The following is a 56,599-nucleotide window of genomic DNA, read 5'->3' on the forward strand; positions in this document are numbered from 1 at the left end:
AGGGCGCCTCGGGCCGTACGAAGACGCCGATCCCGTTCGGTACGGCCCGCTGGGCGCCGCCGCTCGGATGGTTGAGCACGCTGACCTTCGCCGCCCCCGCCTTCCGGGCCACCAGCGTGGACGACCCGCCGCCGTCCAGGTTGACGGCGTCCGTCGCGCCCAGGTCCCGCATCGCGTCCGCCACCTCGACGACCGTCAGCCCGGTGCGGAAGCCGGCCGAACCGTCCAGCGCCAGCAGCAGCAGCCGCTGTCCGGCGTCGCGGATCCCCGCCGCCGTGCGCACCGCCGGGGTCACCCGGTCCATGCCGCTCAGCGGCTCCCCGCCGCGCAGCACCGGATAGCCCCCCACCGCGAAGCGGAACGCGCCGCCCTCCGCCGCCCGCTCGGCCGCGACCAGCGCGTACGTGACGTTCACCCGGTCGCCGACCGCCATCCGCCGCAGCTCCCGCGCCCCCGCCTCCCGGCCGACCAGCACCTCCGTACCCGGGGCGATCGCCCCGCGGCCGGGCCTCTCCGCCACCGCCACGACCTGCCCGCCGCGCACCGTCACCTCGTAGGTCTCGTCGCTGCACGGCGCGTCCCGCCGGGTGTCGGTGCCGCAGGTGGCGCGCACCCGGGAGGCGGCGCCCCAGTCCTTGGTGAACACCCCCACCGAGTCCACCGGCAGCGCGTACTGGTTGAGCCCGCCCAGCGGCAGCACCCCCTGCTGCGACGACACCGTCCCGTCCAGCGCCAGTTCACCGATCCGCGCCCGGCCGTCCTCGCCGACGCCCAGCACCTGACGGGTGTTCGTACCGGGCGGCAGGGCGGGGCCGAACCGCTGCCCCGCGGGAACGGCGGCCTTCAGGGCCCGCCCCTCCGCCACCGCCGGGCCGACCGGGGCGCCGGTCGCCTCGACACCCGGGTGCTGGGTCTCCGACAGGTGGAAGAAGTCACCGTTGACACCGCCCACCGCTCCGGCGCCGTCGGCGAGCGCGGACAGCGACGAACGTGCCGCCACCACCCCGGGGTACAGCAGGCCCGTCGACACGCGCGCGTTGCCCAGGTCCACCGACAGCAGATGGGCGCGGGCGGTGCCGCGCGAGGAGGTGATGTCGAAATACCGGTACTCCACCCCCGGCGCCACCCGCTGCCACGCGGGTGCCGGGGCGGCGGACGGAGCCCCCGCCAGGGAGGCGCCCAGCAGGGACACCAGAAGCAGCATCAGAAACGCACGGCCGCGCGACACGGTCACGGTCCCCCCACGGTATAGGGCAACTCCCACAGGTCTCGGAAGAGTTGCCCGCCCCGGCCCCGCTACGAACCGGCCGGTCGCGAACGGATGAGGAAACGTACGCCATTCGGGGGCTCCGGGGAGAACCCGCCGCCCCGGCCGCCTCCCCGCGCGGGTACTGCTCTCTCGTCACCGTCCCCACAGGAACCACACCGCGCACTGCCACGGGGTCCTGCGCCCGGCCGCGTCACCGGTTCCGCGCGAACCACAGCCGGGCGAAGTCCACCGCCTCGGCGACCTCCACGAGCCGGCACCACGCCGACCCCACCGCACCGGTCCGCACGGCACCGCCCCCGTACCGCTCCAGGTCGGCGCCCAGCGCGGGGAAGTCCCGGTCGTCCAGGGCGACGTCCTCGTACCGCCACCACCGGCGCACCCCGCCGTCCCGCACCACACAGCGGTACGTCCGGCGCGGCGGCCGCGCCACCCGGTACTCGCCGAGGTGGAACGCGGTGCACGTGCCGAATCCCGTGCCCAGCATCAGGATCCGCGCCCGCAGGTCGTACAGCCGCGCCAGTGGCGAGTCCTCGCCCAGGTGACAGTCGGGGCGGTGCCCCGAGACCACCTTCTCGGCGTACGGCCCCAGGGCGGCGAACGACGTCTGCGGGTGCGCGCTGCGCAGCGCGCCCGGACTCCCGCGGACGAGCTCCGGCAGGACGCCGAGCCCGGCGTCGCACGGCATCGTCTCCGCGTCGTACGGCGGCATCGCCGCACGCACGCACGCCCGCCCGGCCTCACCGAGCCCGCGCACCCGCTCCCGATAGGCGGACGAGGTGTCCGAATTGCGCGCCGTGAACGCCGGAACCACGACCGTGCCGTCCGGCCCGAGCGCTCCCCGCACCGCGCGCAGCACCGCCTCCCCGCCGCCCGCCACCGGCCCCACCGCCCGTAACGACGCGTGCACCAGCAGGATCCCGCCCGGCTCCACCCCCAGCGCGGTGAGCGCCGCGCCGAGCTGACGCTCCGTATGAACCCCGGTCCCGGTCAAAGCCACTCATTCCGTCCGCCGATGGCCATGGGCGCCCATCGTAGGGCCTTCGACGCACCCCGTCGGCCCTCATAAGCAGCCAGACCGCACATCGTCAGGACGGCGTCAAAGGCCGGTGCCGGCCCGTCAGCACGCCGTCAACGACGGGTCAACGGCCCGGGCGGCCGGGCATACCGTCCAGGCACGCCCCGGCGGCCTCCCCGCGCCGGGGTCCGCTCGCTCCTCGCTCCGGGGACCCTCCAGGAGGAAGCCATGGCGAAGCTCCCGCGCGGCGACGACGATCCGGAGCCTCCCCGGCCCGCCCCGGCCGGAGCCCTGTACGTCCCCGTCCGGCCGGGGCCCCACGGCTGCGTCGTACACCTGTTCCGCACCCCGCCCGGCGGTCGCACCGCCGTCGGCTTCACCACCGGCCGGCGGCTCAGGGCCGCGCTCGGACCGCACCAGCCGTGGATCCGCCTCGCGGGCCCCGCCCTGCGGACGCTCACCGAACCGCTGGGCGTCACCACCGTCACCGTGGACCCCCGGTTCACCGCTCCTGCGGCGACCTCCGCACCCCCCGCCCCATCACCCTCGGCACCTCCGGCCCGCCCCGTCCGCCCGGCACCGGCGCCGGCCCTGCCGACCGGCTGAAAGGACCACTCATGACCACCCTCGACACGCCCCCGACGACCACGGCGACGCCCGACGGGAGCGACCTTCCCCTGTGGCCCGCCTCGACGTGGCAGCTTCCCGACGGCGACCTGTCCGTGGGCGGCGTGCCGCTCACCGGGATCGCCGACCGGTTCGACACCCCCGTCTACCTCCTGGACGAGGACGAGGTACGCGCGCGGTGCCGGGCCTACCGGCGGGCGTTCCCCGACGCCGGCGTGTATTACGCGGCCAAGGCGTTCCTGTCCCGCGCCATGGTGCACTGGGCCGACGACGAGGGCCTCGGCCTCGACGTGTGCTCGGCGGGCGAACTCCAGCTCGCCGTCACCGCCGGCTTCCCGCCGGAGAACATGGTCCTGCACGGCAATGCCAAGTCCCCGCACGACCTGGACACCGCGTTACGTCTCGGGGTCGGCCGCGTCGTCATCGACAGCGCCTCCGAGATCGCCCGGCTCGCCGCCGCCCTGGGGCCGGAGGGCCGCCAGAAGGTGATGGTCCGGGTGGCGCCCGGCATCAGCGCGGGCGGCCACGACAAGATCCGCACCGGCACCGAGGACCAGAAGTTCGGCCTGGCGATCAGCGACGGGTCGGCCCAGCACGCCATCGCCCGCGTCCTGGACCGGCCGGAGCTCGAGCTGACCGGACTGCACTGCCACCTCGGCTCGCAGATCGCCTCGGTCAAGCCGTACGCCACGGCCGTGCGCCGCATGGTCGGCCTGATGGCCCGCGTCCGCGACGCGCACGGCGTCGTCCTGCCCGAGCTGGACCTCGGCGGCGGTCACGCCGTCGCGTACCGCCCCGGTGAACCGGCCCTGGACGTCGCCCGGCTGGCCCGTACCGTGCTCGCCGCCCTGGCGGACAGCTGTGCCGCCGCCCGGCTGCCCGTGCCCCGGCTGCTGATCGAGCCGGGCCGCGCCGTCGTGGGCCCCGCCGGCGTGGCGCTCTACCGGGTACTGGCGGTCGAGCACACGGGCGAGCGGGTGTTCGTGGCGGTGGACGGCGGCATGAGCGACAACCCCGGACCCGCCCTGTACGGCGTGCGCTGCACGCCCCGCCTCGTCGGCCGGCTGACGAAAGCCGCCCCGCGCCCGGTCACCGTCGTGGGACGGCGCTGCGAGGCGGGTGACGTCCTGGCGGCGGACGTCGAGCTGCCCGGCGACGTCCACCCCGGCGATCTGCTCGCCGTCCCGGTGTCCGGCGCCTACCACCTGTCCATGGCGTCCGGCTACAACCTCGTGGGCCGCCCACCGGTCGTCGCCGTCGCCGAGGGCCGTGCCCGGCTGCTCGTCCGCCGGGAGTCACCGGCCGACTTCCGCAGCAGGGACGTCGGACTCTGAACGCCCCGCGGCCTCAGACGCGCGCCGTCCGCACCCTGGAGATGACCGTGTCCAGGAGCGCGAGGAGCACCTCGCGGACGTCGGCGCGGGCCCGGGCGTCCAGCATCAGGACGGGCGTGCGGGGGTCGCGCAGGTGCAGGGCGGCCCGGATCTCCGCCTCGGTGTACGGCTGTTCGCCGTGGAAGCAGTTGGCGCCGACCACGAACGGCAGCCCTCGGCTCTCGAAGAAGTCGACCGCCGCGAAACTCCGGTCCAGGCGGCGGGTGTCGACCAGCACGACCGCCCCGAGCGCCCCGTTCAGCAGCTCGTCCCACATGAACCAGAAGCGTTCCTGACCCGGCGTGCCGAACAGGTAGAGGACGACCCCGGCGTCGTCGAGGGTGATGCGGCCGAAGTCCATCGCCACGGTGGTGGCCGACTTCGACTCGATCCCGTCGAGGTCGTCGACGCCGACCCCGGCGGCCGTCAGCCGCTCCTCCGTACGCAGGGGTTCGATTTCGGAGACCGTCCCCACCAGGGTCGTCTTGCCGACGCCGAACCCCCCGGCGATCAGGATCTTGACGGGGGCCGCTTCCTGGGCAGGGGTGTCATATCCGGGCAAGGTTGTCCCTGATTCTCATGAGCAGGTGGACGTTGGTCGTCGCGGCCGCCTCCAGGGGCGGCCGGTGGTGGATCAGCCCGCGGTCCGCGAGCTCACCGAGGACGAGCGTCATCGGGGTGAGTCGCATCCCCATCCGCGCCGCGATCTCGGCGACCGCCCGCCCCTCCGGTGCCGGGCACAGGGACAGGACGGCCTGCCATTCGGTCGGCAGGCCGTCATGGGCGTCCTCGGCGACGGCCGCGGTGATGGTGGTGTCCATCGTGAGGACGGTGTGAGCCGCGGCTGTACGGCCATCGGTCATGGCGTACAGCCGCGTCCTGCGACGGCTTCGACGCTGCGGCTCGTCGGACATTACGACGTGGCAGTCTGCGTGCGCTCAGGTGTGCCCAGCCACTCGCCCAGCGCCTGCGCGGTCCGGACGGCCTCGCCGCCCAGCTCCCCGAGGCGGGCCTTGCGGGACGTCACGACGATCAGCGTGCTGCCCTCGCCGCAGCCGACGATGCACAGGTAGCGGTCGTCCATCTCGACCAGCTGACGGATCACCCGGCCGCCGTCGATCTCGCGGGAGATCGCCTTCATGGTCGACGCGATGCCCGAGGACGCCGCGGCGATGCGCTCCGCCTGCGGACGGTCCAGCATGTACGCGCTCAGCTTGATCCCGTCGTTGGACAGGAGGACGGCTCCCTGGATGCCGGCGATGCGGCTCAGGTTGTTGTCCAGAACGCTGAAGATCATGTCGTTCGATGTCGTCGTCATGGCTGATCCTGTCGGAGTTCGTTTTCCACTGTGCGGGTGCCCTGTTCGTAGTCGTCCCAGGCGTCGGCCACCTCCTGGGGCGTCGCCTCGTCCGGCGCGACCGCCGTGTCCGTCGCGCGCGTCTCGCGGAGCTGCTCGGCCATATGGGTCTGCGGCACCCGCTCGGGCAGGGCCGGGCGCGCGGCGCCCGCGTCCGGCCGGTCCGGGGAGGGCCGGCCCGCCACGGGCGGTTCCGGTGCCGGGCGGGCCGGGTTCCGGCGGAACGGCAGCGGGCCCGCCGCGCGCGGGACGGGACCCGGCCGGTCCTCCGGGGCCGGGCGCGGCGCGGGCGGGGCCGGCGCGGCGGGGGCGGGAGCCGCCCCGGGCTCGGGCTCCCGCTCCGTCGGAACCAGCAGGTCCCGGGGGACGATCACCACGGCCGACGTACCGCCGTACACCGAGCGGCGCAGGGTGACGGTGGCCCCCAGCTGGTCGGCGAGGTGGCCGACCACGAAGAGGCCCAGCCGGTGCGCGTTCTCGGCCAGGACGGAGTACGGCGGAGCCGAGCGCAGACGCCCGTTCATCTCCGCGTACGTGGCGGGCGTCACGCGCGGGCCGCGGTCCTCGACCTCGATGGACAGGCCGTCGGCCACCACCTCCGCCCGGATGACCACCTTCGAGCGCGGCGGGGAGAACCGGGTGGCGTTGTCCAGCAGTTCCGCCAGGAGGTGGCTGATCTGGCTGATCACCCGGGGTTCCACGCTGATCTCGTCCAGGGCCTGCCGGTCGATCCGCCGGAAGTCCTCGACCTCCGCCGCCGCCTCCCGCAGCAGGTCGGCGACGCGCATGGGCTCGGTGTGCGGGTCGGGGATCTCGCCGCCCGCCAGGATGAGCAGGTTCTCGATCTGCCGCCGCATGCCCACCGTCAGCTGGTCGGCCCGCATCAGCTGGGCCAGCAGCGCCGCGTCGGCCCCGAAGGTGTCCTGGAGTTCCTCGGTGAGGGCCAGCTGGCGGCTGACCAGGTTGCCGGTACGGGAGGCGATGCCGGCGGCGAACATGCCGAAGCCCTGCCGCTCGGCCGCCAGCCGCCGGTGCCCGTCCACGGACACGGCCACGACCCGGGCGAACGCGTCCCCGACCCGGCCCACCTCGTCCTGTTCGCCGCGGACCGGGGGCAGCGCCCCGTCGTCGACGGGCCGTCCCCTCTGGAGCCGGGCCACCACGCCGGGCAGCGTCTCCTCGGCCACGGTCACCGTACGTTCGTGCAGCACGCGCAGGCGGCGCAGTACCGAGCGGGTGGTGAACACCACGACGAGCGTGACGATCAGCAGCGCGCCGCCGCTGACCGTGATCAGCCACGTGACCTGCGCTTCGAGCTCCGAGGCCTTGGCATCGCCGTGTGCGAGCAGCGCCCGGGTACGGTCCGTGTTGAGCGCTTCCAGCTGGGCCGACCACTGCCGCTGCGCGGCCGCCCAGCCGGTGATCTCACGGGGCAGTCGCACGCCGGAGCCGGTGTCCTTGTGGTCGGACAGGACGTGGTTCTCGATACGGGTCTTGGTCTGCCACGCCTCCGACCCGGCGATCGCCGTGAAGCGGTCGACCTCCTCGGTGGGCAGGAACGGCACGATCCACCGGTCGTACAGATGGCGGTGGGCCCCCACCGCGCTGACGAAGTCGGCGAACCGGCGGGTGCTCAGCTCCCTGGACGGCCCGGCCAGCGCGACGTACGTGTCCTCCTGGGCCACCGTCTCGGCGGCGGAGAAGAGGGTCATGACGACCCGGCTCTCCTGGGTGAGACCGGCGTCCTCGGTGTGGCTGAACCCGTCCTGGAAGTAGCGGATCATCTGACTGATCAGGTCACCGTAGAAGACGATCACGCTGTCGGCGCTGCCGATGCGGGCGTCCGCGCGCTCGCGGTAGGCGTCCAGGTCGGCGAGGCCCTTCATGATCTCCAGGAGGCGGCGGTCCGACTTCTCGGTGCCGGCGCCCGCGGTGGCGGTCGCCCGGCGGAAGGCGTCCGCGGCGGCGTCCGTGGCGGCGCGCCGGGTGCGTACCGCCTCCTCGGAGACGGCGGTTCCCGCCCAGCGCGCGGCCGTCGTCGTCCGCTCGGTCTGCATCGCGACCACGAGCGTGTGCAGCGGGGGGCCGATCCGCTCGCCCGCCGCCACGTCGGCGCGCAGGTGCCCGGACTGCGCCAGCAGCCGGTCGGCGGTGACGGCGACCTGGGCGGCCATCGCGGCGGTGGGGACCAGGGCCAGCAGGACGAGCAGGGTGCGCAGGCGCACCGTGCGCCGCCGGCGAGGTGCCGGCGGAACGGGTGGACCTTCGGGAGCTATGGAAGACATCGGCCCTCGGGAGCGGGGAGCGGGGGAAGGGGACGGGCGGGCGGCCGGGACCGGCACCGCCCTGGGGGAGGGCGTGGGGGACGGCCGGGCCGGCTGCGGTGACACATGCGGGTGCCGATCATAACCAGCCAAGTCGGGTAACGGAGAGGTTGCTTCCCCATGAACCGCGTGGTAAATGCACCGATCGCATCGCGGGCGAAAGGTCGCACGGGGAATCAACCGCCGTTACCGGCCATGAAGTTATCGAGAGGGGCAGAGGGGATCAATCGGGCAATCCCGTGTGCTCGGCAAGGATTCGGCCGGTGGCTCACGGGGAACCACCGGCCGGAAACGCGTCCGGGGGGACGAGGAACTCAGGCGTTCAGGGCCGCCGACACCACCGAACGGGCCTCCTCCTGCACACGCGTCAGGTGCTCCGGGCCCAGGAACGATTCCGCGTACACCTTGTAGACGTCCTCGGTGCCCGAGGGACGGGCCGCGAACCAGGCGTTGTCGGTGGTCACCTTGATGCCGCCGATGGCGGCCCCGTTCCCCGGGGCCTCCGTGAGCACACCGGTGATCGCCTCGCCGGCGAGGGTGCCGGCCGTCACCTGGGAGGGGGAGAGGCGGGCGAGGACGGCCTTCTCCTCACGGCTCGCGGGCGCGTCGACCCGGGCGTACGACGGCTCACCGAACCGCGCGGTGAGCGACGCGTAGTGCTCGCTCGGCGTGCGGCCGGTCACGGCCAGCATCTCCGACGCCAGCAGCGCCAGGACGATGCCGTCCTTGTCCGTCGTCCACACCGATCCGTCCCGGCGGAGGAACGAGGCGCCGGCGGACTCCTCACCGCCGAAGCCGAGCGACCCGTCGGCCAGTCCGTCCACGAACCACTTGAATCCCACGGGCACTTCGACCAGCCGCCGTCCGAGGTCGGCGGCCACCCGGTCGATCATGCCGGACGACACCAGGGTCTTGCCGACGCCCGCACCGGCCGGCCACCGATCGCGGTGCCGGTACAGGTAGTCGATGGCGGTGGTCAGGTAGTGGTTGGGGTTCATGAGGCCGCCGTCCGGGGTGACGATGCCGTGCCGGTCGGCGTCCGCGTCGTTGCCCGTGGCGATGTGGAACCGGTCGCGCCCCTCGATCAGCGACGCCATCGCGTACGGGGACGAGCAGTCCATCCGGATCTTCCCGTCCCAGTCCAGGGTCATGAACCGCCACGTGGGATCGGTCCGGGGGTTGACCACGGTCAGGTCGAGCCGGTGCTCCTCCGCGATCCGGCCCCAGTACGCGACCGACGCGCCGCCCAGCGGGTCCGCCCCGATCCGTACCCCCGCCGAGCGCACGGCGTCCAGGTCCAGGACCGAGGGCAGGTCCCGCACGTATGAGCCGAGGAAGTCGTACCGACCCGTGGTCGGGGCCGCCAGCGCCCGGGCGTACGTCAGCCGCCGGACGTCCTTCAGGCCGCCCGTCATGATCTCGTTGGCCCGCTCCTGGATCCAGCCGGTCGCCTCCGAACCGGCCGGCCCGCCGTTCGGCGGGTTGTACTTGAACCCGCCGTCGGCCGGCGGGTTGTGCGAGGGCGTGACCACCACACCGTCGGCCAGGCCGGAGGCGCGGCCGCGGTTGTGGGTGAGGATGGCGTGCGACACCGCCGGGGTGGGGGTGTAGCCGTCGGCCGCGTCGACGAGCACCGTCACGCCGTTGGCCGCGAACACCTCGACGGCGGTCACCCGGGCCGGCTCCGACAGCGCGTGGGTGTCCGCGCCGAGGAACAGCGGCCCGTCGATGCCCCGCCCGGCCCGGTACTCGCAGATCGCCTGGCTCGTCGCCGCGATGTGGTCCTCGTTGAAGGCCCCTCCCAGCGAGGACCCGCGGTGCCCCGACGTCCCGAAGGTGACGCGCTGGGCCGGTTCCGCCGGGTCGGGGTGCAGGGCGTAGTACGCGGTCACCAGCCGGGCCACATCGATGAGGTCCTCCGGCCGCGCCGGCCGCCCCGCGCGCTCGTTCGGCATCCGTCCACTCCTCCATGTCGGTCGGGGGAATCCCGTTGGTGCGATCAGTACAAGAGCGATGATCGCCCGTCGATCGCGTTTCACACGACTGCCCCTCCGGAGGTCCCCTCGGGGGCGTTCCCGAGGGGCATGCCCAGCGCGGCCCCGGGCACCCGCATCGCATGGCGATTTTCCGAAAGTTGGCGCGTCCCCTGCTGGCATCCACGTTCGTCACCGGAGGACTGCGCACCTGGCGCGATCCGGGGGCCGTGGCGCCGGTGGCCGAACCGGTCGTCCGGCCCCTCACCGCACGGCTACCGGCACTGCCCGACGACGCCGCCGCGCTGGTCCGCCTCGGCAGCGCCGTGCAGGTCGGCGCGGGCCTGCTGTTCGCCACCGGCCGCCTCCCCCGCCTCTCCGCGCTCGCCCTGGCCGCCGGACTCGTCCCGACGACCCTGGCCGGACACGCCTACTGGACGGAGGAGGACCCGGAGGAGCGGGCACGCCAGCGGGCCCACTTCTACAAGAACCTCTCCCTGCTGGGCGGCCTGCTGATCGCGGTGGCCGACACGCACGGCAAGCCGTCCCTGGCGTACCGCGTGAGCAACGCCGGCTAGCGGCCGGGCGGGCCTCCGGTCGGCGGGGGCGGGCTCATCGCCCACCGGATCGTCCTGGTCAGCGCATGCCCGGACGCCCGGACGAGGGTCTCCTCGACGCCCGGGACCCGGGGCACGCCGAGCTGCCCGCGCGCCCACGGCGGCAGCGTGGAGAGCGCGTTGGCGGCGAGCACGGCGTACGGGGGCCGGGCGATCCACGGCAGCGGCGGGTGCAACAGGATGAACCGGGCGGCATCCCGCGCCTCCCGGGTGGCCCGCAGTTCCGGGCGGTACGCGGCCAGCCGCTCGGCCAGCGCGGCCAGGTCGCGCGGGGGGTCGACCACTCCGAGGGCCTCGGCCACGCGCGCGGTGTCGGCGACGTACGCGTCGCAGCCGGCGGCGTCCAGCGGGCGGGCACCGTAGCGCTGGTGGGCGGTCAGGAAACTGTCGACCTCGGCCACGTGCACCCAGCCCAGCAGGTGCGGGTCGGCGGCGTGGTACGGCTCCCCGGCGGCGGTGGCCCCGCGCACGCGCTCGTGCACCGCCCGCACCCGCTCCACCGCCCGCCGCGCGTCGTCCGCGGTGCCGTACGTCGTCACGGCGAGGAACGTGCTGGTCCGCTGGAGGCGCCCCCAGGGGTCGCCCCGGTAGCCGGAATGAGCCGCCACGGCCGCCATCGCCAGCGGGTGCAGGGACTGCAGCAGCAGCGCCCGCAACCCGCCGATGAACATGGACGCGTCACCGTGGACGGTCCTGATCGGCCGCTCGGGGCCGAACCAGCGCGGCCCCGGGGCGCCGTGGATCCGGGCACGGTTGACCGGCCCGGCGGGCCCCGCGACACGGGTGAAGATCCCCTGGCCCAGACGCTCCCGCAACGTGTCCATGCCGCCAGTATCCGCCGCCGCACGGGGCGGCGGGAGGGGCCGGCCGGTCACTGCAGGACACGCACCGCCGCGGCGAACACCGGCGGCATCCGGGCGGCGGCCGGAACCACCAGCCGCGCCGTGTCCCGCCGGCCGCCGACCCGCACCAGCGCCCCGGTCAGCAGCCGGTGCCACCGCGACAGCCGCCGCCACTCCCGCTCGTACGCCGCCGGCCGCCCCGCCCGCAGACAGCGCACCGCCGCCTCCGCCGACGCCAGCGCCAGGGACACGCCCTCGCCGGTCAGCGCGTCCACGTACCCGGCCGCGTCACCGACGAGCAGCACCCGGCCGGCCACCCTGCCCCGGACCCGCTGCCGCATCGGCCCGGCCCCCCGTACGGCGCTGGTCGCCGCACCGGCGTCCAGGCGGGCGGCGAGCTCCGGGAAGTGGCCCAGGTGCACGTCGTACGGACGCCTCGCCGTGCTCAGGAAGGCCACCCCGACCAGGTCGTCCGCGACCGGCGTCACGTACGCCTCGCCGCCGCCCGTCCCCGACCAGTGCACCTCCACGAAGTCCGACCACGGCGCCACCCGGTAGTGCCGCCGCAGCCCGAACCGCCGGGGCGACCGGACCGGCAGCTCCAGCCCGAGCGCCCGGCGCACGGGGGAGTGCAGCCCGTCCGCCGCGACGAGCCACCGGGCCCGCAGCCCCGCCGCGCTCACCCCGTCCGCGCCCTGCCGTACACCGGTGACCCTGCCGGTCACGACCCGTACGCCCAGGTCCGCCGCGCGCCCGGCCAGCGCGGCGCTCAGGACGGTCCGCCGCACGCCCAGCCCGGTGCCGCCCCGGAAACCGGCCTCGGCCCGGTGCGGTCCGTCCACGTACCGGATGCCGCACAGCGGGTGGCCGTCCGGGGCGACGCCGAGCGCGGCCAGGGACCGCACCCCGCCCGGCATCACCCCCTCGCCGCACGCCTTGTCCACCGGTCCCGGACGCGGCTCGACCACCACGGCCTCCATCCCGTTCAGCGCGGCGTGGATCGCCGTGGCCAGACCGGCCGGCCCGCCGCCCGCCACCAGCAGGTCGATCACCGGGGCCCGCCCCCGGCACCGGCCGGTACCGGTGCGGCGGCGGCACCGCTCGCCCCGCCCAGCGCCGCGTCCTCGCAGCGGATCCGCACCACGAGCAGCGCGGCGTTCGCCACCGTGAAGCACGCGGCCGTCAGCCACGCACCGTGCACCAGCGGCAGGGCGACGCCCTCGGCCACCACCGCCACGTAGTTGGGATGCCGCAGCCACCGGTACGGCCCGCCGGACACCAGGGGCAGCCCCGGAACCACCAGCACACGGGTGTTCCAGCGCGGCCCCAGCGTCCGCACGCACCACCACCGCAGCCCCTGCGCGGCCACGGCCGCCGCCAGCATGGTCCAGCCGAGCACGGGCCGGAACGGCCGGTCCAGCGCCCACACCTCGGCCAGGCACCCGGCGAGGAGAGCGGTGTGGAGCACCACCATGACCGGGTAGTGCCCCCGCCCCGACTCCACCGCGCCACGGGCGAGACTCCAGCGCGCGTGGCGGCGGGCGACGACGAGCTCGGCGAGCCGCTCGACACCGACGACCAGCACCAGCAGGGTGTACCAGACCATGGGGCTCTCCCGTCTACCAGCGCAGCAGGACCAGTTCGGTGCAGAAACCCGGGCCCATGGCGAGCAGCAGCCCGGGGGTTCCCGGCGGCGGGGCCGCGGCCAGGGTGTCGCGCAGGACGTGCAGCACCGAGGCCGACGACAGGTTGCCGACCTCCGCCAGCGAGCGCCTGGCGGTGTCGAGGGCGCCGTCCGGCAGGTCGAGCGCCTCCGCGACCGCGTCCAGGACCTTCGGGCCGCCGGCGTGGCACACCCACGCCGTCACGTCACGACGGCCCAGGCCGTGCTCGGCCAGGAAACCGTCGACATCGGCGGCGAGGTTCTTGCGCACCAGGTCCGGCACCGCGGGATCGAGGACGACGCGGAAACCCGAGTCGGTGACGTCCCAGCCCAGCAGCCGCTCGGTGTCCGGGTACAGACGGCTGCGGCCGGCCACCACACTGGGGCCTCCGGCCGCGCCCCCGCCGCCGGGAGCCGTGACCGGATGCCGCCGGGCGCCGCACGCGACCACGGCCGCGGCGCCGTCACCGAACAGCGCGGTCGCGACGAGCTGGGCCGGTGAGGCCAGCTCCCGCTGGAGGGTCAGCGAGCACAGCTCCACGGAGAGCAGCACGGCGACGTCGTCCGGCCGGCCCAGCAGGTAGTCGTGCAGCCGGGAGATCCCGGCCGCACCGGCCACGCACCCCAGGCCGAAGACCGGCAACCGCCTGACGTCCGGCCGCAGCCCGAGCCGCCCCACGAGGAGGGCGTCCACGGACGGCGCGGCGATGCCGGTCACCGATGTGAAGATCAGCAGGTCCACGTCCCGCGGCGACAGCCCCGCCTCCCGCAGCGCCCCTCCCACCGCCTCGGCACCCAGCTCCACGGCACCGGCGACGAACGCGTCATTGGCCGCGCCGAAGCCGTCCAGCTCCCCGTACCCGTCCAGCGGGAGCACCGTGTGGCGCGCACGCACCCCCGTGCCGGCGTGCAGCCGGTCGAGGGTGCCCCGGCCGACCCCGGCCGGCAGGCAGTGCCGGGCCGCCATGTCGGCGAGGTCCCGCTGGGTGTGCCGGTGCGGCGGCAGGACTCCACGCACGGCTGCGATCCGGGTCATCGGCGCTCCAGGACGGGGACAGCGGTCACCCATGTGTGCCCTCGTGCCGTGTCGCCGTACCGCACGTTCGCCCGTTGGGCGCCGGAGCCGCCTACGCTCGGCCCGTGGACGCCACCGAACAGCCCGCCGCGGTACGCGGCGGTGCCGTCATGGGCCTGCTGGCGGCCTGTCACCCCGGTCCGGCCGCGGCCGTGACGGTCCTGGTGACGGTGCTGGCGGCGGCCGCCGGGCACGACGCGCGCGGCTGCCTCCTGGTCGGCGCCGCCGTGCTGGCGGGCCAGCTGTCGGTCGGCTGGTGCAACGACGCCGTGGACGCGGCGCGGGACCGGGCGGCCGGGCGGCGCGGCAAGCCGGTGGTCGCCGGGGCCGTCGGCGCGGCGGCCGTGGGGGGCGCGGCGGTCGTGGCGCTGGGGCTCGCCGTACCGCTGTCCCTCGCCTGCGGCCCTCTCGCGGGCGGAGTGCACCTGGCGGGTGTGGCCGCCGCGTGGGCGTACGACCTGGGCCTGAAGGCGACCGTGCTGTCCTGGCTGCCGTACGCGCTCGGGTTCGCCGCCCTGCCCGCCTTCGTCACGCTGAGCCTGCCGGGCAGCCCGTGGCCGGCCTGGTGGGTCGCCGTCTCCGGGGCGCTGGTGGGGGTGGGCGCGCACCTGGGCAACGTCCTCCCGGACATCGGTCACGACCTGGCCACCGGGGTACGCGGCTGGCCGCAGCGCCTGGGTCCGGCGCGGGTACGGCTGCTGCTGCCGGTGCCGCTGGTGGCCGCCTCCCTGCTCCTGGCCCTCGCCGGTCCCCGGCCGGGCGGGCCCGGTCCGGTGGGCCCGGCGGTGGGCGCGCTTGCCGTGGTGACCGCCGTGGGGACGGCCGTGGCCGGCGCCGTCATCGGCCGCCGCAGGCCCCGGGTGCCGTTCGCCGCGGCCGTCGTGGTCGCCGCCGTCGACGTGGCGATGCTGGTGTGGCGGGGCGCCGCGACGGCATGACGCCGGTCACGCGCCCAGGGGGCGGAGGGGGCCGCCGGGGCACCGCGCGCGGTGGCCGTGGGACAGCGCCGCGCCGCCGGGGAGCGACTCCTCCACGTCCGCGACCCGGCCCGGCGACCGCGTCACGCCTGTCGGGGCCCGTGCCCCGGACCCGCCGCCCGGGCGGGTCAGTCGCGCGGCGGGCCGGACTGCTCGGTGCGCTCCGCGTTCTTCTCCTTGATCCGTACCGCTTCCTTGCGGACCTCGGCCTGGACCGTGCGCTCACGCACCAGCCACTCGGGGTTCTCCGCCTTCAGCGCCTCGATCTGCTCCGTGGTGAGGGGCTCGGTGACGCCGCCCCGCGCGAGACCGGAGATGGAGACGCCGAGCTTGGCCGCGACGACGGGCCGGGGGTGCGGGCCGTCGCGGCGCAGCTCGCGCAGCCACTCGGGCGGATCGGCCTGGAGCGCGGTGAGCTCGGCGCGCGAGACGACACCCTCCTGGAATGCGGTGGGCGTGGCCTCGAGGTACACACCCAGCTTCTTCGCCGCCGTGGCGGGCTTCATCGTCTGGGTGGTCTGGTGCGACTTCATGTGTCAAGGGTATCGAGCGTGTGCGCGACCTCCGACCACGACCGGTAACCTGGCGGCGTGACAGGCTCCGACGCGTCCCCTTCGTTCCGGCTCGCCTACGTCCCGGGTGTGACGCCGACCAAGTGGGTGCGGATCTGGAACGAACGGCTGCCCGACGTCCCGCTGACCCTCGTGCAGGTGTCCGCCGCCGAGGCGGCCGGCCTGCTGCGGGCCGGTGACGCCGACGCGGGCCTCGTGCGGCTGCCCGTTGACCGCACCGACCTCAGTGCCATCCCCCTGTACACCGAGGCGACGGTGGTCGTGGTCCCCAAGGACCACCTCGTGGCGACGGCGGACGAGGTGTCCGCCGAGGACCTGGCCGACGACGTGGTCCTGCACCCGCTCGACGACACCCTCGGCTGGGAGCGTCCGCCGGGGCTCCCGGCGAAGGAGCGTCCCGCCACGACGGCGGACGCCGTGGAGCTGGTGGCGGCGGGCATCGGGCTGCTGGTCGTGCCGCAGTCGCTGGCGCGCCTGCACCACCGCAAGGACCTCACGTACCGCACGGTGACGGACGTCCCGCAGTCGCGCGTGGCGCTGTCGTGGCCGGAGGACGCGACCACCGACCTGGTGGAGCACTTCATCGGGATCGTCCGGGGGCGGACCGTCAACAGCACGCGCGGCCCCCAGGCCCCGGCGGACCGGTCGGCGGGCAAGCGCGCCGACAGCGGCGGCGCGGCCCGCCGGAAGCCCCCGGCCGCCAGACAGACCGGGAAGCAGAACACCAAGCAGGCCGGCAAGCCGGGCGGAAAGAGCCCGCGCGGCGGTTCCGGCGCCCCCAAGGGCGGCAAGCGGGGCAAGCCCCGCGGCCGGTCCTGAGTTCCCGCCGGTCCAGAGTTCCCCATCCCGGAGCGCCCGCCGGTCGTCCGAGTCGACCGCGGGTGGTGTGGTCCGTACCAAACCCTTGACAGGGTCTTCGCTCACTTCTTGAATCACGTAATGAACTAACCCTTGGCCGACTGAACTTGGGCCTGTCTGTCATGGGCACGACATGACGGCCCGCACATGTCCCAGGAAGGGAGAGTCATGGACTCCCCACGTCTCCTCCGGCGCCTGCTGCTGCCCCTCGCCCCCCTCCTCACCCTCGCGGCACTCTCCACCGGACTGGCCCCCGCGCCGGCCCCGGTGCCCGCCCCAGCCGCAGTGGCCGCTCCCGCGCCCGCCGCCGTGACGTTCTCCGACGACTTCGACGGGCCCGCCGGCTCCGCCGTCGACGGCACGAAGTGGCAGATCGAGACCGGTGACAACGTCAACAACCACGAGCGCCAGTACTACACGGCCGGCAACCGCAACGCCGCGCTCGACGGCCAGGGACACCTGGTCATCACCGCCCGCCGGGAGAACCCGGCCAACTACCAGTGCTGGTACGGGCGTTGTGAGTACACCTCCGCCCGGCTCAACACGGCCGGCAGGTTCACCACCACCTACGGCCGGGTCGAGGCCCGGATGAAGATCCCGCGCGGGCAGGGCATGTGGCCCGCGTTCTGGATGCTGGGCGACGACATCGGGCAGGTCGGCTGGCCCGCCTCGGGCGAGATCGACATCATGGAGAACGTCGGGTTCGAACCGTCCACCGTCCACGGCACCCTCCACGGACCCGGCTACTCCGGCTCCGGCGGCATCGGCGCCGGGTACACCCTCCCCGGAGGCCAGGCGTTCGCCGACGCGTACCACACCTTCGCCGTCGACTGGAGTCCCAACCTCATCACCTGGTCCGTCGACGGCACCGTCTACCAGCGGCGCACGCCCGCCGACCTGGGCGGCCGCCAGTGGGTCTTCGACAAGCCGTTCTTCCTCATCCTCAACCTCGCGGTCGGCGGCTACTGGCCCGGCGACCCCGACGGCAGCACCGCCTTCCCCCAGCAACTCCTGGTCGACTACGTACGGGTGAGCACCGGCGGCGGCCAGACCGGCTCCGGCCCCATCACCGGCATCGGCGGCAAGTGCGTGGACGTGGCCGGCGCCAACAGCGCCAACGGCACGCCCGTACAGCTCTACGACTGCAACGGCACCGCCGCGCAGAACTGGACCGTGGGCTCCGACGGCACCATCCGCGCGCTCGGCAAGTGCCTGGACGTGGCATCGGGCGGTACGGCCGACGGCACCCGTGTCCAGCTGTGGGACTGCAACGGCACGGCCGCACAGGTGTGGGCCCTCCCCGCCGCCCGCGACATCGTCAACCCGCAGGCGAACAAGTGCCTCGACGCCACCGGCGGCAGCTCAGCCAACGGCACCCGGCTGCAGATCTGGACCTGCACCGGAGCCGCCGCCCAGAAGTGGACCGTCACCCGCTGACCGGAAAGGGAAACCGACTGTCCCTCCCGCCCTCCCGCCAGCGAGAATGCGGCATCTCGAACGGGAGGAAACCATGAGCAGGGCACACCTGACTCTGCACGAGCTGCTGCCGCCGCGCGAACTGGCGGCAGCGCTCGACGCGGGGCACGTCACCCGCAAAACACATCCGGAACTGCCGCTGTCCCTCTACACGTACACCCGGGCGTGCCAGTACGAGAGGATCTGGAACCGCGTCACCATGCGGTGCCGAGGTCTGGTCGCCGACGACGGCACCGGTGAGGTCGTCGCGCTGCCCCTGCCGAAGTTCTTCAACATCGGGGAGCACGAGGCCGGTCAGCCGTACGCGCCCGCGCTGCCGGACGAACCGTTCGAGGTGTACGACAAGGTCGACGGCAGCCTCGCCGTGGTCTTCCACTACGCGGGCCGGTGGCACGTCGCGTCCAAGGGGTCGTTCGTCAGCACGCAGGCCACCTGGGCGCAGCGCCGGCTCGACGGCACGGACACCTCGTCCCTCACCCCGGGCGTGACGTACCTCGCCGAGATCCTCTACCCCGAGAACCGCATCGTCGTCGACTACGGCGACCGCCGGGACCTGGTGCTGCTCGCCGCGTTCGCGAAGGACGGCACGGAGACACCCCTGGCCGACGCCGCGCCCGCGTGGCGGCCGATCGGGTCCGTGGTCACGGTCCGCCCGCCCGTGCCGCTCGCCGAGCTGCTGGCCCTCACCGAGGCCGGCACCCTCCCCGGCGGGAGGACGGCCACCGGGACGGACGCGGAAGGCTTCGTCCTGCGCTTCGCGTCCGGGGTACGGGTGAAGGTCAAGCTGTCGGAGTACGTACGCCTCCACAAGGTGCTGACGGGCGTCACCGAGCGGGACGTCTGGCGCGGCCACGGCGTCCAGCGCTTCGCGCACCTGCCCGCCAAGCAGCTGGTCCAGGCCCTGGGCTGCTCGCCGGCGGACGTCGACGCGACGGGCGGCCGTCCGCTGGACGCCCTGCTGGAGCAGGTGCCGGACGAGTTCGACGCCTGGGTGCGCGAGGTGATCGCGCGGATCGAGAAGGACGTGGCGGACCGGGAGCGCGCCATCGAGGACGCGTACCGGGCGCTCGCTCCGCTCGCCGGCGACCGTGCCGCCTTCGCGCGCGCCGTGCGGGCGCTGCCCGACCCGGCCGTCCGGCCATGTTCCTGCGCCTGGACGGGCGCCCGACGGAACTCGCGACCTACCGTTCGGTGCGCCCGCGGGCGTCCGACCCCTTCAAGCACGACGAGGAGAACTGACCGGTGCCCGAAGTACACGTGATGACGGGCCTGCCCGCCTCGGGGAAGACGACCGAGGCCCGCCGCCTCCAGGCGGCGTCCGGGGGCCGGATGCGCCGGGTCAACCTCGACGACCTCCGCACCATGATGGACGTCCCCACGGGGGAGCGGAACTCCCACGCCCACGAGCAGACCGTGCTCGCCGTCCAGGACGCGGCGGTCCGCGCGGCCGTCGACGGCGGGTTCGACGTGGTGGTCGACAACACCCACCTGACCCCCCACATACCCAAGCGGCTGAAGGCCGCCGTCGGCGGGCGGGCCACGTTCACCGTGCACGACTTCACCGGCGTACCGGTGGAGGAGTGCGTACGGCGCGACGGGGCACGCGAGCGCCCCGTGGGGGAGGAGATCATCCGGCTGCTCGCCGACAAGCACGCCAAGGCCAGGAGGGGCGGTTGGCAGCTCACCGCGGACTGGTTCAACGACCAGGCTCCCGTGGAGCCGTACGTCGCCGACCCGTCGCTGCCGTCGGCGGTCCTGTGCGACATCGACGGCACCCTCGCCCTGCGTGGGGACCGGGGCCCGTACGACTTCACCCGCTGCGGCGAGGACCTGCTCAACGTCCCGGTGCGGCACGCTCTGGGGGCCTTCCGGCGCGTCGGCGACGACGCGGTCGTGCTGCTCTCCGGGCGGGGCGAGGAGCACCGGGAGAAGACGGAGGAGTGGCTCCGGCGGCACGACGTGCCGTACGACGAACTGTGGATGCGGGCCGCGGGCGACCACCGGCGCGACGACGTCGTGAAGGCCGAGCTGTTCGACCGGCACGTCCGTCACCGCTTCGCGGTACGGGTCTCCCTCGACGACCGCGACCGCGTCGTCGCCGTCTGGCGCCGGATGGGCCTGCCCACGTGGCAGGTCGACTACGGCGACTTCTGAGCGGGGCGGACGGGGCGGGAGGCGCGGGGCGGGTGCCCACGGGGGCGGTGCGCCGGCCACGTGGTGCCCACGGGGCCGGTGCGCCGGTGGTGTGCGCTGTGGGCCCGCGCCGAGGCGTGCTCAGCGCCGGGCGCACGCCCAGGCGCCCATGCCCTGCATCGCCGCGAGTCTGCGGGCCGTGGCGATCTGCTGGGCCTTGGTGGCCAGATCCGCCCGGGGCGCGTACCGCAGGCCGCCGGCGGCGACCCAGCTGGACTGCTTGAACTGGAGGCCGCCGTAATGGCCGTTGCCGGTGTTGGCGTTCCAGTCGCCGTTGGACTCGCACTTCGCGATGGCGTCCCAGTTCGCGCGTCCGCCCGGGCGCTGCCCGGCGGCCTGCGCGGCGGGGGCGACGAGCGTCAGGGCGACCGACGCGCACAGCGCGGCCGCGGTGAGCCCGCCGAGGACGCCCATGCTGCCTGTCCTGCTGGTATGACGATGCATCAGGTCCCTCTTGGGTCGGTCGAACCCGCCCCTGGCAAGGGGCCGGCCGGATGCCTACGACCGTAGGGTCGGGCGCCGCACGCGGCACGCGGTGTTGCGCCCATCGGGTCAGCGCGCCCGGAACGCTGGGGGGAGACCGCACTGACGGCCGGTCACCGGCCCGGGCGGGTCAGGAAGTCCGCGATGCGCCCGCCCCAGCCACGGACGTCGGCGCGGGTCCGGGCCACCCGGAGGTCCGCGCGCAGCAGCCGGGCCGCCGTCTCCGCGGTCGACAGCGGGTGGCCGGGGTCGTCCGCCCACGCCAGGACCAGACACGGCAGTCCCAGCCGGGCGAGTGCCTCCGGAGGCGGCAGGTCCGACCGCGCCAGGCCCCGCAGGACGGACGGCAGCACCCGCTCCTCCGGCGTCGGCGGGACGTCGGGGACGCCGGCCGCCACCGGCGGGCGCGGGCCCCGCGCCCGGTCGGCGAGCCACGCGGCGGCCCCCTCGCGCTCGACCGTCTCCGCCGCCCGGCGGTTGCCGCCCGCGTACGCCTCCCGTGTCGTCCAGGCGGTCGGCGGGATCAGCAGCACCAGCCGGGAGAACCGCTCCGGCGCCCGGACAGCGGCGTGCAGCACCGTCCCGCACCCCATGGACGCGCCCATCGCGTCGACCGGCCCGTCCGCGCCCAGGTGGTCGAGCAGGGCCAGCAGGTCGTCCGCGAGCGAGGCGTACGTGTAGTCGCTCTCCACCGGCCCGCCCGTGGACCGGCCGTGGGCGCGGGCGTCGTAACGGACCAGGCGCCGGCCCGCGCGCACCACCGGCGCCCAGTCGAACAGCCCCATCCGGTCCTCGGCGGCCCGGCCCGCGAAGCCCCCGTGCGCGTACACCGCGAGGGGACCCCGGCCGGTGTCCTCGTAGCGCAGCTCGGCCCCCCGGTGCCGGAAGACGCGCTCCCCGGCCATGTGCTCTCCCACTGCCCGCCCTCCGGGTCCGGTGCGGCGATTCACGTGTGCGGCTTTGCGAAGATGATCGCTTTTCCTCCCTAGTGTGATCGTCATGACGCGCACATCCCCCCGGCCCCCGAGCGGCCCCCCTCGCCGCGCGAGGCGCCCGGGCTACCTGGCGGCGGCCGCGGTCTTCGCCATCGGAATGGCCGGCACCACGCTCCCCACCCCGCTGTACGGCCTGTACCGCCAGGAGCTGGGCTTCTCCGAGCTGATGGTGACGGTCGTGTTCGCCTCCTACGCCGTGGGGGTGATCCTCACCCTGCTGCTGGCGGGCAACCACTCCGACGTGGCGGGCCGGCGCCCGGTCCTGCTGTGCGCGCTGGGGTTCGCCGCGGCCAGCGCGGTGTGCTTCCTGCTCGAAGGCGGCCTGCCCGCCCTCTTCGCCGGCCGGGTCCTCTCGGGCTTCTCCGCCGGGCTGCTGAGCGGGGCCGGCACGGTCACCGTGCTGGAGCTGGCGCCACCGGAGCGCAGGTCCCGCGCGGGCCTCGCCGCCACCGCCGCGAACATGGGCGGCCTGGGCTGCGGCCCCCTGCTGTCGGGGTTGCTCGCCGAGTACGCCCCGATGCCACTGTCCCTGCCGTTCCTGGCCCACCTCGGGCTCCTGGCCGTGGCCTGCGCGATCGTCCTGCTGCTGCCCGAGACCGTCCCCGGAGCGCGGCTCGGTGCCCGGCCGGGACCGCAGGGGCTGTACGTGCCCGCGGAGGTCCGCGGCGTCTTCACGCCCTCGTCCCTCGCCGCCTTCGCCGGGTTCTCGCTCCTCGGCCTGTTCACCGCCGTGGCGCCGAGTTTCGTCTCCCACGCACTCGGCATCGGCGACCTGGCCGTCTCCGGGCTCGTGGTCTTCTCGGTGTTCCTCTCCTCCACCGTGGGCCAGGCGCTGACCGGCCGGGTGCCGGTGCGTTCCGCCCTGCCCCTGGGCTGCCTGGTGCTGGTCGGCGGGCTCCTCCTCGTGGGGGCGTCGCTGTGGGCCGAGTCCCTGGCGCTGATGGTGGCCGGTGCCGTCTGCGGCGGGCTCGGCCAGGGCCTCGCCTTCCGCGCCGCGCTGACCGCCGTCGGGGACGCGGCGCCTCCCGCGCACCGGGCGGCCACCATCTCCTCGTTCTTCGTCGTCGCCTACACGGGCATCTCGCTGCCGGTCGTCGGCGTCGGCGCGCTGACGATGTGGCTGGGCCTGGAACGCGCCGGACTGACGTTCACGGCCTGTGTGACCGTCCTCGTCGCGGCCACCGCGGTCCACCTCGTCCGGCGCCCGGTGGCGACTCGCGGTCACTGACGCCTCGGATAGGATGATTTTTCAGTATCCGAGCCGATGGGTCGCTGTCACGCCCCGGTGGTGAGGTCATCACGTTGGACACGCACGAGTCGACCAGCGACTCACCTGAGCGGCCCCTGACGGCGGCGGGGTACGCGGGAGTGCTCCGTGACCTGCTGCCGATCGCCCTGTGGCGGACCGACGCCGACGGCCACGTGGTCGAGTGGTCCCTCGCCGCCCAGGACGTCCTGGGCCACCTGCCGGCGGACATCATCGGCCGGCACGCCAAGCCGGTGCTGGTCCCGGAGGCCGACTGGGAGCTGGCCGAGCGGCTGGCCAGGAGGGTGCGGAGGGGCGACGCCGTGGCCGCCGCCCTCCCGGTACGGCACCGCGACGGGCACCTCGTGCCGATGGAGATGTGGATCTGCCCGGCCGCCGACCAGCAGGGCGGGACGGGCATCCTGGCCATCGCCGTCGAGACCACCGCGGTCCTGCACATGCGCGACTCGCTCGCCGCCCTCCAGGGGCTGTTCAGCCAGTCACCCATCGGCCTCGCGCTGCTCGGCCCCGACCTGCGGTTCCTGCGGGTCAACGAGGCACTCGCCCGGATGAACGGCGTACCGGCCCGCGAACACCTCGGCAGACGCCTCACCGAGGTCGCCCCCGGGATCAACGCCGCCGCACTGGAGACGGTGATGCGCCAGGTCCTGGAACGCGGCGAGGCGGTGGTCGACGTCCGCCGCACCGGCCACACCCCCGCCGACCCCGGACGCGAACGGACCTGGTCCTGCTCCTACGCGCCCCTGCTCGACGGCGCCGGCCACCGGCTCGGCGTGGTCGCGTCGCTCATCGACATCACCGACGCCCAGCGCGCCCACGTCGAGGCCGAACGGGCCCGCCGCCGCTTCGCCCTGCTGGCGGAGGCCGGCACCCGCATCGGGACCACCCTGGACCTGCGGCGGACCGCGGAAGAGGTGGTGGACCTGCTCGTCCCCCGGCTGGCCGACTCCGCCGACGTCCACCTGCGCCAGGAGGTGCTGGACCCCGAGGAGGCCGCCGCCTCCACCCGCGGGGTGCTGCGCCGGATCGCGATGTCCTTCGAGGACCCCACCGCCCCGGCCGAGGCACTGGCGGTGGGCCTGACCTACCAGGTGCCGCCCGGATCGGTGTACGAGCGGGTCATCGCCGACGGCCTCCCGATGGACCTCCACCAGGCCGACGTCCCGGCCCTGGTCCGCGACCCGCACGCCGGCCGGCTGCGCGGCTACCTCGCCCGCCTCGGCTCCGCGCGGCTGGTCCCGCTGGTCGCCCGCGGCAAGGTGCTCGGCGCCGTGGTGGTCACCCGCACCCGCGGCCGGGAGCCGTTCGACCAGCAGGACCGCGTCCTCATCGACGACCTGGTCGCCAGGGCCGCGCTCAACATCGACAACGCCCTGATGTACACCCGCCAGCGGGAGGCCGCCCTCACCCTCCGGCGCAGCCTCGCCGACAACGCCCTGCCGAAGGTGGCCGGCCTGGATCTCGCCGGACGCTACCTGCCCACCAGCGACCACCAGGTCGGCGGTGACTGGTTCGACGCCTTCGCCCTGCCCGGCGGCAGGACCGGACTCGTCATCGGGGACGTCATGGGGCACGGCGTCCACGCGGCGGCCGTCATGGGCCAACTCCGTACGGCGGTGCGCACCCTCGCGCGCCTCGACGTCCCCCCGGACCGCATGCTGGTCTGTCTGGACGCCGCGGTGGCCGACCTCGGCGAGAACGAGATGGCCACCTGCGTCTACGCCATCCACGACCCGGCCGCCGGCACGTGCCTGATCGCCCGGGCGGGCCACCCGCCGCCCGCCGTGGCCGACGAGCGGGGCACCATCGCCTTCCTCGACGGCCCGCCCGGCACCCCCCTGGGGACCGGGGTCCGCGACTTCCGGACCGAACACGTACCGCTGGACCCCGGCAGCCTGCTGGTGCTCTACACCGACGGCCTCATCGAGTCCCGCGACCGGGACCTCGACCAGGGCATGGAGCAGCTCGCCCGGTCGCTGCGCCACCTCGACCACCCGCTGGACGAGATCTGCGACCGCGTCCTCGGCCGGCTCCTGCCCTCCGCCGCGCAGGACGACGTGGCCGTGCTCCTGGCCAGGGCCCGGGACACCGCCCTTGATCCGCCGGCGGGCCGTGCCGACCGCTACCACCCCTACGAACAAGCACATAAGGTGCAAGAGTGGTGACGATGGACACACCGGTGACGACGTTCAGCGAAGGGCCCGAGGACCCGTTCGCCGTCCGGCGCTCCGCCTCGGCGGTACTGGACGACCGCGGCGCCGTCGTCGGCTGGAGCGAACGGGCCGAGGCCCTGCTCGGGTACCCCGCCGGGGAGGCGCTGGGACGGCCGGCCGCCGCGTTCCTGATCGACCCGCGCGACCGGCGCGTCGTCATGGACGCCGTGGCCACCTGCGTACGCGGCGAGGGCTGGTTCGGCGTGGTACCCGTCCGGCACCGCGACGGCCGCCGGGTCGAGGTGGGGTGCCGGGTCCGCGCCGTCGGCCGGGGCGGCGGCCACCGCGAGTGGTTCCTCGTCGGCGCCCCCGCGGACGAGGTGGTCCAGTGGGAGACGGACCGGTCGGTCCTCGACGGCCTCTTCGGCCGCTCGCCCATCGGCCTGTCGGTCCACGCTGCGGACCTGACGATCCTCCGGGTGAACCGCGCGATCGCGAAATTCAGCGGGCTGCCGGTCGACCAGCACCGGGGACTGCGCACCAGCGACTTCCTGATCGAGCGCGACACCGACACGGTCGAGGGCCAGCTGCGGGAGGTCCTCGACACCGGCCGGTCCTCCGTGTTCGCCGAGCAGCCCTGCGTCCTGCGCCGGGACCCCGGCCGTGAGCTGGTCGTCTCGGTGTCGGCCTTCCGGCTGCACGACCCCGCCGGGAGAGTCCTCGGCGTGACCCAGACGGTCGAGGACGTGACCGACCGGCACCGCGCCCGCCGCCGGCTCGCCCTGCTCAACGAGGCCAGCGCCCGCATCGGGACCACCCTCGACGTCACGGAGACGGCGCGGGAACTGGCCCACGTGGCCGTCCCGGACCTCGCCGACCGGGTCTCCGTCGACCTGCTGGAGCCCGTCGCCCGGGGCGAAGAACCCCTCCAGGACATGGTCGGACCACTGCGCCGCGCGGCCGTCCGCACCGTACCGCCCGACGCGGCGGACCTGATGCACCCGGTGGGCCACACGATGGACGTGCCGCCCGGGACCGTCCAGGCCCGGTGCCTCGCCGAGCGGAACCCGGTCCTGGACGCCGGCCCCGGCGGCCCGGCCGCGTCCCTGTCCATGGAACCGGAGGGCACCGGGCCCCTCCTCGGTCCGGGCACCCACTCCCTGCTGGTCGTACCGCTGATCGCCCGGGGTCTCGTGCTCGGCCTGCTCAGCCTCTGGCGGTCCCGGCGGCTCGAACCGTTCGAGGAGGACGACGTCACGCTCGCCGAGGAGTTCGCCTCCCGCGCCGCCGTCTGCATCGACAACGCCCGCCGCTACACCCAGCAGCACCAGGCGGCGCTCACCCTCCAGCACAGCCTCCTCCCGCGCACGGTGCCCCGGCACCCGGCGGTCGACGTCGCCCACCTGTACCTGCCGGCCGACGCCGCGGCCGGCGTCGGCGGCGACTGGTTCGACGTCATCCCGCTCTCCGGGCTCCGCGTCGCCCTCGTCGTCGGTGACGTGGTCGGCCACGGTATCCACGCCGCGGCCACCATGGGCCGGCTGCGGGCCGCCGTCCACACCCTGGCCAATCTCGACCTCACCCCCGACGAGGTGCTCTCCCACCTCGACGACCTGGTGGACCGGCTGGCCGCCGAGCAGGAGCCCACCGACGACCTCTCCCGCCAGGTCGTCGGCGCCACCTGCCTGTACGCCGTGTACGACCCGGTCTCCCGGACCTGCGCCCTCGCCCGCGCCGGCCACCCGCCGCCCGCGCTCGTCACCCCGGACGGGCGGGCCCACCTCCTCGACCTGCCGGCCGGCCCGCCGCTGGGCCTGGGCGGCCTGCCGTACGAGTCCGCCGAACTGGACCTCGCCGAGGGCAGCGTCCTCGCCCTCTACACCGACGGCCTCGTCCAGGCCGGCGACCGGGGCACCGACGAGCGGGACGTCGACGAGCGCGTGGCCGATCTGTGCGCCGCCCTCACCGCGGCGGGACCGGCCCGCGCGCTGGAGGAGACCTGCGGGGCGGTCCGCGAGGCACTGCTGTACGACCACCCCACCGACGACGTCGCGCTGCTCGTGGCCCGTACCCGGGTCCTGGCCGAGGAGAAGGTGGCCACCTGGGAACTGCCCGCGGAGGTGACCGCCGCCGCCCGCGCCCGTACGCTGACGGCGTCCCGGCTCACCGAGTGGGGGCTGGAGGAACTGCACTTCACCACCGAACTGATCGTCAGCGAGCTGGTCACCAACGCCTTCCGGTACGGCGGCGGCCCCATCACCCTGCGGCTCATCAGGGACCGCCGCCTCATCTGCGAGGTGTCCGACACCAGCAGCACCTCGCCCCACCTGCGCCGCGCCCGCAGCACCGACGAGGGCGGCCGGGGGCTGTTCCTGGTGGCGCAGCTCACCGAGCGGTGGGGGACCCGGTACACGCGCGAGGGCAAGACCATCTGGACCGAGCAGGCGCTGCCGGCCGTCAGGCCAGAGCGGTCGCCGCGCCTCTGAGCACCAGTCCGCACCCGAGCGCCAGGACCACGGTGGCCGTGCCGAGCGGCGCGAGACGGTTCGCCAGCGCCACGATCCGGCCCCGCGGCCGGCGCGCCAGCCGCCGTTCGGCGGTGTCCCGCAGCCGCACCGCGGCGAACCCGGCCCCGGCCAGGGTGAGCGCGACCCCGGCGCCGTACGCCAGCACCAGCAGGAGGCCGAACCAGGCCTGGCCGAGGGCGGCCGCCCCGAGCAGCACGACGACCGCGGACGGACTGGGGACCAGCCCACCGGCCAGCCCCATGAGGATCACACCGCGCAGGCCCGGAGCGGGCGGGGCGTGGTGGTGATGGTGTCCGTGCGGGTGCCGGTGCGGGTGCGGGGCGTGCTCATGCCCGTGCCCGTGTGCGTGCCCGTGTGCGTGATGCCGCCGGCGCCAGGCCCGCCGCAGCAGCAACCCGCCCGCCACCGCGACCAGGGCGCCGCTCGCGATGCCCAGCCAGGACACCACCGTGGGCGCCGCCGCCGAACCGGCGGTGATCAGCCCCCCGAGCGCGAAGACGCCCAGGGTGTGGGTGACGGTCACCGACGCGCCGAGCGCCAGCATGTCACGTGCGGAACGACGGCCCCCCGCCGCGGCCGCCGCCGCCATCATGGTCTTGCCGTGCCCCGGCGCCAGCGCGTGCATGGCGCCCAGCAGCACCGACGCGCCCAGCGCCAGGAGCGCGAAGCCGGCGGTCAGTTCGTGCCGGGCCACCAGCCCGGTGAGCGCCCGCGCCCAGCGGTCCGCGCCCCTCGGGAGGACGCCCGACGCCGGGGGACCCGCCGCCTGGTCCGGCCCGGCCGCCGCGGCCCCGCCGGAACGCACGGTGAAGGCGACCGACCGGGAGTCGGGCGGCGAGGACAGCGCGTCGTCCGGGTAGGCGGTGAGCCGCCGGGACACCGAGTCGCCGGGCACGTCCGACCCGGTCAGGGTCAACCGGTCGCCCCGCGCGGTGATCTCGCGCCAGCCGGGGCCGGCCGCCACGGCGGCCGGCGCGTAGCCGAGACGCGTGCCGTCCCCGCGCGGCAGCGGCGCCGTCAGCGCGCACGTCACACGCAGCGTCGCCAACCCGGCCTGGCCCGGCCGCTCTTCGGCCCTCGCGCGGCCGGCCGTCAGCGGGCCGGCGGTCCCGCCGCCGACGACGAGCCGCGCGTCCTTCGCCGCCGTGTCGCAGCGGGCCCGGGCCCATGCCGCGAGCTCGGCGGGAGCGAGCCGGTCGTCCCCGTCGGCGTCGACCTCCTCGCGTGCCTGCGAGGCCGGGATCTCGGCCAGGTCCTCCACATGGTCCACGGTCAGTCTCCCCGGGGCGACGAGGAGCCCGTCGTACTGGCTCACGGTGAAGTTGCCCAGGGGGTGGGCCTGCGCGGCCTGGCCGGACAGCAGGGCCAGTCCCGCGCCGGTCAGCAGGGTGACGAGGGCGCGGGCGGCCGTACGGCGGGTCATGACTCCCCCTGGAGTGCGGACAGGGCGGCCTTCGCGTCGCGGGCACCGGTCGCCGAGAAGGCAGGGTTCAGCGCGAGCGCGGCCCGCAGGTCGCGGCGCGCCGCCGCGTCGTCGCCGAGAGCGCGCTCGATCATGCCCCGGTGGTGGAGGAACGAGGCGTCGCGGTAACCGGGGGAGAGGGCGGCCGCCCGCTTCGCGTACGTCAGTGCCTCGGTGTGCTCGCCCGCGCGGTGCAGCGCCCAGGCCAGCGCGTCGGCCGTGTGGACGGTCTGGCGGCGCGACCACTCGGCCCGCGCCGCCTTCAGCGCCTCGCCGGCGTCGCCGTGGTCCGCCTCGACGAGGGCGGACTCCAGATCGGTGGCGACTCCGTTCGCCCGGGCCAGGCGCGTCCAGGTCCCGATGAGGGCGTACTGCTCCTCGGCACGGTCGCGCCGGCCGAGCGCCTCGTACAGCTCGCCGAGTGCGGCGAGCCGTCCCGGCAGCGGGCTTCGCCGCACCACGTCCTCGAGATCGCTCACCGCGCGTTCGGTGTCCCCCAGCGCGGCGTACGCGCGTCCCCGCCCCTCCCGCGCCGGTACGTGCCCCGGATCGGCGCGCAACGCGGTCGCGAAGTAGCCCGCCGACTCCTTGAACCCGCCCCGGCTCCAGGCCAGTTGGCCCAGCGCGGTGGCGACGTACGCCACGTCTGCCGGGGTGTACGCCGAGTCCAGCGCCCGCAGCAGTACCCGGCGCGCCCCTTCGGGGTCGCCGCGCAGTTCGAGGACGTAGGCGTACCGGGTGAACACCGGGATGCCGGGGCGCCGCCGGTCCGCGAGCCGCGCCGCGTCCAGCGCCGCGTCGTAGCGGCCGAGTTCGACGAGGGCGTCGATCCGGGTGGACAGGGCCCGCTCGCCGTACGGGTTCACCCGCAGCGCCCGGTCCGCCAGGTCCAGCGCCGCGCGGAAGTCGTGCCGCGCGGCCGCCAGTGCCGCCCGGCCGGCGAGGGCCGCGTCGTTGCGGGCGGCGGGGCGCAGCGCGAGCGAACGTCCGAACGCCTTCTCCGCCTGCGGGTACCGGGTGGGATCGCCGCTCGTGCGCGCCTGCTCGACGTATGCCGCGCCCAGCGTCGCCCACCCGCCGGCGTCCCGGGGCTGGTCGGTGAGGTGCCGCTGGAGACCGGCGACGCCCCGCGCCAGGTCCCCGGCCGCCAGCCGCTCCACCGGTACGACCGCGGCGAGGGCCGGCGCCGTCCGCTGCCGGGCGGCGTCGACGTCGGCGCCGGACGCCACCGAGCCGGCGGTGAGCCCGAGGGTTACCGCCAGGACCGCCGCGATCCGCCACCGCTCCGGCCGCCCGCCCGGGCGGGCGGGTTGCGGCTTTCGTACGAGCATCGGTTGTGCCTTCCTGGGTGGGTCACCGGACGGGAGGCCCGGCAGCGCCGTGGGGGGAAGGAGCGCTGCCGGGCGGTCAAGGGGTTGTGGCTTGGGGGTCAGCCGAGCCAGGACCGGTGTTCGGGGCGGCGGCGGGACCGCGTCCACACCGCCCGGCCGAAGCCGGCGAGCAGGACGGTGACGGCGCCCGAGGCCGCCGACACCAGCATCACGGTGTTGTCATCCCACCCGGAGGCGAGCGAGGAGACCCCGCCGGTCAGCCCGGTGGCGTCCGCCTTGGTCGACGCCTCCGCCGCCTTGACGTCGGAACCGGCGGTGGGCAGCGCGACGTACGGGAAGCGGTGGCCGAACTCCTTGTCGTTGGCGTCGACGGCGTCACCCAGGTCGTTCTTCGCGCCGACCAGTTCGCCTTCGACGGCCTGCAACGCGATGTCCAGCACGTCGTCGGTCAGCCGCCGCCCGTTGGGGAAGCCCGCGTTGTCGCCGTCCAGCACACCGAGCCGCTTCGGCTCGGCCACCGGCTTGATGGAGGTGTTGAGGCGCAGCATCTCCGACGGCTTGCCGTTCGGCGGCTGGTTGAGGCCCTCGACCCCGGTCAGGAACACCGATACGAGGTCGTTGCGCGGCTCCGCCGGGGCCTTGATCTTGTAGATCCCCTCGATGAGCTTCGGCAGCTCGGGTTCGGTGACGTTCTTCAGGAAGTCGCCGTCGTTCTCCGGCGCGGAGGCGTTGAACCTGTCCTTGTCCTTGACCGGGTTGACCACCTCGTTCACCAGCGGCATGCCGAGCCGGGACACGCGCGTCCAGTCCCCGTCGGCGTTCCTCCGCTCGGTCGTGGCGTAGACGCCGATCACCGGCTGCTTCTCGGACTCCCGGAGGTAGGAGCTCGGCACCTGGAGGGCGATGGTGTTGACGTTGTACCCCTTCAGGGTGTCGTTGCCCACCTCCGACAGGTCACCGCCGTACAAGAGGTCGAAGACCCGCAGGTCGAGGAAGAACGGGTCGTCGGCCTGGCCGGCGAACGCCTTCAGCCCGCCGGGGACCTTCCGCACCGCCTGGTCGCGCAGCTTCTGGTAGTCGGGCATCGACGCCTTGCCGACGTGCGACGGCGCGACCGGCAGGTCCTTCGCCAACTGGTGGCGCGAGGCGACCTTCCCGTGTTCCAGGCGTTGCAACTCGATGTCGTACGTCTGCGTGAAGTTGAGGTCGGGATCGTCCAGGCTCTCCACCGCGCCGGTGTTGTACAGGAAGGTGTTCCCGTTCTTGCGGTGGTCCGTGAACGTGAACCGGTACAGCAGGTCGTCCCGCGCGTCCCCGTCGCTGTCGACGTGGAGGTCGTAGCGGGCGTCCTCGGCGAACGGGAAGAAGTTCGGGCCGCCCGCCGGCTCCTGGAACGGCAGCCAGTTGGCGACCAGCGTCGTCGAGTCGGGATGGTCGGGGCTGACGAACGCGTACACGTCCGTGGTGTCGAACTGCGGTTGCCCCGATATCAGGGGGGCCTCCCGGTGGCTGGAGGCGCGCGCCGTCTCCGGCTGCAGCACGCCCACCCCGGCGGCAGCCAGGGCGCCCGCTGCCAGCGCACCGCAGGCGAGCAGTGCGACGCCTCTGCTCCGCCGCGTCCGTCCGCTTCCGGTGGTCGAGGTTGCGGTCATGTCGTCCGTCCTTCATGAGTCGTCGCGTCCGTTCCGGCTCGTTCGTTGGACCAGTACGTGCGCGGCGGCCGTTGTGTTCGGTGTGCCGCCCTCATCGGGGCCGGGTCGGTGCATCTTGGAAGCGGGCGGCGACGGCCCGGACCTCGACGGCGTAGTGCCCCCGGGAGCCGCCCGGGTGGAGCCGCGGGATGCGGTACGTACGCCTCGGCGCCTCGCGCCCGTCCCCGCTCGGGGCGTGGACGTCCTCGTGCGGCGGCCGGACCGGCGGGCCGGCGGGCCGCGCGTCACCGGTGCCCAGAGCGCCGTTGACCAGCAGCGAGGACACCACCAGGAGCCCGCCCACCGCGCCCACCCCGCAGGCCCCGGCCCAGCGTCTCTTCGGCGGCCCGGCCGGCCGGCCGCCCTCCGGGTGCGTCGCGTCGCGCTCCCACAGCGGTTCCACCGTCACCCGCGGTGGAGCGGGAGTGCCGAGGGAACCGGTGTGGTGGAGTTCGGCGCGTGCGGCGTCCAGCGCGTCCAGCACCCGCTGGAACGACTCCATGATCGAGTCGGCGGAGCCGGACTCCCCACCCGGAGTTCGCGGGCGTTCGTCGTCGTCAACGTACAAGGCGGTGCTCCTCGCGGGGGGTACGTGCCTTCCGTCGCGATCCGGGGGTGGCGGGGACCGCGGTGTGTTGCTTCGTCGTCAGGCAATACGCGGCGCGAGCGAGCTTGTCTCATCCCGCCGTCGGGGACGGTTCGGCGGTGCGGTTCACCTCCACCGGCAGATGGGGGAGGTGGTGCCCGAACCGCTCCCGCTTCGTGACCTGGTAGAAGAGGTTCTCCGCACGCGGGGGGATCAGCAGCGGCACCTGCTCGCTGACGGGGATCCCGTACCGCTGCAGCGCCTCCCGTTTGCGCGGGTTGTTGGACATCAGCCGCACCGACCGAACTCCGAGGTCGTGCAGCATCCCCGCCGCCCCCCGGTAGTCCCGGGCGTCGTCCGGGAGGCCGAGTGCCAGGTTCGCCTCGACGGTGTCCAGGCCCTCGGCCTGCAACCGCATCGCCCGCAGCTTGGCCAGCAGGCCGATGCCACGACCCTCGTGCCCCCGGAGGTAGAGGACGACGCCCCGGCCCTCGCTCGCCACCGCGCGCAGCGCCGCGGACAGCTGCTCCCCGCACTCGCAGTGCCTGGACCCGAAGGCGTCCCCGGTCAGGCACTCGGAATGCAGACGGGTCAGCACGGCCTCACCCGCTACGTCTCCGTGGATGAGGGCAATTTGCTCCTCGCCCCCGTCGTGGTCCAGATAGCCGGCGGCGAGGAAATCGCCGAACTCGGTGGACAACCGCACATTCACCACATGCTCGACGCCCGTGGTCCGGCGAGTGGTGTCGGGGAGCACATCATCGGTACCTATCATGGCCCGATCGTATCCGGTAACCTCCGCCAGTGGGCGGGAAACTGACGAGAGGAAAGGGGCGGGAAAAATGAGAGTTCCGCAGCCACGTATGCCGGCACTGGGTATGCTGCCGCTGGAGACGACGACGCGGGACGTGGAAGGGTCCCGCGCCGATGTGGCGGTCCTTCCCATAGGGAGTTTCGAGCAGCACGGCCCGTTCCTCCCTCTGATGACCGACACCGTCATCGCCTGCGCCATCGCGCGCGAGATCACGGCCGCCCACCCCGTGCACCTGCTCCCACCAGTGACGATCTCCTGCTCGCAGGAGCACGCGGACTGGCCGGGAACCGTCAGCATCTCCGCCGCCACGCTGTACGCCCTGGTGCGGGACATCGCCGGATCGCTCCGCCGTTCCGGGATCGGGAACCTCGTCCTGGTCAATGGACACGGCGGGAATTACGTACTTCGCAATGTGGTCCAGGAGTCCGCGGGCAGCGGCACGAAAATGGCATTGTTCCCGGGCGCGGCCGACTGGGACGCGGCACGGGAAAAGGCCGGAGTGCTGACGTCCTCGTACAGCGATATGCACGCGGGTGAAATCGAGACCTCCATTCTTCTGCACGATCATCCGGAATTGGTCCGGCCCGGTTACGAGGTCGCCGACTGGATATCCGACGACCGCAAGCACCTGCTCTCGCTCGGCATGCGGGCCTATACGGAATCCGGAGTCATAGGCCGCCCCTCCAAGGCGTCCGCCGAGAAGGGAAGAAAATTGCTCACCGCCCTCACCGAATCCTTCGGGGAATACCTCACCCTGCTGTCCCCGGGCCCCCGGCGGGGCGCACGGTGACCGGCGCCCCCCGCGTCGTCGACGCGGACGAGGCATGGCGGCGGCTGCGGGGCATCCGGTCCGCCGCCGATGCCGGGGCCGCCGGTCTGGTCGCCGGTCCGGACGGGCGGACGCGGTGGCGGCAGGGCACCCCCGAGGCGGACGACCTGGCCGACCGCTACCTGCCCCTGTGCCTGGCCGGCCCGCACCTCGTCTTCGCCCAACTCGGCCAGAGCCTCGACGGGTTCATCGCCAGCCGCACCGGTGACGCCGACTACGTCACCGGGGAGGAGGACCGCGCGCACCTGCACCGGATGCGCGCCCTCGCCGACGCGGTGGTGGTGGGCGCCGGCACCGCCGTCGCGGACGACCCTCGGCTGACCGTACGCGCCTGCCCCGGCACCGACCCGGTGCGCGTCGTGCTCGACCCGCGCGGCCGCGTACCACTCGGGCACCGGGTGTTCACCGACGGCGCGGCGCCGACCCTGTGGGTCGTGGGCGCGGGCGGGGAGCACGAGCGGGCCGTGGCGGACCGGGACGGCGTCGAGGTCCTGACCCTGCCCGACCGCTCGGCGTTCGCCCCCCGCTGCCTCGTGCGGGAACTCGCCCGGCGCGGCCTGGGCCGCCTGCTCGTGGAGGGCGGCGGGGTCACCGTGTCGCGCTTCCTCCACGAGGGCGCGCTGCACCGGCTGTACGTGACCGTCGCACCGGTCCTGCTCGGCGACGGCGTCCCCGGACTCGCCTTCCCCGGGCCCGCGTCGATGCGCGACGCGCTCCGGCCGCCCACGCGGCGCGTCCTCCTCGGCGAGGACACCCTGTTCGAGCTCGACCTGCGCGCGCCGGGCCCCGGCCAGCCGGTCGGCCACGAGCACGCCCGCGCCGGGCAGGCTCGCGGCGAGGCTCAGTAGGCCGTACACCACCGACACGGTCAGACCCTGGGCCGCCCCCAGCCCCGCCGCGCCGAAGGCCCAGGCGGCGGCACCCTCCCGGGGTCCCCAGCCGGCCACGTTCAGCGGCAGCGCCATGGCGAGCAGGGCCGACACCGTCAGCGGCAGCAGCACCGCCACGGGCGCCGTCGAGCCGGCGGCGCGCGCGGCGAGCAGGAACATGGCGAGGAACCCCGCCAGAACCGCGACGGACGACAGCAGCACCCCCGCCCAGTGGCCGGGGCCGAGCCGCCGGGGGCGCGCATCCGCCGCGGCGGCCGGACCCCGGCCGGCCCGCTCCCGGCGCGGCCGGACGGTCACCACGGCCACCACCGCGAGCAGCGCGCACCCGGCCACCACCGCCATGACCGCGCCGGTCGCGTCCGGGCGCACCCGCGCCAGGGCCGGTGCGGAGGACGTCACCAGCAGCACCGCACCGGCCACGACCAGGACCACCTGGCCGGCGACCCGCTCCAGGACCACCGCGCGCACCCCCCGGCCGACGTCCCCGGCGCTCCGGCCGTGCCGCACCGCGCGGTGCACGTCGCCGAGGACACCGCCGGGCAGCACCGCGTTGAGGAACAACGCCCGGTAGTAGTCGGCGACGGCCCGCCCCAACGGCAGCCGCATGCCCATGGCCCGCGCCACCAGGCGCCAGCGCCAGGCGCTCAGCACGGTCGTGCACGCGCCGATGCCCACGGCACCGACGAGGGTGAGGGCGTCGAGGCCCCGCAGCCCGTCCACGAAGGCGCCGACGCCCTGCCACCACACGACCACCAGCAGGATGGCCGCGCCCGCGACCGTCCCAGGACGGCCCCGCGCCACCGGCTTCGCACGCACCGGCCCCGCAGGGCCCCGTCCCGCTCGGTCCCGTTCCGCCGGGCCGGGCACCGCTCGGGCAAGTGCCGACCGGGTGCGGGCGAGTGTCGCCCGTACCGCCGGCGCCGCCGGGCGCCGTACCGCCGGCGCCGCCGGGCGCCGTACCGCCGGGGGCGTCACGCGGCGGGTCCCGCGGGCGCGGGGGCCGGCAGGGCCAGGACGTCGCTGTGGTGCACCACCACGTGCAACTCACCCGCCTCGCAGGCCTCCAGGCGGCGCCGGAGGTACGCCGCGGCGCGCGGTGCGAGGTCCGGGCGCTGCTCGCGGGCGGCACCGACCCAGCCCCGCAGCCACTGCGCCGTCAGCGCGGAGTCGCCGGGACCCAGCCGCCAGGGGCTCGAACCCACCCGCACGTCCATGCCGCGCTCCGCGAAGACCTGGCGGGCCGCCGCCACGGCGTCCGGCCCCAGCAGCCGCCGGCCGTCGTCCAGACGGCGCTGGTGGTCGTTGAACGCGCCGCCGATGGCGCCGTCCAGCGGGTCGGCGGGCGTCAGTTCGACCCGCCCGGCCACCGACAGCGCCAGCAGCACGGGGCACCCGGCCCCCGCGCAGGCCGCGGCCAGCCGGTCCACCTCGTCGCGGGTGAGCAGGTCCAGCAGGGCGGACGCCGTCACCAGCCCCGTACCGGAGAGCTCCGCCGCGGTGAGCCGGCCGATGTCCCCCTGCCGGGTCGAGACGGTGACGCGCCCACCGCCCGCGCCGGTGCGCGGCATCCGCGCGGCGGCCAGGGCGAGGAGGGCGGCGTCGTGGTCGTGCAGTACCCAGTGCTGGGGCCCGGGCAGCCGGGGTGCGAGCCAGCGGCCCATGGACCCGCTGCCGCACCCCAGGTCCCGCACCACCAGCACGGCGTCCCGCCGCGGTCGCCCGAGGGCCAGGTGCTTCCGGAGCGGGTCGAGGAGACCGGCGGCGCGGGCCGCGGCGTCGGCGGGCTCCCGGAGCGCCAGCCAGTCGGGCGCGAAGCGGGGCCTGTCGGTCACGTTCACGCGGCCTCCCGGGGTTCGAGCCGGAGCTGTTCCAGAGCCCTGGTCAGGCTCCGGGTGGTGGTCTCCCAGCCGGCCAGCGCGGTACGCCGCCGGCGCGCGGCGACCTTGGCGCGGTGGCGTTCGCCGGCCTCGCTCAGCCAGCGCCGCAGCGCCCCGGTGAGCGCCACCGGGTCGCCCGGCGGGACGAGGATGCCCGGCACGCTGCCGTCCGGGGCGTGCCCGACCGCTTCCGGGAGCCCGCCGACGGCCGTGGCCAGCACCGGAACGCCCCGCGCGAGCGCCTCGGTCACCGCCATGCCGTACGTCTCGGCGTGCGACGCCAGCACCAGCAGGTCGGCGCCCGCGTATGCGGCGTTCAGCCCCGGCCCGCCGCGGGGGCCGGCGAGGCGCACGCGGTCGTCGAGGCCGTGCCGCGTGATGAGCCGGCGCACCCGGCCGACGTAGTCCGGGTCCTGGTCCAGCCCGCCCACCAGGGAGCAGGTCCACGGCAGTCCGGCGACGTCCGCGAGGGCCTCCACCAGTTCGTACTGCCCCTTGCGGGGGATGACCGACGCCACGCACAGCAGGCGCGGTTCGCCCCCGGTGCCCCGCGAGGCGTCCCGCGGCGCGCCGGGCTGGGTCGCGCTGCCCGGCGCCGGCGGCCCGATGTCGGCGCCCGGCGCGGCGACATGGACCCGGTCCGGGGCGAGCCCGTGGTGCTCCACGAGCCTGCCCGCCGCCCAGCGGCTGGTGGCGACGACCGCCGCCGCCGCGCGCAGCGTCCGGCGCTCGGCGGCGTCCAGCACCGCCGCCCTGTCGCGCGGGAGCCCCGTCTCGTCGCCCAGCGGCAGGTGCACCAGCACGGCCAGCCGCAGCCGGTCCGCCTCCGGCACGACGACGTCGGGCACGGCGCAGGCGACCAGCCCGTCGAGGAGGAACAGGGAGCCGTCCGGTGCCTCGGCGAGGATCCGCGCCAGCGCCCCGCGCGCGGACGCGCCGGGCCGGGGCCAGTCGCCCGCGACCACGTGCTCGTGGACCTGCCAGCCCAGGCAGGGCAGGTCCCGGCACACCCTGCGGTCGTAGACGTTGCCGCCGCTCGGTGCGGCCGGGTCGTGGACACCGGCCGGCATCACCATCCGTACCGTGCGCGCGGGCCCGGCCGCGCCGGCCGTCACATGGTCGGTCACAGGGCCCGCTCGTAGCTCGCCCACGCGATGTGCGACTCGTGCAGGGTGACCGCGATGCCGGTCAGTCCGCGCGCCCCCTCGCCCAGCGCTCCCGCGTGGACCCGCTCGGCCAGGCGGTCGGCGACGACCTTCGCCAGGAACTCCGTCGAGGTGTTGACGCCCGCGAACTCCGGTTCCTCGTCGAGGTTGCGGTAGTTGAACGCGGCGACCACGTCCGCCAGCTCCCGAGTGGCGAGGCCGATGTCGACGACGATGTTGTCGGCGTCCAGCTCGGCTCGGCGGAAGGTGGCGTCCACGAGGTACGTCGCTCCGTGCAGACGCTGCGCGGGGCCGAACACCTCCCCGCGGAAGCTGTGGGCGATCATGAGGTGCTCGCGGACTGTGACACTGAACAACGGCTGTGACCTCCCGGTCCGTCCTTCGGGGACCGTCGGCGGCCCCCCGCTGTTGATACGGCCGCCGGACGCGGCGCGTTCAGGCCCCCGCGTACCGCACCCGGTGGCAGAGCCCCGGCAGGTCGCCCGCGGCGATGTCGCGCAGCACCGACGGCAGCTCCTCGAAGGCGCACTCGCCGGTGACCAGGGCGTCGAACACCGGGTCGGCGAGCAGGTCGAGCGAGAGCGCCAGCCGGTCGGCGTACGTCCGGCGCGAGCGCCGGGCCTCCGACACACGGCCCACCTGGCTGCCGCGCACCACCAGACGGCCGGAGTGGAACGCCTCGCCCAGCGGCAGGCTGACGCGCCGGTCCCCGTACCAGCTCAGTTCCAGCACCGTGCCCTCCGGAGCCAGGAGTTCCAGCGAGCGGACGAGACCGGCCTCGGTGGCGCTGGCGTGGACCGCGAGGTCGCAGCCGTCCAGGGCGTCCTCCGGGAGCGCGAAGCCGACGCCGAGCGCGGCGGCCACCGGGGCGCGGGCCGGGTCGGCGTCCACGAGCTGGACGCGCACGCCGGGGAAGCGGGCGAGCAGCGCCGCGACCGAGCAGCCGATCATCCCCGCCCCGACGACGGCGATCCGGTCCCCGACCAGCGGGGCCGCGTCCCACAGGGCGTTCACCGCGGTCTCCACCGTCCCGGCCAGCACCGCCCGCGCGGCGGGCACGGTGTCCGGCACCGGCGTCACGGCGCCGGCGGGGACGACGTACCGGGTCTGGTGCGGGTACAGGCAGAAGACGGTGCGGCCGGCCAGGTGCCCGGGGCCCTCCTCGACCACACCGACGTTCAGGTACCCGTACTTGACCGGTCCCGGGAACTCGCCGTCCTGGAACGGCGCCCGCATCGCGCGGTGCTGACTCTCCGGCACGCCGCCGCGGAACACGAGGCTCTCCGTGCCGCGGCTCACTCCGGTGAACAGGGTGCGGACGACGACGTCGCCGTCGGCCGGGTCCGGCAGGGGCACGTCACGTATGCCGCCCTGGCCGGGGGAGCGCAGCCAGAAGGCGCGCGCGGTGCGCTTCACGGGATCTCCTGTTGAACGCTGGGGTGCCGGTGCACGTTTGGAGGGTGACGAGGCCGCACACGGTAACGGCGGCCACCGACTCTGTCACAGGTCCGGAGGATCTCCCTTGCCCGTGCGCGACATGACCGACGAAGATCCGGGCGCGCGCCCGGTCGTACGTCCGGACCCGCGCCCACTGCGCCTGGAGCCCGCCCTCGGCGCGGCGGCGCAGCTCCTGCTGCTGCTCCTGCTCGGTACGCTGACGGGGCTGGGTCCCGCCGGATGGCTGACCGGCCTGGTGTTCACGGTCGCCCTGTGGGGCGTGCTGACCCGCGCCCTGTTCCGGTCGTGGCCGGGACCCATGCCCTTCGGTCCGGCCAACGCCGTCACCCTGACCCGGGCGACGCTCGTCGGGGGCGTCGCGGCGCTGGTCGCGGACCTGTTCACGAGCCGGCCGCCGGTGGTGGCCCTGGCCGCGCTCACCACGGTGGCGCTGGCGCTGGACGCGGTCGACGGCCGGGTGGCCCGGCGCACCGGGACGGCGACGCCGTTCGGCGCCCGCTTCGACATGGAGGTCGACGCCTTCCTCATCCTGGTCCTCAGCGTCCAGGTGGCCCTGTCGACGGGCGTGTGGGTGCTGGCGATCGGTGCCATGCGGTACGTCTTCGTCGCGGCCGCCCGCGTCCTGCCGTGGCTCGACGGGCCGTTGCCGCCGAGCACGGCCCGCAAGGCGGTGGCCGCCGTACAGGGCGTCGTCCTGCTGGTGGCGGGCACCGGCGTCCTGCCGGCCGCGCCGGCGTGCGCGGCGGTGGCGGCGGCGCTGGCGCTGCTCGTGTGGTCCTTCGCGCGGGACGTCCGGTGGCTGTGGCGCGCCCGCCCCCCGGGCGATGCCCGTCGGGCGGCGGGGGGCGTCGGGCGGCCGGTCAGGCGAGCCTCCAGCGGTGCAGCCGGTCGCCGTCGCGGGTGAGCCAGGTGCCGTCGCCGAACGTGGTGACGTCCTGGGTCACGGGCTCGGGGTAGCGCAACCGTCCCAGGGGCCGCAGGGAGTCCGCCGCGAGGAGCCAGTGGGTCCGCTCCAGCCGGCCGTGCCGGGTCACCCAGTCGGCCGTCACGAGCAGATGCGCCTCGTCCAGCGCGTACGCGTGCCCGAAGTCGTCGTTCTCGGCGTCCCACGACAGCGCGCCGAGGTCCAGGACCGTCGTCCGTCGCGGGTCGGCGGCGTCGTGCAGGGCCAGTTCACAGCGGTCGTCGTCCAGGCTCATGCCCTCGGCGCGGCGCATCGTGACGAGACGCGACGAGCGGGGGACGAACCCCGTCAGCCGATGGCGGTCCGGTCCGGCCCCGACGATCCGCGTACCGTCCCGCGACGTCTCGGCCCAGTGGCTCGCCCAGCTGTACCAGGCCGTCCAGAACGATGCCCCGAGCAGCCGGCCGTCGTCGCGCCACTCCAGCGACAGGGCCCCGGAGACCGCAGCCACCGGCCGCTCGGCCAGGACGTCCCCCGTCGCCGCGTCCAGCAGCATCAGCCGGTCCCGCCCGTACCCCCGGGGCGGCGGGCCGTCGTGGAGCAGGACCGCCCGGCCCGCGATGTCCTCCGGGGAGAGCAGCGTCGGTACGGCGGCCGCGACGAAGCGTCCGCACGGGCTGGCGGCCGGGGCGCCGGGCGCCCGGGGCGTGCGGTGGCCGCCGTGCCAGGTGGCGTGCGGCAACTCCCAGCGGACCGTCCCGTCATCCGCCAGCGAACGGACGTACGAGGGCCCGGCGACGACGAAGCCGCCGCCGGGCGCCGGGTCGGCCCGTGCGCCGGGTGGCGTTTCGTACACGCCGGCCGGCTCCCGTACGCCCGCGAGGTACGCCTCCCGGTCGTGCACCTCGACGCGGTCCCGCGTCCGTACGCACAGCCGTCCGGCGCTCGCCGCCTCCACCCTGCCGGTCGTCCGGGCGGTGCCGAGCGGCACGACGTCGACGCGTATGTCCCCCGTCTCCCTCATGACCGGAATCCTGACAGGCCCGCTGGATCACAGGCCACCGGCCGGCCGGCAGCGGTCGGCCGCACCGCGCCGTACCGGATCACCGCGGGCCGTAGGCGGTCAGGAAACGGTCGCGGAAGGCGTCCATGCGCCAGACCGGGGCGCCGGGTCCCGGCTTCGGGCCGTCCTGCCAGCCCCAGCCGGAGGTACGGGCCACCACGGCGGGGTCGCGGGCGACGATCGTCACCGGCACGTCGCGCCCCAGGCGGTCGCGCGTGACGGTCGGGACGGGCTGGTGATCACCGAGGAGAACGACCACGGTGTCGTCGTCGCCGTACCGCTCGACGTACGAGAAGAGGCTGTTCAGCGAGTACGCGACGGCGCGGCCGTACGCGTCGCGCACCCGGACGGCGTCCCTCCAGACCTCCTTGGGGTCCTCGCCGGCCTTCTTGACGGACTCGTAGACGGACCCGTCCCCGAGTCCGTCCCAGGGCAGCATGGTGGGTACGGGTGCCCAGGGGTTGTGGCTGGAGGTGAGGATGATCTCCGCCATCAGGGGGCCGCGGCCCGGCCTGCCGTGCTCCAGACGCTCGAAGGCCGCCAGGCTGAACTGGTCGGGCACCGGCGTCCAGCTGAACTTGGGGCCGTGGTACCCGAGGTTCCTGGAGTCGTATACGTGATCCAGGCCGTAGAACCGCCCCTCCGGCCAGGCGCGCGTGACACCCGGCATGATGCCGACCGTCCGCCATGCGCCCGCCCGGCGGAACGCGCCGGTCAGGGTCAGGCGGTCGCCGGAGGTGAGGTCGCGGTAGCGCCGCTGGTTGTCGATCCACAGGCCCGACGCGAAGGTGGAGTGGGCCAGCCAGCTCCCGCCGCCCGTCGTGGGAGAGGTGAGGAAGGCGCTCCGGGAGGAGAACCCGGCAGCGCCCAGCCGTCGTGACCCGTCCGCGAGGGCCGCGCCGATCCGCGGCGACATCTCCGGGTCCTGGACCGCGCTGCGGCCGTAGCTCTCGATGAAGACGAACAGCACGTCCTTGCCGCGCAGCCCGGTCAGCAGCCGGTCGGCCGGCGCGTCGCGGAACGCGTCGACGGCGGCCTCCCGCGCGAACGCCTCCCGGTCCGCCACCCCGGCCCGCACCTGCCGCACCCGGCCACTGACGGCGTCGGCCGCGCCCCGTGAGGCGACCGCCGCGCCGGACACCTGCGCACCGAGCGCCGCGCAGACCATCCAGGCGGTGCCCGAGACCAGGATCGCCGGGGTCACCACGGCACGGTGCCGGACCGCGACGCGGGAGAGCCGGACCACCGACAGGGCCGTCGAAACGAGCAGGGCGACGACGAGGACCCCGGCCCCGATCACCACGCCGGTCGCGCCGGCCGGGCCCAGGGAGTCGCCCAGGAACGCCTCGGCGTCGTCGAACAGGACCCAGTCGAGTACGGGATCGAAGGGCCGGGCGAGCACGGAACGGAAGCCCATGTCGAGCAGGTTCAGCAGCGTCAGCACCCCGAGGCCCGCCCCGGCGAGCACCGCCACCACCCGCCTGGCCCCCGGCCGCAGCACCAGCAGCAGCGCCGCCCCGCCCACCGCCTCCACCGGTATGCGCGTGAAGGCGCCGGGCGTGAGCCGCTCCACCCGGTCCGGCAGCAGCAGGGCCGCCGTCACCAGCACGGCGGAGAGCCCGGTGGCCACCCGCGCGGCCACGGCCCGCGCCACCGCCCGGCCCGGCCGGACACCCTCCTCCGGGGGCGCGGTGGCCGTACGCGGCAGCAGACGAGACGTCCCGATCGACACCCGAGGTCCTTCCGTGCGAATCCCAGCGGTACGGCGGACCCGGCCCGTGAGCAGGGGCCGCCGTGGGAGGTACGGACGGCGGACCGGTGCCGTTCAAGGCGGCGGAACGGGGAAGGCCCTGTGGAGGACGAACCCCCTCATCACCCAGGAAGGCGTCACATGTCGAAACCACCGCTTCCCGACGAGGCCGTCGCGATGCTCAGCAAGGCCAACCCGGCCACCATCACCACGCTCCGGGCGGACGGCCGGCCGGTCTCCACGGCCACCTGGTACCTCTGGGACGACGGCCGGGTCCTGGTGAACATGGACGAGGGCCGCAAGCGGCTCGAACACGTGCGCCGCGACCCCCGGGTGTCGCTGACCGTCCTGGACGCGGACAACTGGTACACCCACCTGAGCCTGACCGGCCGTGTCGTCGAACTGAGCGAGGACAGGGAACTGGCCGACATCGACCGGCTGTCCCGCCACTACCTCGGCCGGCCGTACGCCCAACGGGACCGCCGCAGGTTCAGCGCCTGGGTCGAGATCGACCGTTGGCACGGCTGGGGAACACTGAAGGACACCGACCGCCCCGGCTGACGGGTCCCGGCCCGCACATCCGGCCGCGGGCCCGACCGGCCCACCGGCCCGTACCCGGGACCTCCCGGCCGGGTGAGCCGCGTCTCACCCGGCCGGGGACGCTTGTCTATGCAACGAGTTGCATAGAAAGATCGGGGTATGGCGCTCGACCACGCGATCCTCGTGTCCCTGCTGGAGCAGCCGGGCTCCGGCTATGAGCTGGCCCGGCGGTTCGAGCGGTCCATCGGCTACTTCTGGACCGCCACCCACCAGCAGATCTACCGCGTGCTCAAGCGCATGGAGAGCGACGGCTGGATCGACGTCCGCGAGGTGCCGCAGCAGGGCCGCCCGGACAAGAAGGAGTACTCCGTCGCCGCCCCCGGCCGGACCGCGCTCTCCGAGTGGCTGCACGAGCCGATCGAACCCGAGAGCGTCCGCCACGACCTCGCCGTGAAGATCCGTGGCGCGGCCTTCGACGACCCGGCCGCCCTGATCCGCGAGGTCGAGCGGTACCGGGAGGTCCATGCCGAGCGGCTCGCCCACTACCTCGCGGGCGAGGTCCGGGACTTCACCGGCCCCGAGGCCCCGCACGTCCCCGGACCGCCCGACGCGGGGCGGGAGCTCCAGCACGTCGTGCTGCGCGGCGGCATCGCGTACGAGCGGATGACGCTCGGCTGGCTCGACGACGTTCTGGCCACCCTGCACAGGCTCGCCTCCGCACGGTGAACCGCCGCCCGCCCCGCGGCGCCCCCAGCACCTCACCACCCTCACCACCTCGACCACACGACCCTCCGGAAAGGCGGACACCCATGGCCGACCCGCTGCTGTTCAACCCGCGCACCTACGACCCGGCGCACTTCGACCCGGAGACCCGCAGGCTGCTGCGCGCGACCGTCGACTGGTTCGAGGAGCGCGGCAAGCGACGGCTGATCGAGGACTACCGCTCCCGCGCCTGGCTCGCCGACTTCCTCGCCTTCTCCGCCAAGGAGGGTCTGTTCGCCACCTTCCTCACCCCCGCGTCCGCCGCCGGCGGCCAGGGAGACAAGCGGTGGGACACCGCCCGCATCGCCGCCCTCAACGAGATCTTCGGCTTCTACGGGCTCGACTACTGGTACGCCTGGCAGGTCACCATCCTCGGCCTCGGCCCGGTCTGGCAGAGCGACAACGCCGCCGCCCGCGCCCGCGCCGCGGAACTCCTGGCGCGGGGCGAGGTGTTCGCCTTCGGTCTGTCCGAGAAGACCCACGGCGCCGACATCTACTCCACCGACATGCTGCTGGAGCCCGACGGCGAGGGCGGCTTCCGGGCGACCGGCTCCAAGTACTACATCGGCAACGGCAACGCCGCCGGGCTCGTCTCCGTCTTCGGCCGCCGCACCGACGTCGAGGGCCCCGACGGGTACGTCTTCTTCGCCGCCGACAGCCGCCACCCGGCGTACCACCTGGTGAAGAACGTCGTCGACTCCTCCAAGTACGTCAGCGAGTTCCGCCTGGAGGACTACCCCGTCACCGCCGAGGACGTCCTGCACACCGGCCGCGCCGCGTTCGACGCCGCCCTCAACACCGTGAACGTCGGCAAGTTCAACCTGTGCACCGCCTCCATCGGCATCTGCGAGCACGCGATGTACGAGGCCGTCACCCACGCGCACAACCGCATCCTCTACGGCCGCCCCGTCACCGCGTTCCCGCACGTGCGCCGCGAGCTGACCGACGCGTACGTCCGCCTCGTCGGGATGAAGCTCTTCAGCGACCGGGCCGTCGACTACTTCCGCTCCGCCGGCCCGGACGACCGCCGCTACCTCCTCTTCAACCCCATGACGAAGATGAAGGTGACCACGGAGGGCGAGAAGGTCATCGACCTGATGTGGGACGTCATCGCCGCCAAGGGCTTCGAGAAGGACAACTACTTCGCCCAGGCCGCCATCGAGATCCGGGGCCTGCCCAAGCTGGAGGGCACGGTCCACGTCAACCTCGCGCTCATCCTGAAGTTCATGCGCAACCACCTGCTGGACCCGGCCGGTTACGAACCCGTCCCCACCCGCCTGGACGCGGCCGACGACACGTTCCTCTTCCGCCAGGGCCCGGCCCGGGGCCTCGGCTCCGTACGCTTCCACGACTGGCGCCCGGCGTTCGACGCGTACGCCCACGTGCCCAACGTCGCACGGTTCCGGGAGCAGGCCGACGCCCTGTGCGAGTTCGTCACCACCGCCGCCCCCGACGAGGAGCAGAGCCGCGACCTCGATCTGCTCCTCGCCGTGGGCCAGCTGTTCGCGCTCGTCGTCCACGGCCAGCTGATCCTGGAGCAGGCGCGGCTGACGGGCCTCGACCAGGACGTCCTGGACGAACTGTTCGCCGTCCTGGTGCGCGACTTCTCCGCCCACGCCGTCGAACTGCACGGCAAGGACTCCGCCACCGAGCAGCAGCAGCTCTGGGCCCTCGGAGCGGTGCGCCGCCCGGTCGTCGACGAGGACCGCTCGGGCCGGGTCTGGGAGCGCGTCGAGGCGCTGTCCGGCGCCTACGAGATGGCGGGGTGACCCCGCGTACGGGGCAAGGGCGCCGGCGCCCTTCCCCCGTACGCGGGCGGCGGGCCGGTGGGCCCCGGGCGGTCAGCCACTCCCACCGGCCCGGCGGGGCCGGAGATGGATGTCCGGACCGCTGCTGCCCGGCGCCTCCGCGCCCGGCAGCAGCCGCATGGCACGGTCGTAGTCCCCGCCGGTGAGTGTCCGGAAGGGCACCGGCTCGTCGGTGAAGAGCCCGTCGAGCCGCCGCCCGTACTCCCGCCGCGCGACCGCGTACCGCTCGTCCGGCAGGTCGTTCGCCTCGCACACCGTGAACGGCTCCAGCGGTGCCATGCCGGTGAAGAAGAACAGGCCGTGCTGGAGCGGGTGGAGGAGGTCCGCGAAGCGCCCGTGGATGCCCCGGTCCGAGAACGCCGACCCCCTGGCCCCGGCGGTCACCGACACGAGCGCCCGCCGGCCCGCGAGGGGGCCCTCGGCATAGGGCGGCGGGACGGAGGGGCCGTAGGCGAAGCCGGCGGTGAACACCCGGTCGATCCAGCCCTTCAGGATCGCGGGCACCGAGAACCACCACAGCGGGAACTGCAGGATCACCGCGTCCGACCAGAGCACCTTCTCCTGCTCGGCGGCCACGTCCGGCGACAGCCGCCCCGCCAGCGTGGCCCGTTCCGAGACGGCCATCACGCTCAGCCTCCGGTCCACGGCGTCGGCCGGGTAGTCGTCGGCGTCCACCGCGGTCTTCCACTTCATCGCGTAGAGGTCGGACACCCGCACCTGGTGTCCCGCCTCCCGCAGGTGGTCGGCCGCGAACGAGGTCAACGCGGCGTTGAGAGAGGCGGGTTCGGGGTGGGCGCTGACGACGAGGATCTTCTTCATGGTGACAGGCTCTCCCGGTCGCCGGCCCGGAGCCAGCGCCCTGCCCGACCGGCGGACCGGTGATCCTGGTACCGCGGGTGCCACCCATACTGGAGCCCATGGACGCGACCCATGGGATCGACGGCATCGGCGACACCGGGCGGGCGCTCGGCGGCTTCCTCCGCGCCCGCCGGGGACGCGTCGCGCCGGAGCGGGCCGGGCTCGCGGGCGGTGGCCGCCGCCGGGTGCGGGGCCTGCGCAGGGAGGAACTGGCCCTGCTCGCCGGGATCAGCGTGGACTACTACGTCCGCCTGGAACAGGGCCGCGCCACCCAGCCGTCGGCCGAGGTGCTCGACGCGCTCGCGAGGGCGCTCGGCCTCGACGCCGCCGGGCGCGGCCACCTGGACACGCTGGCCGGCGCCCGGCGCTGCCCCGTACCGCGGGCGCGGATCGGTCCGTCGCTGCTGCGGATCCTGGACGCCACGGCCGGGCTTCCGGCCTTCGTGACCGACCACCGCCTGGACGTGGTGGCCGCCAACCGCCTGGGCGCCGAACTGATCGGCGGCGTGGGCGAGCCGGGCCGGCGCGACCGGAACAACGCCCGGTACCTGTTCCTCGACCCCGCCTCCCGCCACGTCCACCCGGAGTGGGAGGACAGGGCCGCCGAAGCGGTGGGCCAGCTGCGGGTCTCGGCGGGGCGGTACCCGGGCGACCCGGAACTGGCCGCGCTGATCACCGAACTCTCCTCGGGCAGCGACGACTTCCGGCGGATCTGGGCCACCGGCGAGGTCGTGATGTGCGCGGCCGGGCGCAAGCGGCTGTGGCACCCGGCGACCGGACCGCTCGACCTGGACTACGAGACGCTTCACGTGCCTGCCGCCCCCAGCGAGACGGGAGCGGTCATGCACGTCTTCAGTGCCGAGGAGGACGGGGAGGGGGCCCTCGCCCTCGCCCGGCTGGTCGAGACCCTGACACCGCCGGGCCCGTCCCGAGGCTGAGCCCCCGGTCGGGGCCGCGTCCCGGCGGGCGGCGCGGGGCTGGTGACACCGGCCACGAGCCGGGTGCCGTTCCTGACCGGTGCGGTGGTGCGGTGGTGCGGTACCGGGGTGAAGCCACCGACCTCCACCCCGGTACCGCCCCAGGGGCGGGGGCCGGTGAGAGATCAAAACGGCATGGGGTTAGCATATGAGCGCCGCCTAGCTCGAAAGATAAACCTGTGACTGTCAACGACGACTCGTTCACCAACTGGAAGCACCGCGAGGAGATCGCGGAGTCGATGATCCCGATCATCGGGAAGCTGCACCGCGAGCGGGACGTCACCGTCCTGCTGCACAGCCGCTCCCTGGTGAACAAGTCGGTGGTCAGCATCCTGAAGACCCACCGGTTCGCTCGGCAGATAGCCGGCGAGGAGCTCTCGGTCACCGAGACCCTGCCGTTCCTGCAGGCCCTCACCGCGCTGGATCTCGGTCCTTCCCAGATCGACATCGGCATGCTCGCCGCGACGTACAAGACCGACGACCGCGGTCTGTCGGTGGACGAGTTCACCGCCGAGGCCGTCGCCGGTGCCACGGGCGCCGACAAGATCGAGCGCCGCGAGGGACGCGACGTCGTCCTCTACGGCTTCGGCCGCATCGGCCGCCTCGTCGCCCGCCTCCTCATCGAGAAGGCCGGCTCCGGCAACGGCCTGCGCCTGCGGGCCATCGTCGTGCGCGGCGGCGGCGAACAGGATTTGATCAAGCGCGCCTCGCTGCTGCGCCGCGACTCGATCCACGGCCAGTTCCAGGGCACCATCACCGTCGACGAGGCGACCAGCACGATCGTCGCCAACGGCAACGCGATCAAGGTGATCTACGCGAACGACCCGTCCGAGGTCGACTACACCGCGTACGGCATCAAGGACGCGATCCTCATCGACAACACCGGCAAGTGGCGCGACCGCGCGGGCCTGTCCAAGCACCTGCGCCCCGGCATCGACAAGGTCGTCCTGACCGCCCCGGGCAAGGGCGACGTCCCCAACATCGTCCACGGCGTCAACCACGACACCATCAAGCCGGACGAGCGGGTCCTGTCCTGCGCCTCCTGCACCACCAACGCCATCGTCCCGCCGCTGAAGGCGATGGACGACGAGTACGGCGTCCTCCGCGGCCACGTCGAGACCGTCCACTCGTTCACGAACGACCAGAACCTGCTGGACAACTACCACAAGGCCGACCGGCGCGGCCGCTCGGCGCCGCTCAACATGGTGATCACCGAGACCGGTGCCGCCTCCGCCGTGGCCAAGGCCCTGCCCGACCTGAAGGCGCCGATCACCGGCAGCTCGATCCGCGTCCCCGTACCGGACGTCTCGATCGCCATCCTGAGCCTGCGCCTGGGCCGCGAGACCACCCGCGACGAGGTGCTGGAGTACCTCCGCGACGTCTCGCTGCACTCGCCGCTCAAGCGTCAGATCGACTTCACCACCGCACCCGACGCGGTCTCCATGGACTTCGTCGGCTCGCGGCACGCCTCGATCGTCGACGCCGGCGCCACCAAGGTCGACGGCGACAACGCCATCCTCTACCTCTGGTACGACAACGAGTTCGGCTACTCCTGCCAGGTCATCCGCGTCGTCCAGCACGTCTCCGGGGTGGAGTACCCGACCTACCCGGCCCCCGCGGTCTGATCCGCCCAACTCGCCGAAGGCCCCGGTCCGCCGATGCGGACCGGGGCCTTGTGGCTGCGGGGGAGCGGGACGGGCATGGGTCACCGCGCCGGCTTCTCCACGCCACTGGAGCGACAAACCGCCCGCAGGGCGCCCGAATGCCCCATCGTTGTCACCCTGATGACGCGCATCTGGATCAGGATTCGTGGTGTTAGGGGAATATGACCACAGCACAGGTGAGTACCTCGTTCCCCCGGAATCCGGCGCTGCGTCACGGAGCGGACTGCGTCGACCTGCCCTACTCGTCCTCCGCCCTCGCACTTCTCCTGATCGCCATGAGCCGGATCCGGGCCGAGTCCCACGCGGTCGAACCATCCGCGGACCACCGCGGCGAAAGCGCCGGACGGGGCCGTGATGTATGAGACACCCAACCGATATCACCGGCCCCAGGACCTGGACCCACCGCTCGACGACGACGACCACCGGCCGGCCGGCCGGCAACCGGTCCGCTCGTTCGACGTCCTGGACGCCTCCTGGGACGCCGGACTCGCCCACCTCCTGTGGGAGTCCGACCCGTCCCGGCAGTGGGAAGGGCCGCCCGCCACCCCGCTCGCCGACACCACCGAGACGTACGACGACGAGCGCACCACGGCAGGGCTCCAGCGGATCACCGCCGAACCGCCACCAGTGCGCCCCCCGCTGCCGAGCCACCGCAGGGTGCCGCCGAAGAAGCCGGTCATCACCCTGCCGCGCACCGGCAGCATCCTCATCGCGGCGCTGACCGCCGTCATCGTCCCCATGGTCGGCGTCTACGGCGGCATGGTCAGCTACGAACCCCTGCTGCGCAACGCCGCCCGGCCCGGCGCCTCAGCGGGTGTGGTCCGGTGGTGGCCCCTCCTGGTGTACGGCCCGTGGCTGGTCGCGTCCCTGTCCATCCTCAGAGCGGCGTTCCACCGCCGGCGCGCCACCCACGCGTGGTCCGTCGTCCTGCTGTTCTCGGCCGTCGCGGTGGTGCTGTGCGTCGCCCGGACGCCGAGGACCCCGCTCGACGCGACGGCGGCCGCGCTGCCCGCCCTGGCGGCGCTGGCCTGCTTCCAGCAGCTCGTGCGGCAGATCACCCTGACGCGGCCGCCCCGGCAGGCCGCACCCCGACACCGCGACGTGACGGCTCCGGCCCGTACCGCGCCACCCGGCTGAGCACCCCGAACGCGCCTGCCGAAACGGCCGGGGAGTGCGCCCGCCCGCGCGACGGGTGGCGATAGTGTCCATGCCGATCGCGACCAGCTCCCGTTTGGACCGGACAAAGGGGGTTGTTCCGGCATGCAATCGACCGGAGAACAGTGCTCACCCAAGAGGTCGTCCGGTGAGCGGGCGCTCGGCCGACGCGCCGGCGCCGGGAGGAGCAGCGTGGCAGAGCCGTTTTCCGTCACCGTCGTGGTGCGCGGGTACGAGACCGATACGCAGGGCCACCTGAACCAGGCCGTCTACCTCCAGTACGCGGAACACGCACGCTGGTCGATGCTCCAGGAGGGCGGCATCCGGCAGACGGACCTGCTGGAGAGGAACCTGGGGCCGGTGGCGCTGGAAGTGACGGTGCGGTACCGCCGGGAGCTGCGCGCCGGCGACGAGGTCGAGGTGACCTGCGCCTTCGTCTGGGGCGAGGGCAAGACATTCCGCATCGAGCAGACGATCCGCCTGGCGGACGGCACCCTGGCCGCCGAAGTGTCGGGCGTGGGCGGTCTGATGGACCTGAAGCGGCGCAAGCTCGTACCCGATCCGCGTGAGCACTTCAGGGCCCTGGCCACGGCACCGGAGACCTTCGGCCTCTGACCGAATCCACGCAGAGCCCCTCCGTTTGGCTTGTACGCTGCTTTCGCGATCTTGTGTCGGTGAATCGGGGGATGAGCGATGGACATGAACGGCATACGGCGGATCCGGGCGGTCACGCGCGTGGTGGGGCGGCGCACCACGCTGCGGTACCTGATGGTGGGCGTGGGCGCCTCGCTGCTCGCGGCGTGCGGCGACTCCACCGGCAACGGCGGTGGCTCCGGTTCCGGCGGTGGACCTGCCGGGACCGGCCCGGCGGGCGGCGGCGGCCCCCTCAAGCAGGCGTTCAGCGCCTTCGTCCGCGGTACGTGGAAGGTCGTCGTCCAGCCCGCCGGCAACGGCACGGCCGGGACCCTGACGGCGGAGATCACCGCCAGCAGCTGGACCCTCACCCTGGTCGGCGGGGCCGGCCAGGACGGCGGGGCCCCCTGGGGCGGCCAGTGGGCCCTGATGGGCCGGACCCTCGCCATCCACGGCCCGGAATCGCCCCAGGATCTCGACGAGTTGGTGCGGGTGGCGGCACTCGGCGTGCCCGCCGAGGTCGGCCCGAGCGAATCCCTGCTGCTGCCCTGGCAGCCACCCGGCGACGACTCGGCCGACACCGGACAGAACCTGGAGGTCGAGTACGCCAAGGGCACCTTGCGGATCGCCCATGTGGAAGGCGACAGCCGGACGGTCTACACCTGCACCCGCGTGTGACGTGCGGGGCCGGCCGGGCGCCGGTGCGCCGTTGTACGGGAAGTCGCCCGGCGGAAGGGCGGAGATGGCGTCCGTGCCCTCGCCGGACAGGGGCCCGAGGTGTTCCGAGTCCGGCGTCGAGTCGGCGCGCCGGGCGCTGGGGGATCCCCGGGCCCGGCCCCACGTGCTGCGGGCCGTCGCGCGCAGCACGGTGACGCTGGTACGCGGACGGGAGGGCCTGCCGTCCCGGCGCCGGCCGCAGGGCCGCCTCGGCCTCCCGGCGGACTTCCTCCTCGCCCCCGGCGGCACCGTCCTGGCGGTCAAGTACGGTGCGCACGCGTACGACCAGTGGTCGGTGGACGAACTGCTGGCACTTGCGTCCCGCACACCGCGCTCGCCCTCCGGGCCCGGATGACCGGCGTGCCCGGAACCCCGGTGCCCGTGCGTCCGCCCGGGCGCCGGCCCGGTGACCCCGCGTGCCGGTGTCGCCGCCCGGATTCGGGATAATGATACGGGGGAATGGCAGCGGGAAAGGACCGGAGCGAAGGAGGGGGGAATTCGGATGAGCGGTGACAGCACGGCTTCCCTCGAGGCCGAGAGACCGGACCGGACGAGGGACCGGACCCGCGGGCGGCAGCGCTCGCCCGGGCCCGCCCCGGGGCATTCCGCCTCGAAGACCTACACCGACCTCCGCGACGCCATCGGCTCGGCGAGGGACTTCACCGCTGCCTTCCTGCTGGCAGAGGTGCACCGGGGCAGGGGCATACGCCCCCGGACCGTGGAGGACGCCCGGCTGGTGGTCAGCGAACTGGTCACCAACGTCGTCAGGCACGCCGCGGGCCCCTGCCGGGTCGACCTCCATCTCACCGCCGGGACGCTGGAGATCGCCGTGTCCGACACGGACGAGGTGACCCCGGTGGCCCACGCGCCGGACCCCGGGAGGGTCGGGCAGCACGGACTCGAGATCGTCCTCGCCCTGTGCCGGAGCGTGCACGTGGAGCCGATACCTTCGGGGAAACGTGTGCGGGCGCGCCTCGCGGTGGACTGTGGACTGACACCGAGCGCGTCGCCGGACGGTGGGAACGCGCGGGGCCGGGTACCGCCCGCGCGGGTACCGAGCGCAGGAGCGAGGAGGAAGCAGGATATGGAGCAGTCCGGGGTGCGGGTGCGCGTCGAGGTGAGCCCGGTCGGCGTCGGGGTCGTCACCATCGGTGGTGAGCTGGACTACGACGGGGTGGCCGTCCTGGAGGAGGCGGTCGGAGCACTGCGTGATCAAGGCGTGCACTGCCTGCTGCTCGACCTGTCCGAGCTCACCTTCATGGACTCCTCCGGGGTCAACGCCTTCCTGCGCGCCCAGCGGGGCTCCCGCGCCGGGGGCGGCTGGGTACGGCTGGCGAACCCCCAGCCGTCGGTGCTCAGAGTCATCGAACTCGTCGGTCTCGGCGAGGCCATCCCCCTGTACGCCACGGTCGGCGAGGCGCTGGCGGCGGTCTGAGCCGACCGGGCCCCGGCCTCTTGCCGGCTCGGCCCGCCGCGCGGCGTTCGAGGAACGGGACACCTGCGTGGAACAACCGCGGCAGGGAATGCGGAGATTCGTCCCTACCGACCGCGGGTCCACGGTGCCGAGGCGCCCGGATCGACCCGCCGAGCCCGTGGAGCCGTCATGAGCGTCAGTGATCCCGTAAGAACCGTCGACCTGGACGCACCGGTGGGTGTCCAGGACCAGAAGCAACGGCTGCGCCGGCGCCTGGAACGCCTGATCGGGGCCGCCGCCACCGAGGGGAACGAGCTGGTCCGCCTCCGCAACGGCGACGAGATCTTCCCCGCGATGCTGCGGGCCATCCGTGGCGCGGAGCACACCATCGACATGATGACCTTCGTCTACTGGCGGGGGGAGATAGCCCGCGAGTTCGCCGCGGCGCTCGCCGACCGGGCCCGGGCCGGCGTGCGGGTACGGCTGCTGCTCGACGGCTTCGGCGCCCGGCGGATCGAGAGCGGCCTGCTCGACGACATGGACGCCGCCGGTGTGCACGTGGCCTGGTTCCGCAAGCCCCTGTGGCTCTCACCGCTCAAGCAGAACCACCGCTGCCACCGCAAGGCCCTGATCGTCGACGAGCACACCGCCTTCACCGGCGGCGTCGGCATCGCCGAGGAATGGTGCGGGGACGCCCGCAACCCCGGTGAGTGGCGGGACACCCACGTCCAGGTGCGCGGCCCGGCCGTCGACGGCATCGCCGCCGCGTTCGCCCAGAACTGGGCGGAATGTCATACGGAGATGTACGACTCCCGCGACCGCTTCACCGAGCACTCCCAGCACGGCAGCGCGGTCGTGCAGGTGGTCCGGGGCTCCGCCAGCATCGGCTGGCAGGACATGCAGACCCTCATCCGCGTCATGCTCACCTCCGCGCAGAAGCGCTTCCGGCTGGCCACCGCCTACTTCGCCCCCGACCAGTACTTCGTCGACCTGCTCTGCGCCACCGCCCGGCGCGGAGTCAGCGTGCAGATCCTGCTGCCGGGCGAGCACACCGACCAGCGGGCCAGCCAGCTGGCCGGGCAGCGCCACTACAGCGCCCTGCTCGCCGCCGGCGTCGACATCCGCCAGTACCGGCCCACCATGATGCACGCGAAGATCATCACCGTCGACGAGGTGGCGTCCCTCATCGGGTCCACCAACTTCAATCGGCGCTCCATGGACCATGACGAGGAAGTGATGCTCGCCGTGCTCGACGAGTCGTTCACCGCCACTCTCGACCGGGACTTCGACGAGGACCTCGCCGTCAGCACGTCCCTCACCCTCACCCGCTGGAGGAGGCGCTCCGTGCTCCACCGCGTTCTGGAGGCGGCGGTCAGCCCCATCCGGCGCTTCCTCTGACAGCCCCGCCCGGACTCGGGGAAAAATAGGGGGAATGAGAAGCGGAGAACGGGGTACGCGCTGATCACTGGCTCGCCAGATGATCAATGAGACGTGTGTACGTGGGAGGGGACAGGGCGATGACGACTGCTGTGGCCATGGGAGCGGAGACCCGAGCCGGTGTCACGGAGCTGCCGGAGGTGACCTCCCCGGAGAGTCTCGCACCCAAGGACGCCCGTGCCCTGTCCAGATTGTTCTTCGACAGGCTCGCCGTCCTGGAGGAGGGCACGCCGGAGCACCAGTACGCCCGCAACACCCTCATCGAGATGAACATGTCGCTGGTCCGCTACGCCGCCGGCAGGTTCCGCAGCCGTGGCGACCAGATGGAAGACATCGTCCAGGTGGGCATGATCGGGCTGATCAAGGCGATCGACCGGTTCGAGCTCTCCCGGGAGGTCGAGTTCCCCACCTTCGCCGTGCCCTACATCGTCGGCGAGATCAAGCGGTTCTTCCGCGACACGTCCTGGGCCGTGCACGTGCCGCGACGCCTGCAGGAGGCGCGCGTCGAACTGGCGAAGGCGACCGAGGAACTCAGCACCCGGCTCGGCCGCGCTCCCAAGGTCAGCGAACTGGCCGCCCTGATGAGCCTCTCCGAGGACGAGGTCGTCGAAGCCCGCCTGGCCTCCAACGGCTACAGCTCCACCTCCCTCGACGCCGCGATCACCGGCGCCGACGACGATGACACGGCACTGGCCGACTTCATCGGCGCGGAGGACCCGGGCATGGAACTCGTGGAGAACTTCCAGTCCCTGGCCCCGCTCATCGACCGGCTCGACGACCGTGACCGCCGTATCCTGCACCTGCGCTTCGTCGAGGAGCTCACCCAGGCGGAGATCGGCGAGCAGCTCGGCGTCTCCCAGATGCACGTCTCGCGCCTGCTGAACCGCATGCTGGGGCGGCTGCGCGAGGGAATGCTCGCCACCGACTGAGCCGGTCCTCGCGGGCCGGCCCACAAGGCCGCGCCGGCCCGCCGTCGCGGCGGAGGCCGGCAGAAGGGTGCCATGGGAACCGCCGTACACGTACCACAGACCCGGGACATGGTCGGCGAAGAGCTGTCGGGTGACGAGGCCTTCGCCGCCCTGCGGCGCTACGGCGGCCGCAAACTGGTCACCGACTCCTTCACCCGCTTCCGTTACGCCGACGGGTTCAGCTTCGCCCGGAGCCTGGGATACCAG

General features: G+C 74.2%; 52 protein-coding genes and 2 pseudogenes (2 of these 54 only partly in view). 27 read left to right on the forward strand and 27 right to left on the reverse strand.

Going from position 1 to position 56,599, the window contains the following annotated elements; translation table 11 throughout:
• On the reverse strand, positions 1–1,204 hold the 5' portion of the coding sequence (locus tag AC07DW_RS06195; RefSeq protein WP_478856708.1) for a phosphodiester glycosidase family protein. 2 nt of this gene lie to the left of the window's left edge; only the first 1,204 of its 1,206 coding nucleotides appear in the window; the start codon lies at positions 1,202–1,204; only part of the stop codon is in view: it crosses the left edge, with 1 base visible at position 1.
• 256 nt (positions 1,205–1,460) lie between these two features.
• Positions 1,461–2,261: an AAC(3) family N-acetyltransferase gene (locus AC07DW_RS06200; protein ID WP_478856433.1), complete on the reverse strand. Its 801-nt coding sequence runs from the start codon at positions 2,259–2,261 to the stop codon at positions 1,461–1,463.
• A 252-nt stretch (positions 2,262–2,513) separates the two neighbouring features.
• Between AC07DW_RS06200 and AC07DW_RS06205 the strand changes: the two genes are divergently transcribed.
• Both AC07DW_RS06205 and lysA read left to right on the forward strand, forming a co-directional pair.
• The gene (locus tag AC07DW_RS06205) at positions 2,514–2,891 is read left to right on the forward strand and encodes an SAV_915 family protein (RefSeq protein ID WP_478856434.1); all 378 of its coding nucleotides are present in this window, start codon (positions 2,514–2,516) and stop codon (positions 2,889–2,891) included.
• Positions 2,892–2,902: 11 nt separating this feature from the next.
• Positions 2,903–4,246, forward strand: a complete 1,344-nt coding sequence (lysA, locus tag AC07DW_RS06210) for a diaminopimelate decarboxylase (protein WP_478856435.1) — start codon at positions 2,903–2,905, stop codon at positions 4,244–4,246.
• 13 nt (positions 4,247–4,259) lie between these two features.
• Here the strand turns inward: lysA and AC07DW_RS06215 are convergent, their stop codons facing one another.
• The 5 genes from AC07DW_RS06215 to pgm all read right to left on the reverse strand — a co-directional run bounded on the left by AC07DW_RS06215 (position 4,260) and on the right by pgm (position 9,921).
• Positions 4,260–4,847, reverse strand: coding sequence for a GTP-binding protein (locus AC07DW_RS06215; RefSeq protein ID WP_478856436.1), 588 nt, complete (start codon positions 4,845–4,847; stop codon positions 4,260–4,262).
• A complete protein-coding gene (locus AC07DW_RS06220) occupies positions 4,834–5,199 on the reverse strand; it encodes a DUF742 domain-containing protein (RefSeq protein ID WP_478856437.1) in 366 nt (121 codons plus the stop codon). The genes AC07DW_RS06215 and AC07DW_RS06220 overlap by 14 nt, the downstream gene beginning before the upstream one ends.
• Positions 5,199–5,603 (reverse strand): roadblock/LC7 domain-containing protein, encoded by a 405-nt coding sequence (locus tag AC07DW_RS06225; protein WP_344361870.1) that lies wholly within the window; start codon positions 5,601–5,603, stop codon positions 5,199–5,201. Before AC07DW_RS06225 ends, AC07DW_RS06220 begins: the two co-directional genes overlap by 1 nt.
• Positions 5,600–7,867: a sensor histidine kinase gene (locus AC07DW_RS06230; RefSeq protein WP_478856438.1), complete on the reverse strand. Its 2,268-nt coding sequence runs from the start codon at positions 7,865–7,867 to the stop codon at positions 5,600–5,602. Before AC07DW_RS06230 ends, AC07DW_RS06225 begins: the two co-directional genes overlap by 4 nt.
• A gap of 413 nt (positions 7,868–8,280) precedes the next feature.
• On the reverse strand, positions 8,281–9,921 hold the full coding sequence (gene pgm, locus AC07DW_RS06235; RefSeq protein ID WP_478856439.1) for a phosphoglucomutase (alpha-D-glucose-1,6-bisphosphate-dependent): 1,641 nt from the start codon (positions 9,919–9,921) through the stop codon (positions 8,281–8,283).
• A gap of 161 nt (positions 9,922–10,082) precedes the next feature.
• Between pgm and AC07DW_RS06240 the strand changes: the two are divergent.
• A pseudogene (locus AC07DW_RS06240) lies at positions 10,083–10,499 on the forward strand (DoxX family protein); the annotation flags it as partial.
• Between the two features lie 14 nt (positions 10,500–10,513).
• On the opposite strand, the gene AC07DW_RS06245 reads toward AC07DW_RS06240, so the two are convergent.
• From AC07DW_RS06245 to AC07DW_RS06260, 4 genes are read right to left on the reverse strand one after another with little or no spacing between them, the layout of a single operon-like run.
• A complete protein-coding gene (locus AC07DW_RS06245; protein ID WP_478856440.1) occupies positions 10,514–11,380 on the reverse strand; it encodes an oxygenase MpaB family protein in 867 nt (288 codons plus the stop codon).
• A gap of 47 nt (positions 11,381–11,427) precedes the next feature.
• Complete coding sequence (locus tag AC07DW_RS06250; protein WP_478856441.1) at positions 11,428–12,450, reverse strand: NAD(P)/FAD-dependent oxidoreductase; 1,023 nt, start codon at positions 12,448–12,450, stop codon at positions 11,428–11,430.
• A complete protein-coding gene (locus AC07DW_RS06255; protein WP_478856442.1) occupies positions 12,447–13,004 on the reverse strand; it encodes an isoprenylcysteine carboxyl methyltransferase family protein in 558 nt (185 codons plus the stop codon). The genes AC07DW_RS06250 and AC07DW_RS06255 overlap by 4 nt, the downstream gene beginning before the upstream one ends.
• Positions 13,005–13,017: 13 nt before the next feature.
• On the reverse strand, positions 13,018–14,097 hold the full coding sequence (locus AC07DW_RS06260) for a type III polyketide synthase (protein ID WP_478856443.1): 1,080 nt from the start codon (positions 14,095–14,097) through the stop codon (positions 13,018–13,020).
• A 104-nt stretch (positions 14,098–14,201) separates the two neighbouring features.
• Here AC07DW_RS06260 and AC07DW_RS06265 point away from each other — a divergent pair, with 104 nt between their 5' ends.
• Complete coding sequence (locus tag AC07DW_RS06265) at positions 14,202–15,074, forward strand: UbiA family prenyltransferase (protein WP_478856444.1); 873 nt, start codon at positions 14,202–14,204, stop codon at positions 15,072–15,074.
• A gap of 167 nt (positions 15,075–15,241) precedes the next feature.
• Here AC07DW_RS06265 and AC07DW_RS06270 read toward each other — a convergent pair whose 3' ends face one another.
• On the reverse strand, positions 15,242–15,646 hold the full coding sequence (locus tag AC07DW_RS06270; protein ID WP_478856445.1) for a DUF5997 family protein: 405 nt from the start codon (positions 15,644–15,646) through the stop codon (positions 15,242–15,244).
• 57 nt (positions 15,647–15,703) lie between these two features.
• Between AC07DW_RS06270 and AC07DW_RS06275 the strand changes: the two genes are divergently transcribed.
• The 4 genes from AC07DW_RS06275 (at position 15,704) to AC07DW_RS06290 (ending at position 20,173) form a co-directional block, all read left to right on the forward strand.
• Positions 15,704–16,504 carry a LysR family substrate-binding domain-containing protein gene (locus AC07DW_RS06275; RefSeq protein ID WP_478856446.1) on the forward strand — a complete coding sequence of 267 codons (801 nt, stop codon included), beginning with the start codon at positions 15,704–15,706 and terminating at the stop codon, positions 16,502–16,504.
• Positions 16,505–16,711: 207 nt separating this feature from the next.
• A complete protein-coding gene (locus tag AC07DW_RS06280; protein WP_478856447.1) occupies positions 16,712–17,980 on the forward strand; it encodes a ricin-type beta-trefoil lectin domain protein in 1,269 nt (422 codons plus the stop codon).
• A gap of 73 nt (positions 17,981–18,053) precedes the next feature.
• Positions 18,054–19,280, forward strand: coding sequence for an RNA ligase (locus tag AC07DW_RS06285; protein ID WP_478856448.1), 1,227 nt, complete (start codon positions 18,054–18,056; stop codon positions 19,278–19,280).
• Positions 19,262–20,173 (forward strand): phosphatase domain-containing protein, encoded by a 912-nt coding sequence (locus AC07DW_RS06290; protein WP_478856449.1) that lies wholly within the window; start codon positions 19,262–19,264, stop codon positions 20,171–20,173. The genes AC07DW_RS06285 and AC07DW_RS06290 overlap by 19 nt, the downstream gene beginning before the upstream one ends.
• Positions 20,174–20,293: 120 nt before the next feature.
• Here the strand turns inward: AC07DW_RS06290 and AC07DW_RS06295 are convergent, their stop codons facing one another.
• Together AC07DW_RS06295 and AC07DW_RS06300 are read right to left on the reverse strand one after the other, a co-directional pair.
• The gene (locus AC07DW_RS06295; protein ID WP_478856450.1) at positions 20,294–20,656 is read right to left on the reverse strand and encodes a transglycosylase family protein; all 363 of its coding nucleotides are present in this window, start codon (positions 20,654–20,656) and stop codon (positions 20,294–20,296) included.
• Between the two features lie 152 nt (positions 20,657–20,808).
• Entirely contained in the window at positions 20,809–21,600 is a 792-nt protein-coding gene (locus tag AC07DW_RS06300; RefSeq protein ID WP_478856451.1) for an alpha/beta fold hydrolase, read from the reverse strand.
• Between the two features lie 94 nt (positions 21,601–21,694).
• Here AC07DW_RS06300 and AC07DW_RS06305 point away from each other — a divergent pair, with 94 nt between their 5' ends.
• The 3 genes from AC07DW_RS06305 (at position 21,695) to AC07DW_RS06315 (ending at position 27,596) form a co-directional block, all read left to right on the forward strand.
• Complete coding sequence (locus AC07DW_RS06305; RefSeq protein ID WP_478856452.1) at positions 21,695–22,918, forward strand: MFS transporter; 1,224 nt, start codon at positions 21,695–21,697, stop codon at positions 22,916–22,918.
• 74 nt (positions 22,919–22,992) lie between these two features.
• Complete coding sequence (locus AC07DW_RS06310; protein WP_478856453.1) at positions 22,993–25,122, forward strand: SpoIIE family protein phosphatase; 2,130 nt, start codon at positions 22,993–22,995, stop codon at positions 25,120–25,122.
• Positions 25,123–25,124: 2 nt separating this feature from the next.
• Positions 25,125–27,596, forward strand: coding sequence for a SpoIIE family protein phosphatase (locus tag AC07DW_RS06315; RefSeq protein WP_478856709.1), 2,472 nt, complete (start codon positions 25,125–25,127; stop codon positions 27,594–27,596).
• On the opposite strand, the gene AC07DW_RS06320 is transcribed toward AC07DW_RS06315, so the two are convergent.
• From AC07DW_RS06320 to ribA, 5 genes are all read right to left on the reverse strand, one after another.
• Positions 27,568–29,061 (reverse strand): urease accessory protein UreH domain-containing protein, encoded by a 1,494-nt coding sequence (locus AC07DW_RS06320; RefSeq protein ID WP_478856454.1) that lies wholly within the window; start codon positions 29,059–29,061, stop codon positions 27,568–27,570. The genes AC07DW_RS06315 and AC07DW_RS06320 overlap by 29 nt on opposite strands.
• Positions 29,058–30,431, reverse strand: a complete 1,374-nt coding sequence (locus AC07DW_RS06325; RefSeq protein WP_478856455.1) for a tetratricopeptide repeat protein — start codon at positions 30,429–30,431, stop codon at positions 29,058–29,060. The genes AC07DW_RS06320 and AC07DW_RS06325 overlap by 4 nt, the downstream gene beginning before the upstream one ends.
• A gap of 98 nt (positions 30,432–30,529) precedes the next feature.
• A complete protein-coding gene (locus AC07DW_RS06330; RefSeq protein WP_478856456.1) occupies positions 30,530–32,083 on the reverse strand; it encodes a DUF4331 domain-containing protein in 1,554 nt (517 codons plus the stop codon).
• A gap of 91 nt (positions 32,084–32,174) precedes the next feature.
• Positions 32,175–32,690, reverse strand: coding sequence for a hypothetical protein (locus AC07DW_RS06335; protein WP_478856457.1), 516 nt, complete (start codon positions 32,688–32,690; stop codon positions 32,175–32,177).
• Between the two features lie 109 nt (positions 32,691–32,799).
• A complete protein-coding gene (ribA, locus tag AC07DW_RS06340; RefSeq protein WP_478856458.1) occupies positions 32,800–33,483 on the reverse strand; it encodes a GTP cyclohydrolase II in 684 nt (227 codons plus the stop codon).
• A gap of 88 nt (positions 33,484–33,571) precedes the next feature.
• On the opposite strand from ribA, the gene AC07DW_RS06345 reads away from it, so the two are divergent.
• Both AC07DW_RS06345 and AC07DW_RS06350 read left to right on the forward strand, forming a co-directional pair.
• The gene (locus tag AC07DW_RS06345; protein ID WP_478856459.1) at positions 33,572–34,312 is read left to right on the forward strand and encodes a creatininase family protein; all 741 of its coding nucleotides are present in this window, start codon (positions 33,572–33,574) and stop codon (positions 34,310–34,312) included.
• Positions 34,309–35,199 carry a RibD family protein gene (locus AC07DW_RS06350; protein WP_478856460.1) on the forward strand — a complete coding sequence of 297 codons (891 nt, stop codon included), beginning with the start codon at positions 34,309–34,311 and terminating at the stop codon, positions 35,197–35,199. The genes AC07DW_RS06345 and AC07DW_RS06350 overlap by 4 nt, the downstream gene beginning before the upstream one ends.
• 42 nt (positions 35,200–35,241) lie before the next feature.
• Here AC07DW_RS06350 and AC07DW_RS06355 read toward each other — a convergent pair.
• The 5 genes and pseudogenes from AC07DW_RS06355 to AC07DW_RS06375 form a co-directional block, all read right to left on the reverse strand.
• A pseudogene (locus tag AC07DW_RS06355) lies at positions 35,242–36,216 on the reverse strand (lysylphosphatidylglycerol synthase transmembrane domain-containing protein); the annotation flags it as partial.
• On the reverse strand, positions 36,213–37,079 hold the full coding sequence (locus AC07DW_RS06360; protein WP_478856461.1) for a methyltransferase domain-containing protein: 867 nt from the start codon (positions 37,077–37,079) through the stop codon (positions 36,213–36,215). The gene AC07DW_RS06360 and the pseudogene AC07DW_RS06355, both read right to left, overlap by 4 nt.
• The gene (locus tag AC07DW_RS06365; RefSeq protein WP_478856710.1) at positions 37,076–38,194 is read right to left on the reverse strand and encodes a glycosyltransferase family 4 protein; all 1,119 of its coding nucleotides are present in this window, start codon (positions 38,192–38,194) and stop codon (positions 37,076–37,078) included. The genes AC07DW_RS06360 and AC07DW_RS06365 overlap by 4 nt, the downstream gene beginning before the upstream one ends.
• 47 nt (positions 38,195–38,241) lie before the next feature.
• Positions 38,242–38,640 (reverse strand): 6-pyruvoyl trahydropterin synthase family protein, encoded by a 399-nt coding sequence (locus tag AC07DW_RS06370; RefSeq protein ID WP_478856462.1) that lies wholly within the window; start codon positions 38,638–38,640, stop codon positions 38,242–38,244.
• Positions 38,641–38,719: 79 nt separating this feature from the next.
• Entirely contained in the window at positions 38,720–39,700 is a 981-nt protein-coding gene (locus tag AC07DW_RS06375; protein ID WP_478856463.1) for a zinc-dependent alcohol dehydrogenase, read from the reverse strand.
• A gap of 121 nt (positions 39,701–39,821) precedes the next feature.
• On the opposite strand from AC07DW_RS06375, the gene AC07DW_RS06380 reads away from it, so the two are divergent.
• Positions 39,822–40,646, forward strand: a complete 825-nt coding sequence (locus AC07DW_RS06380; RefSeq protein ID WP_478856464.1) for a CDP-alcohol phosphatidyltransferase family protein — start codon at positions 39,822–39,824, stop codon at positions 40,644–40,646.
• Here the strand turns inward: AC07DW_RS06380 and AC07DW_RS06385 are convergent.
• On the reverse strand, positions 40,603–41,670 hold the full coding sequence (locus AC07DW_RS06385) for a hypothetical protein (protein ID WP_478856465.1): 1,068 nt from the start codon (positions 41,668–41,670) through the stop codon (positions 40,603–40,605). The genes AC07DW_RS06380 and AC07DW_RS06385 overlap by 44 nt on opposite strands.
• A gap of 79 nt (positions 41,671–41,749) precedes the next feature.
• Positions 41,750–43,441, reverse strand: a complete 1,692-nt coding sequence (locus AC07DW_RS06390; RefSeq protein WP_478856466.1) for an alkaline phosphatase family protein — start codon at positions 43,439–43,441, stop codon at positions 41,750–41,752.
• Positions 43,442–43,600: 159 nt separating this feature from the next.
• On the opposite strand from AC07DW_RS06390, the gene AC07DW_RS06395 reads away from it, so the two are divergent.
• The 3 genes from AC07DW_RS06395 (at position 43,601) to AC07DW_RS06405 (ending at position 46,530) form a co-directional block, all read left to right on the forward strand.
• A complete protein-coding gene (locus AC07DW_RS06395; RefSeq protein WP_478856467.1) occupies positions 43,601–44,020 on the forward strand; it encodes a PPOX class F420-dependent oxidoreductase in 420 nt (139 codons plus the stop codon).
• Between the two features lie 138 nt (positions 44,021–44,158).
• Entirely contained in the window at positions 44,159–44,725 is a 567-nt protein-coding gene (locus AC07DW_RS06400; RefSeq protein ID WP_478856468.1) for a PadR family transcriptional regulator, read from the forward strand.
• Between the two features lie 83 nt (positions 44,726–44,808).
• Positions 44,809–46,530: an acyl-CoA dehydrogenase family protein gene (locus AC07DW_RS06405; protein ID WP_478856469.1), complete on the forward strand. Its 1,722-nt coding sequence runs from the start codon at positions 44,809–44,811 to the stop codon at positions 46,528–46,530.
• A gap of 72 nt (positions 46,531–46,602) precedes the next feature.
• Here AC07DW_RS06405 and AC07DW_RS06410 read toward each other — a convergent pair whose 3' ends face one another.
• Complete coding sequence (locus tag AC07DW_RS06410; RefSeq protein WP_478856470.1) at positions 46,603–47,388, reverse strand: NAD(P)H-dependent oxidoreductase; 786 nt, start codon at positions 47,386–47,388, stop codon at positions 46,603–46,605.
• A gap of 98 nt (positions 47,389–47,486) precedes the next feature.
• Between AC07DW_RS06410 and AC07DW_RS06415 the strand changes: the two genes are divergently transcribed.
• The 10 genes from AC07DW_RS06415 to AC07DW_RS06460 all read left to right on the forward strand — a co-directional run.
• Positions 47,487–48,365: a helix-turn-helix domain-containing protein gene (locus AC07DW_RS06415; protein WP_478856471.1), complete on the forward strand. Its 879-nt coding sequence runs from the start codon at positions 47,487–47,489 to the stop codon at positions 48,363–48,365.
• Positions 48,366–48,583: 218 nt separating this feature from the next.
• Positions 48,584–50,029 carry a glyceraldehyde-3-phosphate dehydrogenase gene (locus tag AC07DW_RS06420; RefSeq protein ID WP_478856472.1) on the forward strand — a complete coding sequence of 482 codons (1,446 nt, stop codon included), beginning with the start codon at positions 48,584–48,586 and terminating at the stop codon, positions 50,027–50,029.
• A 393-nt stretch (positions 50,030–50,422) separates the two neighbouring features.
• Positions 50,423–51,205: a DUF2637 domain-containing protein gene (locus AC07DW_RS06425; RefSeq protein ID WP_478856473.1), complete on the forward strand. Its 783-nt coding sequence runs from the start codon at positions 50,423–50,425 to the stop codon at positions 51,203–51,205.
• Between the two features lie 210 nt (positions 51,206–51,415).
• The gene (locus tag AC07DW_RS06430; RefSeq protein ID WP_478856474.1) at positions 51,416–51,838 is read left to right on the forward strand and encodes an acyl-CoA thioesterase; all 423 of its coding nucleotides are present in this window, start codon (positions 51,416–51,418) and stop codon (positions 51,836–51,838) included.
• Between the two features lie 84 nt (positions 51,839–51,922).
• Complete coding sequence (locus AC07DW_RS06435) at positions 51,923–52,534, forward strand: hypothetical protein (protein WP_478856475.1); 612 nt, start codon at positions 51,923–51,925, stop codon at positions 52,532–52,534.
• Between the two features lie 64 nt (positions 52,535–52,598).
• Entirely contained in the window at positions 52,599–52,928 is a 330-nt protein-coding gene (locus AC07DW_RS06440; protein ID WP_478856476.1) for a hypothetical protein, read from the forward strand.
• Between the two features lie 147 nt (positions 52,929–53,075).
• On the forward strand, positions 53,076–54,008 hold the full coding sequence (locus AC07DW_RS06445) for an anti-sigma factor antagonist (protein WP_478856477.1): 933 nt from the start codon (positions 53,076–53,078) through the stop codon (positions 54,006–54,008).
• 168 nt (positions 54,009–54,176) lie between these two features.
• A complete protein-coding gene (locus tag AC07DW_RS06450; protein WP_478856478.1) occupies positions 54,177–55,385 on the forward strand; it encodes a phospholipase D-like domain-containing protein in 1,209 nt (402 codons plus the stop codon).
• 119 nt (positions 55,386–55,504) lie between these two features.
• The gene (locus AC07DW_RS06455; protein ID WP_478856479.1) at positions 55,505–56,353 is read left to right on the forward strand and encodes a SigB/SigF/SigG family RNA polymerase sigma factor; all 849 of its coding nucleotides are present in this window, start codon (positions 55,505–55,507) and stop codon (positions 56,351–56,353) included.
• Positions 56,354–56,425: 72 nt separating this feature from the next.
• Positions 56,426–56,599 carry the 5' portion of a YihY/virulence factor BrkB family protein gene (locus AC07DW_RS06460; RefSeq protein ID WP_478856480.1) on the forward strand. The gene runs 789 nt beyond the window's last position, so 174 of the gene's 963 nt are visible here — the first part of the coding sequence; its start codon is at positions 56,426–56,428; its stop codon lies off the right edge, out of view.

This window comes from Streptomyces sp. NPDC045701 (genome assembly GCF_056432045.1).

Bases quoted from the DNA above. Each gene is read 5' to 3' on its own strand.
- AC07DW_RS06205 (WP_478856434.1), top strand. From the start codon at position 2,514: ATGGCGAAGCTCCCGCGCGGCGACGACGATCCGGAGCCTCCCCGGCCC.
- lysA (WP_478856435.1), top strand. From the start codon at position 2,903: ATGACCACCCTCGACACGCCCCCGACGACCACGGCGACGCCCGACGGG.
- AC07DW_RS06220 (WP_478856437.1), bottom strand. From the start codon at position 5,199: ATGTCCGACGAGCCGCAGCGTCGAAGCCGTCGCAGGACGCGGCTGTAC.
- AC07DW_RS06225 (WP_344361870.1), bottom strand. From the start codon at position 5,603: ATGACGACGACATCGAACGACATGATCTTCAGCGTTCTGGACAACAAC.
- pgm (WP_478856439.1), bottom strand. From the start codon at position 9,921: ATGCCGAACGAGCGCGCGGGGCGGCCGGCGCGGCCGGAGGACCTCATC.
- AC07DW_RS06245 (WP_478856440.1), bottom strand. From the start codon at position 11,380: ATGGACACGTTGCGGGAGCGTCTGGGCCAGGGGATCTTCACCCGTGTC.
- AC07DW_RS06255 (WP_478856442.1), bottom strand. From the start codon at position 13,004: ATGGTCTGGTACACCCTGCTGGTGCTGGTCGTCGGTGTCGAGCGGCTC.
- AC07DW_RS06260 (WP_478856443.1), bottom strand. From the start codon at position 14,097: ATGACCCGGATCGCAGCCGTGCGTGGAGTCCTGCCGCCGCACCGGCAC.
- AC07DW_RS06270 (WP_478856445.1), bottom strand. From the start codon at position 15,646: ATGAAGTCGCACCAGACCACCCAGACGATGAAGCCCGCCACGGCGGCG.
- AC07DW_RS06280 (WP_478856447.1), top strand. From the start codon at position 16,712: ATGGACTCCCCACGTCTCCTCCGGCGCCTGCTGCTGCCCCTCGCCCCC.
- AC07DW_RS06285 (WP_478856448.1), top strand. From the start codon at position 18,054: ATGAGCAGGGCACACCTGACTCTGCACGAGCTGCTGCCGCCGCGCGAA.
- AC07DW_RS06295 (WP_478856450.1), bottom strand. From the start codon at position 20,656: ATGCATCGTCATACCAGCAGGACAGGCAGCATGGGCGTCCTCGGCGGG.
- AC07DW_RS06300 (WP_478856451.1), bottom strand. From the start codon at position 21,600: ATGGCCGGGGAGCGCGTCTTCCGGCACCGGGGGGCCGAGCTGCGCTAC.
- AC07DW_RS06305 (WP_478856452.1), top strand. From the start codon at position 21,695: ATGACGCGCACATCCCCCCGGCCCCCGAGCGGCCCCCCTCGCCGCGCG.
- AC07DW_RS06315 (WP_478856709.1), top strand. From the start codon at position 25,125: ATGGACACACCGGTGACGACGTTCAGCGAAGGGCCCGAGGACCCGTTC.
- AC07DW_RS06320 (WP_478856454.1), bottom strand. From the start codon at position 29,061: ATGACCCGCCGTACGGCCGCCCGCGCCCTCGTCACCCTGCTGACCGGC.
- AC07DW_RS06325 (WP_478856455.1), bottom strand. From the start codon at position 30,431: ATGCTCGTACGAAAGCCGCAACCCGCCCGCCCGGGCGGGCGGCCGGAG.
- AC07DW_RS06330 (WP_478856456.1), bottom strand. From the start codon at position 32,083: ATGACCGCAACCTCGACCACCGGAAGCGGACGGACGCGGCGGAGCAGA.
- ribA (WP_478856458.1), bottom strand. From the start codon at position 33,483: ATGATAGGTACCGATGATGTGCTCCCCGACACCACTCGCCGGACCACG.
- AC07DW_RS06345 (WP_478856459.1), top strand. From the start codon at position 33,572: ATGCCGGCACTGGGTATGCTGCCGCTGGAGACGACGACGCGGGACGTG.
- AC07DW_RS06365 (WP_478856710.1), bottom strand. From the start codon at position 38,194: ATGGTGATGCCGGCCGGTGTCCACGACCCGGCCGCACCGAGCGGCGGC.
- AC07DW_RS06380 (WP_478856464.1), top strand. From the start codon at position 39,822: ATGACCGACGAAGATCCGGGCGCGCGCCCGGTCGTACGTCCGGACCCG.
- AC07DW_RS06385 (WP_478856465.1), bottom strand. From the start codon at position 41,670: ATGAGGGAGACGGGGGACATACGCGTCGACGTCGTGCCGCTCGGCACC.
- AC07DW_RS06395 (WP_478856467.1), top strand. From the start codon at position 43,601: ATGTCGAAACCACCGCTTCCCGACGAGGCCGTCGCGATGCTCAGCAAG.
- AC07DW_RS06400 (WP_478856468.1), top strand. From the start codon at position 44,159: ATGGCGCTCGACCACGCGATCCTCGTGTCCCTGCTGGAGCAGCCGGGC.
- AC07DW_RS06405 (WP_478856469.1), top strand. From the start codon at position 44,809: ATGGCCGACCCGCTGCTGTTCAACCCGCGCACCTACGACCCGGCGCAC.
- AC07DW_RS06410 (WP_478856470.1), bottom strand. From the start codon at position 47,388: ATGAAGAAGATCCTCGTCGTCAGCGCCCACCCCGAACCCGCCTCTCTC.
- AC07DW_RS06415 (WP_478856471.1), top strand. From the start codon at position 47,487: ATGGACGCGACCCATGGGATCGACGGCATCGGCGACACCGGGCGGGCG.
- AC07DW_RS06425 (WP_478856473.1), top strand. From the start codon at position 50,423: ATGTATGAGACACCCAACCGATATCACCGGCCCCAGGACCTGGACCCA.
- AC07DW_RS06435 (WP_478856475.1), top strand. From the start codon at position 51,923: ATGAACGGCATACGGCGGATCCGGGCGGTCACGCGCGTGGTGGGGCGG.
- AC07DW_RS06440 (WP_478856476.1), top strand. From the start codon at position 52,599: ATGGCGTCCGTGCCCTCGCCGGACAGGGGCCCGAGGTGTTCCGAGTCC.
- AC07DW_RS06445 (WP_478856477.1), top strand. From the start codon at position 53,076: ATGAGCGGTGACAGCACGGCTTCCCTCGAGGCCGAGAGACCGGACCGG.
- AC07DW_RS06450 (WP_478856478.1), top strand. From the start codon at position 54,177: ATGAGCGTCAGTGATCCCGTAAGAACCGTCGACCTGGACGCACCGGTG.
- AC07DW_RS06455 (WP_478856479.1), top strand. From the start codon at position 55,505: ATGACGACTGCTGTGGCCATGGGAGCGGAGACCCGAGCCGGTGTCACG.